Below are 55,067 nucleotides of genomic sequence, written 5' to 3' on the forward strand. Positions count from 1 at the left end.
CCCAACTGTTGCACTTCAAATGTGAATCCACACCCCGGCTTTCGCCGGGGTGACATCTGTGGGTGGGGCGAATGCCGAGACACACAAGCCCCGGGATGACACTTCTATTTCTGATTGAATAAGAAGACGGCAACACGCACTGAGTCTGCCGCTTCTGGATTGCTTCGCTCCGCTCGCAATGACGGGTTAGGGGATTGCGCTAGAGCGCTCCCTCAGAACAGGCCCAGCTGTTTCGTGTCGGGCTTCTTCGTGCGGGCGGGTTTTTCGGGGGCGGGGTCGATCACTTCGCGCTCGAGCAGCGAGGGGTCGTCGTTGGCGACGTTGTTGATCCGTGTGCTGATGGGTGTCGCGTCGAGCAGATCGCCGGGGGCCGGGCGCAGCAGGGCCTGGGCTTCCTTCAGCGGGGTGGCGGGGTCGAGCCAGGTATCCCAGTCCTTCTCGTCCAGGATCACCGGCATGCGATGATGGATCGGGGCCAGCGTCTCGTTGGCTTCGCAGGTGACGACGGCGCAGGAATCGATTTCGCTGCCTTCGGCACTGGCCCAGGTTTCCCAGAGCGCGGCCATGGCGAAGGGCTGGCGTTCGCCGTTTTCGGCGCGGCGGCGGATCACATAGGGCTGCTTCGGACCTTTTCCCTCCGCCTTCCATTCATAGAAGCCGTCGGCCGGCATCAGGGCGCGGCGGTGGCGGAAGGCGCCGCGGAAGGAGGGCTTGTCGGCGATGGTTTCAGCGCGGGCGTTGATCAGCAGCGATTGCGGCATTTCCTTCGTCCAGGACGGCACGAGGCCCCAGCGGACCAGCAGGAAATGCCGCTGCGCGCCGTCGCGGAAGACGATGGGGACCGGCTGGGTCGGCGCGATGTTGTGGCGCGGCGGGAAATTCGGCTTCTCGAAATAATCGAAAAGCTGCCGCATCGCCTCGGGATTGGTGGTGATCATGTAGCGTCCGCACATGTATCAAGGATAGCACAGACAGGACAAGCGCGGTTGTTACGTTGTATCATTTCCCTCAACCAGGGAGACGACATGGCGGCGCGCGCGGCGGTTCACGCCCATACATCGCATAATCACCGGGCCTGCATCGAGGATGCGCTGGCAACCGCGCGGGCGCTGTGCGCCGAGCGCGGGGTGCAGCTGACGCCGTTGCGCGAGAAGGTGCTGCAGATCGTCTGGAAGAGCCACAAGCCGGTCGGCGCCTATGAGGTGCTGGACGAGCTGGCGCAGACGCATAAATCGGCGCGGCCGCCCACCGTCTACCGGGCGCTCGACTTCCTGATGGCCGAGGGCCTGATCCACAAGATCGAATCGCTGAACGCCTATCTCGGCTGCATCGAGGCAGGCGCCCCGCATTCGGGCCAGTTCCTGATCTGCCGGCAATGCGGGGCGACCGAGGAAATCGTCGATGCGAAGCTCGAAGCGGCGCTGGCGGCGGCGGCCGCCCGGGCGCATTTCCGGCCCGAGCGCAAGGTGGTCGAGATTTCGGGCCTTTGCGCCCGCTGCGGAAAATAGCCTTGCGTTGAAGCTTTGCCGCCATCGTCTACACTCGCGGCCGATCCCGCCCGCGCAACCCCGGAGCACGCGCCATCATGATCCGCCGGACCCCATTCAGCGCCCTGCTGGCGCTCGCCCTTCTGACCGGCGCCGCGCCGGCGCTGGCGCAATCGGCCAAGTTCGAACCCGGCACGCGTTCCGGCCCCTTCGTCGCGACGGCGAAATCGCTGAGCGATCTGGTGGGCGACGGCTACCGCATTCGCGGCAATCTGGGCACGGCGCTGATCCTGCAGAAGGGCGCCTCGGTGTTCTCGTGCCAGATTCCGCCCGATCCCGAAAATCTCGACTTCAAGCCCTATTTCGTCTGCGCCGAACTCAACGAGTTGCCGCGCGCACCCGAAGGGCGGGCGCAACCGCCCCGATCGGGTCATTGACCGGCGCCGCGCCGGGCTTCCGTATTCGCATCGCCAAACAGGAACATCCAGAGGAGACACTTCATGGCCTACAAACCTTTCGACCTCTCGGGCAAGGTCGCGCTGATCACCGGCGGCAATGGCGGCATCGGCCTCGGCATGGCGGACGCCATCGCGCAGTCGGGCGCCGATGTGGCGATCTGGGGCACCAATGAGGAGAAGAACAAGCGCGCCGCCGCGCAGCTGGCCGCGCATGGCGTCAAGGTCCATGCGCGCAAGGTCGACGTGTCGGACGAAAGCCAAGTCGTCGACGGGATCGGCGCGACGGTGAAGGAACTCGGGCGCATCGACGCGGTGTTCGCCAATGCCGGCGTCGGCTTCGGCGCGCCATCCTTCATCGGCATGACGACCGAAACCTATCGCAAGACGCTGGCGGTCAATCTCGACGGCGTGTTCTTCACGCTGCGCGAGGCGGCGCGGCACATGGTCGATCGCGCCAAGTCGGGCGATGCCGGCGGTTCGCTGGTCGGCGTGGCCAGCCTGGCGGCGATCGAGGGCGCGGCGCGCAACGAGGCCTATGCGGCGACCAAGGGCGGCGTGATCTCGATGATCAAGAGCGTTGCGGTCGAACATGCGCGTTACGGGATGCGGGCCAACGCGATATTGCCGGGCTGGATCGCCACCGACATGACGGCGCAGGCGCAGGCCGCGCCGGCCTTCGCCGAAAAGGTCATTCCGCGCGTGCCGGCCCGGCGCTGGGGCGAGCCGGCCGATTTCGGCGGCGTCGCGGTCTACCTCACCTCGGATGCTTCGTCCTATCATTCGGGCGACACATTCGTGGTCGATGGCGGCTACGCGATCTTCTGAGGGCAGATGACCGACAAGCGGAACGGCACAGCGGGCGGCGCGACCGCCGATATCGACCGGCGCCTCATTCTGATGGCGCGCACGGTCGTCGTGCTGTTCCGCCAGTTCGAACGGATCGCGCGGGAGATGGACATCACCATTCCGCAATACCGCTTCCTGCTGTTTCTCAAGCGCGGGCCGAAGCGGGCGGGCGAGCTGGCGGTGGAAGCCGCGATCCGCAAGCCGACCGCGTCGGGCCTCATTGCCGACATGGAAAGGCGCGGGCTGATCGCACGGGCGCCCGACAAGGATGACGGGCGCAGCGTGCGGCTGACGCTGACCAGGAAGGGGCTCGCCAAGCATCGCGAATTCGAGGAGGCGCTGGCGCGCTACCTGCCCTCGCTGCTCGATGAAGGCGATGCCGAGGCCATGCTCGATGCGTTTTCGGAGCTTGCCTATATCATCGACGCCCAGCGCGACGGCGCGCCGCTGGAGGTGGAGGAGTGAGAGGGTTGTGGTTGTGGCACCCCCTCACCCTTCCCACCGACGCGGCTTCCGCCGCATCGGTGGGCCCCTTCCCTCTCCCCTGCGGGGAGAGGGAGGGAGCCGTCGTCAGACGGCGGAAGGGTGAGGGGGCGCCACAGCATGCAGAGGGGGAGATGAATCAATGAGCCTCGATCTCAATCCGGTTTCGGTGGCCGATTACCGCGCACTGGCGCGCAAGCGGCTGCCGACGCAGCTCTTCGACTATATCGATGGCGGCTCCTATGCCGAGGCGACGCTCGGCGACAATGTGGCGGCCTTCGAACGGCTGAAGCTCCGGCAGCGGGTGCTGCGCGACGTCTCGGCAATCGATACCGGCGTCGAGATCTTCGGGCAGCGCTGGACGTTGCCGGCGGCCCTCGGGCCGGTCGGTTTCGCCGGCATGTATGCGCGGCGCGGCGAGGCGCAGGCGGCAAAGGCGGCGGCCGGTTTCGGCGTGCCCTTCTCGCTCTCGACCGTCGGCATCTGTTCGATCGAGGAAGTGGCAAAGGCGAGCGCCCAGCCCTTCTGGTTCCAGCTCTATGTGATCAAGGATCGCGGCTATGCCCGCGCGCTGATGCAACGCGCGCATGAGGCGGGCTGTCCGGTGCTCGTGTTCACGGTCGATCTGGCGGTGCTGGGCTCGCGCTATCGCGACATCCGCAACGGGATGAACACGGCGATGCCGCTCGGCAAACGCCTCAAGGTGGCGCTGGATTTCGCGCGGCGGCCGGGCTGGATCCGCGACGTGGCGCTTGGCGGCAAGCCGCTCGATTTCGGAAATCTGCGCGAAGCGGTGCCCGACGCCAAGGGCTTCGGCGAATTCGGCATGTGGGTCGCGCGCAATCTCGATCCCGGCATGACCTGGAAAGACCTCGAATGGGTGCGCGCCAACTGGCCCGGCAAGATCGTCATCAAGGGGGTGATGGACCCGGAAGATGCGCGGCTGGCGATGGCCGAAGTGGCGCCGGAGGGGATCGTCGTTTCCAATCATGGCGGACGGCAACTCGACGGCGCGCCGGCGACGCTCGACGCGCTGCCGGCGATCCGCGAGGCGGTGGGCGACAAGACGACCGTGCTGCTCGATGGCGGCATCCGCAGCGGGCTCGACGTGGTCAAGGCGGTGGCGCAGGGGGCCGATGCCTGCCTCCTGGGACGCGCCTGGGCCTTTGCGCTGGCGGCGCGCGGCGAGGCGGGTGTCCGGGCGATGCTCGGCACGATGCGGCAGGAAATGCATGTCGCGATGGCGCTGACCGGACACACGAAAGTCTCGGAGATCGGACGCGAGACGATTGCGGATTAATCGCTGCGGAGGTCCGGCTGGCGGAAGGCCGGATCGACAACCGCTTCGACATCGGACGCCGTCACGCGCCGGCCCTTTCCATCGACATAAGCGACGGCTATTTTTCCACCGGCCGATTTCGAGCGCAGCGTCAGCGGCAGCTTTTTCTCACCGAGATATTTGTCGCCCCATTGCGTCATCGCCATGAAAGGCAGCGCCAGCGCCTGCCCCATTTCGGTCAGCGGATATTCGGCGCGGGCGCGCTGGCCCGCCTCCCGGTAGGTGCGGCGCTTCATGATGCCGCTTTCGACAAGACCGGCCAGCCTGTTGCTAAGCACGGTGCGTGGAATGTCGAGATCGGCCTGGAAATCGTCGAAGCGGCGGATGCCGTAAAGCGCCGAGCGCAGGATCATCAGGGTCCAGCGATCGCCGATCAGCTCGAAGCTGCGCGACAGGTTGCAGTCGGCGGCGGCGACCGGCGAACGGCGGACCGGGGGCATGTACTTCTTGTTCTTTTCCGTCATGACGCCAGCCTATCTGAGTTGCATATCCGTATCCAGCCTGTCAGGATGCCCGCATCAAAGTCCACAAACTGGATTCAGATAGAGGGGCGAAGGCGATGCGCGATCTCGAACAGGACGATCCGCTGGAGGATTTCGCGCGCCGCGCGGTCACGCTCAACGGCGTTGCGAAGCAGGTTTACGTGGCGGGCGCCGGCCCGGCCGTGATCGTGATGACCGAGATGCCCGGCATCAGCCCGCATGTGGCGCGGTTCGCGCGTTGGGTGCGCGAGGCGGGCTTCACGGTCTACATGCCGTCGCTGTTCGGCCGTGACGGCGCCGTGCCGATGGCCGATGAAGGCGCGGCGGTTTTCCAGCGTGTTTGCGTCAGCGCCGAATTTCGTGCTTTTGCCGCCAACGCATCGAGCCCGGTGACGCAATGGCTGATGGCGTTGGCGCGGCTGGCGCATGAGGAATGCGGCGGGCCCGGCGTCGGCGCGATCGGCATGTGCTTTACCGGCAATTTCGCGCTGACGATGATGCTCGAGCCCGCCGTGCTGGCGCCGGTGCTGTCGCAGCCCTCGCTGCCGCTCAACGAACCGGCGGGGCTCGAAATCGCGCCTGAGGAAATCGCGGCCGTCAGGGCGCGGCTCGACCGCGACGACCTGACCGTGCTCGCCTATCGCTTTGCCGGCGACAGTATCTGCCGGGCGGAACGGTTTGCGGCTTATGCGGAAAAGCTCGGCGACCGCTTCATCGGACGGACGCTGCCGAACGAGGCGGCGAATATGGATGTCGCGCCATTCTTCGCGAAACACGTCAACTATCCGCACAGCGTGGTGACGCAACACCTGATCGACGAGGCGGGACAGCCGACAATTGCCGCCCGCGACGAGATTTTGGCGTTCTTCGCGCGGCGGCTTGGAACGGCATGAGGCGCTAGAGGCCGAGTTCGGCGCGGGCCGCGGCTTTCAAGAGCGGAAGGCGAACCGCGATGACCTGCCAGACGATTTCGGCGTCCACGTCGCCGTAGTCGTGACGCAGGATGGAGCCGAACCTGCGCAAGTTCGGAAAATCGACTTCGGGATAGCGGCTGTCCAGCATGTCGCCGATCTTGCGTGCGGCCTCGCATATGCGTTCAAGACACCGTTCGACGGCGTCCTGCGCCAACGGACTTGCGCGAAAAGCCGCTTCGTCCATGCCCTGGACATGACCCTCGATCCGCGAGGCCTGATCGAGCATGTCGGCGATGCGCTTTTGAGGGTCGCTAGAAGACATAGATTTCGTCTTCCGCGAGATGGGACATGAGTTCCGGCTTCATGTCGGGACGGCGGCGGACGATGTCGGTTTTCATTCCGACGAGACGTTCGACCATGCCGCCGATGCCCGCAAGATCGACAATGTCGATGCGGCGCGCGGGATCGATGTCGACCACCACGTCGAGGTCGCTATCGGGACGATCCTCCATGCGGGCGACGGAGCCGAAGACGGCGAGATGGCGGACGCCACGCGCCTCAAGTTCGGGTCGCGCTTTCTGCAGTGTACGGAGTACATGGGCAAGGCGGCTCTTGTGCCGAGGGCGATCCGTCAGCACGGACTGGAGTGCCTGAAGGCTGGCGCGGAGAGGCGCGCCCCTGCCCTTCTCGAAATTCACGAGGGTCGCCCGCGAGACCCCGGCGCGGCGGGCAAGCTCGGCCTGGGTCAGGCGCAAGCGCGCGCGGGCGGCACGACAGTCGGCCGGGGTGAGGGTTTGGGCAGCGTCCATGCGTCAAGACTGTATAATATTATTCTTTTTGTCAAATATTATACATCTGGCCGTTTGTTTGTCACCCATGGGCCCCCTGAGTTCACAAACGAAGTGCAACACCAGCCTGCGCCGGAGTGACAGCTTTTCCCGGCATCGTCCGGCCTGTTGCGCGGGCGGGAGAAAGCCCTACTCCGCCCTGATGATGCGCAGGATTTCGCCGTTGGGCGCATCCGTCAGCAGGTAGAGCGCGCCGTCGGGACCTTGCCGCACGTCACGGATGCGCTTGCCGAGATCGGCGAGAAGCCTTTCCTCGCCCGTCACCCTGTCGCCGTCCAGCGTCAGGCGGTAGAGGCCGGGGCGGGCCAGGCCGCCGACGAAGAGATTGCCCGTCCAGCCGGGGATCGCGTCGGCCGTGTAGAAAGCCATGCCGGAGACGCCGATCGAGGGCGTCCAGTGATGGATCGGGTCTTCGATGCCGGGCGCCGATTTCTCGCCGGTGCCGACCGGCGTGAGATCGTAATTGACGCCGTGGGAGACCAGCGGCCAGCCATAGTTCCGGCCGGCATGCGCGATGTTCAGTTCGTCGCCGCCGCGCGGCCCGTGTTCGTTGGTCCAGAGCTGGCCGGTTTCGGGATGCAGCGCCGCGCCCTGCTGGTTGCGGTGGCCGTATGACCAGATTTCGGGCTGTGCGCCGTCCTGGCCGATGAACGGATTGTCCTCCGGTACCGAACCGTCGGGAAAGATGCGCACCACCTTGCCGAGATGGGAATCGAGCGCCTGCGCCTCTTCGCGCATGCCGACACGCGAACGCTCGCCCAGCGCGATGAAGAGATGCCCATCCTTGTCGAAGACCAGGCGCGAACCGAAATGCAGATGGCTGTCCTTTTTCGGCTGCTGGCGGAAGATCACCTCGACATCCTTCAGCTGGAACGCGCTGTCGCCTTCGAGGCGGCCACGGGCGACCGCGGTGCCGTTGAGGCGGCCCTCGCCGGCTTCGGCATAGCTCAGATAGACGAGGCGGTTTTCGGCGAAGGCCGGATCGAGGGCGACATCGAGCAGGCCGCCCTGCCCGCGCGCTTCGACTTCGGGCACGCCATAGATGGCGCCGGAGACTTCGCCGTCCGGCGTCACCACGCGCAGCAGGCCCTTGCGTTCGGTCACCAGCATGCGGCCATCGGGCAGGAAGGCGAGGCCCCAGGGATGGTGCAGGCCCGAGGCGACGGTCTCGACCCGGATGGAGGCCGCCCCGGTCGCATGGATCTGGCCGGCCTGGGCGGGGGCTGCGGCATAAAGGCTTGCGGCGAGAAGGAGGGCGGCGGCGCTGCGCATCGGTTCCGGGGTCCTTTCGGCGGATTTCGGGGCGGGTTGCCCATCAAGCTAGGGCCTCGGGCGGCGCGGACAAGCCCCGCGATGCGGGCAGGCTTCTTGACAGGGCGGGTCCCATGTTTTTTAGTTAGGTAACCGAACTAACTGACCGGGGCCACGCCCCTCCCCCGTCCCAGAGGAAATGCAATCATGACCATCCGCACGCCGCTTTGCGACCTTCTCGGCATCAAGTATCCGATCATGCTGGCCGGCATGGGCGGGGTTTCCTATGCCGAACTCGCCGCTGCCGTTTCCAATGCCGGCGGCTTCGGCACGCTGGGCATGGCCGGGCTGCAGCCGGAGCAGATCCGCGAGCAGATGAAGAAGGTGCGCGACCTCACCGACAAGCCGTTCGGCGTCGACCTGCTGGCCGCGGTGCCGGAATCGCTGGAGCGCACCGCCGATGTGATGATCGAGGAAGGCGCGACCGCCTTCATTTCGGGGCTCGGCGTCCCCAACAACATTCTCAAGAAGCTGCACGATGCCGGCATGAAGGTGATGAATGTCTGCGGCACGGTCAAACATGCGGTGTCGGGCGAACAGGCCGGGCTCGATGCGGTGATCGCGCAGGGCACCGAAGGCGGCGGACATACCGGCAAGGTCGCCGGCATGGCGCTGATCCCGCAGGTGGTCGATGCGGTCAAGAGCATTCCGGTGATCGCGGCCGGTTCGATCATCGACGGGCGCGGCCTGGCCGCGGCGCTCGCCTTCGGCGCGCAAGGCGTCTGGATGGGCACGCGCTTCATCGCCTCGAAGGAAGCGCATGCCGGCGACATGTACCGCCAGGTGATCGTCGATGCCAAGGACACCGACACGATCGTCACGCGCTGCTATTCGGGCAAGACGATGCGCGTCTTCAACAATCCTTACGTGCAGGACTGGGAGAGCCGTCCTGGCGACATCCAGCCCTTCCCGCAGCAGGCGATCCTTTCGACCAAGGCGAATGTGATGGGCGGTATCGGCGGCCAGATCGAGGGGCTGGAGCGCGACCGTTCCTGCTTTGCGATGGGTCAGGGCGCCGGCGGCATTCACGAGGTGCTGAGCGCGGCCGAGATTGTCGAGAAGACGATGGCGGAAGCCGAAGAAGTGCTGGCGCGCCTCAAGAAATTCGGCTGAGAAAAAGCGCCTTCTTCCGGGCCCGCTTCCTGCAGCGCAGCCTGCGACCCGCCCGAAAGGCGGGTCCAGGCGCCAATTCCGGCGCGGAACGGGACGTTGAATGTCCGGATTCGGGACAAAAGCGCGGGATGGATGGAAACGCGGCGCCGGCGCGGCGCTGCTGGCCATGCTGTTGACGCTGCCGCCGGCGCACGCCGCCGCGCAGACCGTGCCGGCCGAAATGTTCCGGCTGGCCGAGGTGCTGGGCGCCGTTCATCACCTGCGGACCGTTTGCGGCACCCGCGAGGGACAGCTGTGGCGCAACAAGATGATCGAGATGCTCGGCGCCACCCGCCCGACGGATATCGAACGGCAGGAGCTGATCGCGCGCTTCAACGATGCCTTTCACGGCATGCGCGGCCGCTACACGACCTGCTCGCGCACCGCCGCGGCACAATCGGACAAGCTGTTCGAGGAAGGCCAGCGCATCGCGCAGGAACTGGCCGTCAAGGGATATGGCCGCCCGGCGCGCTGAGACCGCGGTGCCTCGGCCCGATCACGCGGCCCTGTGACCCGTTGCGAGACAGCCGTTTCGGCCGCCGGCGCGGCCGTTAACCTCCGTTTCATGAATCGGGAGACTTTCGGCACAGGTATGTTACAAAGGTCAGGACATCAACCGCGTGAGGCGGGTTTGCCAGCGGTCCGAGACCGCGCGAGCCGCCGGATCGAGGATATAATGGCCGAAGATTTTCCTGGCGACGCAACCTTCCGCTCCCTCGACGAGGACGGGCATGAAAGCTCGTCGCTGTCCGAGTCCGAACAGCGCCGCGTCGCGCTGCAGCACATTCTGGATGCCTGGGACGAAGCGCTGGGCGAAGGCGTCGATGCCGACATCCTGGCGACGACGGCGATTTTCGCCGCACTGTCCGACATGGTCGAAGCCTATGGCGAGGAAGCCGTGGCCGACATGGCCGGCGGCCTGGTCGATCGGGTGCGGCAAGGCGAGTTCACGCTCAATCGCGTGATGAACTGAGTTCCGGCGAAAGCCGAAACAGAAAAGGCGGGCCATGAGGCCCGCCTTTCCGGTTTTCAGCGCCGCGTTCAGAGCATCACTTCGATCAGGCGCGGGCCCTTCTGCTTCATTGCCGATGCAAAGGCCTCGGCGAATTCTTCTGCCGTTTCGACGCGGACCGATTCGACGCCCATGCCCTGCCCCAGCTGTACCCAGTTCAGTTCCGGATTGTGCAGGTCGAGCATCGAGAGCGCCTTGGGCCCCGGATTTTCGGCACCGACGCGCATCAGTTCGATGTTGAGAATCGCATAGGAGCGGTTGGCGAAGATCACATTGGTCACGTCGAGCTTTTCGCGCGCCTGCGTCCAGAGCGCCTGCAGCGTGTACATCGCGCCGCCGTCGCCATGCAGGCAGACCGTCTTGCGATCGGGACAGGCGACCGCGGCGCCGGTCGCCAGCGGCAAGCCCTGGCCGATGGCACCGCCCGTCAGCGACAGATGATCGTGTGGCGCGGCCGTCGCGGTCGCGATTGCCGAACCGATGCCCGAGGTCGCCGCCTCGTCAGAGATGGTCGCATTGTCGGGCAGATAATGCGCGACGATCTGGCCGGCCGTGAACTGGTCGAGATTGCCTTTCGGGAGATCGGGCTTCTGCAGCGGCGCGACATTGGCCGGGTCCTTCGGCGCGCCGATCGCCGAAGCGACGGCTTCAAGCGCGGCGACGCCATCCTCATGCGGATGCGCCAGATAGAGAATGTCGGCACTGTCCGGCGTGCACCAGCTCGGCTTGCCCGGATAGGCAAAGAACGAGACCGGCGGCTTCGAACCGACCAGAATCAGCTGTTCGACATCGGCCAGCGTCTCGACCATCTGTTCGGCGAAATAGGGGATGCGCTCGATCACGACCCGGCCCGCGCCGCGCTGGAGACGCGGCGCGAAGGTGTCGCACATGATGCGTGCGCCGGAAGCGGCAGCGATGCGACCGGCAGCGATCAGGCCTTGTTCCTTCAAAGCCGCGCCGCGCACAAGGATCGCCGTCTTCCTGCCGTTCTTCAGCGCCTTCGCGGCGGCGTCGACAGCCGAGGAGGAGACAGCCGCCGGCGCGGTCAAGGGCAGCTTCGGTGCCGGATGCTCGGCTTCGAGCCATGCGGTGTCGGCCGGCAGGATCAGTGTCGCGATCTGGCCGGGCGGCTGCATTGCGGCATGGACCGCACGCGCGCCATCTGCGGCGACGGTCTTCGGGCTGGTCGATGAATGGACCCAGCCCGAGACGGGGCGCGCGAAGCCGACAATGTCGGAGGCCAGCGGCGCATCATATTGCGCGTGATAGGTTGCGTGGTCGCCGACGATGTTGACGATGGGCGTCGAGGCGCGGCGCGCATTGTGGAGATTGGCCAGACCATTGGCCAGGCCCGGCCCCAGATGGAGCAGCGTTGCCGCCGGCTTCTCTGCCATGCGGCCATAGCCGTCGGCCATGCCGGTGACGGCTCCCTCGAAGAGACCAAGGATCGCACGCATGCCCTCGACCTTGTCGAGCGCGGCCACGAAATGCATTTCCGAGGTGCCCGGATTGGAGAAACAGACCTCCACGCCCGAGTCCACCAGCGTCCGTACCAGACTTTCCGCGCCGTTCATTGACCGCTCTCCCTGAGTTCGTTTTCCTGCAATCTAGACCATCAGAGGAGATGCGTCACCGCCACGCGGATCAGCACCACGACACCGAAGATCACGATCAGCCCGCCCGAGACATGATTGACCATGCCCAGCAGGCGGTCGTTCATGCGGTGACGGAAAAGACTGACAAAACCCGAAACGCTGGCCCACCAGATCAGCGAGCCGACCGCAACCGCGACGACGACCGTCGCGGCATGGATGTAGTCGTCGCCGGCCGAGGCAAGACCTGCCACGCCGCCGAATATCGCGATGAATCCCAGCATGGTGGCCGGATTGGTGATGGTCAGCACGAATGTCGTGACGAAGACCCTGGCCATGGCCGCGGCCATGGCGGCCGAAACATTCGCGTTGCCGTCGCCGTCCGCCGGCGACGCATGCGGCTTCGAAAACCAGGTGCGCAGGCCGAGGCCGAGCAGGAAGCAGCCGCCGACGATCTGCAACAGAGTTTCGATACGGATGACGAAATCGATCGCCTGGGTGATGCCGAAAGCGGCAATGACGGCAAAGAGCGCATCGCCTGCGGCGGCCCCGCCCCCCGACAGAAAGCCGTTGACCGGGCCATAGCGCAAGGTGCGGCGAATAACGATCAGATTGACCGGACCGATGGGTGCGGCAACCGCCAGTCCGATCGCAACGCCATTCACCACCAGACCGAGATCGATCATTCCAGGTTCCGTTCTCGCGGTTCAGACAACGACAATGTCGTTGCCGGGCGGATCGGCATAGAGCTTTTCAACAAGGTCGGCACGGCGGCCAAGCGCCACCGATTGATTGATATAACCCTTGTCGGTCAGTTCGCCGGCATCGACGCTTGGCGGCTCGACCATCAGCAGCGCACGGACAACGCGCGTGCTCGATCCGGGATGACCCTTGTTGTGGGCGCGCATGCCCTCGGCCAGACGCGCCAGCACCGCCGGATGATGGACGATGTCCTCGGCCGCAAGGCTTTGATCGCCGGCGATGTTGCGGCAGGCGGGAATGTTGGGGAAGCCGAGCAGGCCGATATATTCGCGGTCGAGACCGGCAATCAGCGCATCGGACAACACGCCGTTCGAGGCGGCGACCGCATCAACGCGCAGTTTGCCGGCACTGACCCAGGTCCCGGTCGAGAGCTTGAAATCTTCCGCCACGCGGCCGTCGAAGACGAGGCCTTCGAGCGGGTTTTCCGGATTGACGAAACGCGCGCCGTCGCCGAGGCGGTAGAAGCCCTCCTCGTCATAGGCGTCGCGGGTTTTCTCCGGGTTCCTGTAATAGCCCGGCGTGATGCAGGCACCGCGGACACGCACTTCCATCTTCTGTCCAACCGGCGCCAGCTTCAGTTCGACGCCCGGCAGCGGCAGGCCCAGCAGGCCCATACGTTCGGTCGGCCAATGGACGTTGCAGATGGTGGGCGCGGTCTCGGTGGCGCCATAGCCCGAGGAAAAGGCGATGCGCTCGCCGGACGCGGCGATCGCCACGCGCTGGATACGTTCGTAGAGATCCTGGCTCAGTGCGGCGCCGCCATAGGCGAGCGTCCGCAGGCGCGAGAAGAAATTCTTCGCCAGCGCCTCGTCGCGCTCGAGTTCGTCGGCCAGCATGGTGTAGGCCGCCGGCACGTTGGAATAGGCGGTGGGCGCGATCTCCCGCAGATTCGCCACGGTTTCGGCGAAACCGCCCGGCACCGGACGGCCGCCATCGATATAGAGCGTGCCGCCCGCGACCAGCAGGTTGTTCAGGATCGCATTGCCGCCGAAGCAATGGTTCCAGGGCAGCCAGTTGAGCAGTACCGGCGGCTCGTCATCGTCCTGCTCGACGGTCACGCTGCGCGGCATCACCGAATTGACGCACATCATGCGCTGCGTCGTGATGACGGCCTTCGGCATGCCGGTGGAGCCGGAGGTGAAGAGATATTTGGCGACCATGTCGGGCGCGAGCCGCGCATAGCTCTCCTCGACGGCGGGCCCGGGCGTGGTGTCCGTCAGGTCGGCAAAGGCGGTGCCGCGCGAGGCATCGACCGTCACCAGTTCGACGCCATCGAGATTCAGTGCCGCCAGACCGCGCGCGAAGGAAGCGCTCTCCTGCATGAAGATCAGCTTCGGTTCGATCAGATCGACGACATAGCGCAGCTTCTCGAAATCGGAACTCATGGTGCTGTAGGAGGGCGAGACCGGCGCGACGGGCACGCCCGCGAGAATCGCCCCATAGGTCATCAGCGCATGTTCGATCGAATTGCCGGAAAGGATCATCACCGGCGCCTGCTGCCCGAGACCGCGATCGAGAAGCGCCTGCGCGATCGCATTGACCTTGCGATGGGCCTCGGCATAGGTCAGCAAATCCCAGTCGCCGAAACCTTCCGTCGCAGGCCGGCGCTTGCCGAGCCAGATGCGATCGGGCGCCTCGGCCGCCCATTTGCGGATCGGCTCGATCAGATTGGCAGGCGTCGGCCGCAAGGGATGCGGATTGCGCAAGACGATCGAACCATCGGGGCGGCGTTCGACCTCGACTTTCGGCTCGACATAACGGGCGTCGCGGAAGGGCGGCAGGTTGATGTCCACGTCTTCGGTTCCCGCGGCTCAGGCGTTGACGTCGACGATGACGCGGCCACGGACCTTGCCCGCGACAATGTCGTTTGCCAGATGCGGCACATCGTCGAGCTTCGCGCGGACGCTCATCGCTGCGAGCTTCTTCATGTCGAGATCGGCGGCGAGGCGCTTGTAGGCCTCAATGCGGACGGACTTCGGCGCCATCACGCTGTCGATGCCGCAGAGCGTGATGCCGCGCAGGATGAAGGGGGCAACGGAGGCCGGCAGGTCGAGGCCCTGCGCCAGACCGCAGGCGGCGACCGTCCCGCCATATTTCGTCATGGCAAGGACATTGGCCAGCGTGTGGCTGCCGACCGCGTCGACCGCGCCGGCCCAGCGCTCCTTGCCGAGCGGCTTGCCGGGCGCGGAAAGCTCGTTGCGATCGATGATCTCGGCCGCGCCGAGGCCTTTCAGATAGTCCGCCTCGGCCGCGCGGCCTGTGGAGGCAATGACGCGGTGGCCGAGTTTCGACAAGAGCGCGATCGCGACCGAGCCGACGCCGCCCGCCGCCCCCGTCACCAGCACATCGCCCTTGTCCGGCGTCACGCCGTTCTTCTCGAGCGCCAGCACGCAGAGCATGGCCGTGTATCCGGCCGTACCGATCGCCATGGCCTGTTCGTTCGAAATCGCGTCGGGCAGCTTGACCAGCCAGTCGCCCTTGACGCGCGCCTTCTGGGCGTAGCCGCCATTGTGGCCCTCGCCGACGCCGAAGCCGTTGAGGACGACGCGGTCGCCGGGCTTGAATTCCTTGTGATCCGATTTCTCGACCTTGCCGGAGAAGTCGATGCCGGGAATGAGCGGCCAGGAACGGATGATCGGCGCCCTGCCGGTCAGCGCCAGGCCGTCCTTGTAGTTGACCGTCGAATATTCGACCGCGACCGTCACATCGCCGTCCATCAGATCGGCCTCGGTGAGGGTCACGAATTCGGACTTCGGACCCTGATCGGTTTTCGATACGCGGAGGGCGCGGAACTTGTCGGTCATCTGGCGGAATCCTTCCCTGGGAAGATGCGATTTCTTGCGGGCTGATTTCTGTCGGTTTCCAGCCTCTTGCGGCGACAAACGAGCCCAAATCGGGGGCCGGGTCAAGCGCATGCCGGTCCGCTGGCACTCACCTGCCGCTGCGAGTGCCAAGCTCATGATTCCATTGAAAGAATCGGCTTGTAGCGAATTTGTCAATCTCGACGCGCGAAAATTTGCTCCCTAGGATTCCGTTGTATTGCTTCGTTATCCGGAGGTGTCGCGTGAGGCAGGTTTCCGATTTCAAGAAGTTGCTCGACGGCTATCGACTTGTGACAGCCGAAATTCTCTACCGGATGCCCGATCATCCGAAGCTGCTGCAGAGCTATATCTGGCAGGATTTCGACATGGCGCCGAAATACCCGGTGCTCGGCAAGTTCCTCGATTTCTGGAACCGCGAGCTCGACGGGCCGATCCATTCGGTCACGGTCGGGACAAGGCGGGTGATCCATCCGTCAGAATTCGTCCGCGCGGATTTCGTGGCGACGATCCACTGACCGCCGGGGCTCAGTGCCCCGGCAGATTTTCGACGAAGAGGATCGGCTCGCCCGGCGCCGAGCCCTGCAACTCATCCTCCCACATGACGCGGTGGCCACGTACCACGGTGCCAACGGGCCAGCCCTTGACCTTCATGCCGTTGTAGGGCGTCCAGCCGCATTTCGAAGCGATCCAGCTGTCTTCGATCACGCGCGTCGCACGCATGTCGACGATGGTGATGTCGGCGTCGTAGCCGACCGCAAGGCGGCCCTTGCGGGCCATGCCGAAAATGCGCTGCGGACCTGCGGAAGTGAGATCGACGAAGCGTTGCAGCGTCAGACGGCCTTCGTTGACATGGTTCAGCATCACCGGCACCAGCGTCTGCACGCCCGGCATGCCCGACGGCGATTTCGGATAGGTCTGTTCCTTTTCCTCGATCGTGTGCGGTGCGTGATCCGAACCCAGTACATCGACGATGCCGGCGGCGAGGCCGGCCCAGAGCCCGTCGCGATGTTCGTGACCGCGGATCGGCGGGTTCATCTGCGCCAGTGTGCCGAGCGACTCGTAGCATTCGGGCGCTGCCAGCGTCAGGTGCTGCGGCGTCACTTCCACCGTCGCAATGTCCTTGTGTGCGCCCAGGACCGGCATTTCGTCGGCGGTCGAGACATGCAGCACATGAATGCGCTTGCCGGCCTCGCGCGCCAGACGCAGCAGACGGGTGGTACAGAGTACGGCGGCTTCGGCATCGCGCCAGACATGATGCGTATCGACATGGCCCAGCAGGGCCAGATCGCGGCGCTCGCGCAGACGAAACTCGTCTTCCGAATGAACGGCAGCGCGGCGGCGGATCGCCTTCAGCACGCGCAGCACATCCTCGTCCTTCTCGACCAGCAGGGTGCCGGTGGAAGAACCCATGAAGATCTTGATGCCGCAGCAGCCGGGTTCGCGCTCGATGTCGGCGAGGATGTCGACATTCTCCGTCGTCGCGCCGCCGTAAAAGGCGAAGTCGCAATACATGCGGTGGCGGGCGCGGGCGACCTTGTCGGCCAGCGCATCGGGCGTCGTCGTCGGCGGTCTGGTGTTGGGCATTTCGAAGACGGCGGTGACGCCACCCAGCGCCGCGGCGCGGCCGCCGGATTCGAGGTCTTCCTTGTGTTCGTTGCCGGGCTCGCGCAGGTGAACCTGGCTGTCGATGACGCCGGGCAGCAGATGAAGCCCCGTCACATCGACCGTTTCGGCCGCAGCGATGCGCGACAGATCGCCAATGGCGGCGATGCGGCCGTCGCGGATGGCAATATCGGCGCGACCGGTTCCGTCATGGTTCACGACCGTGCCGCCGCGGAAAACGAGATCACATGTCTGGCTCACACCGGGCTCCGCTCGGACTGGGGAGCAATATTGTCGCCGCTCCCGGCCGTTCGCGCCAGCAGATCCGTGGCGGCCTTTTCGACCGTTTCGACGGTCAGTTCGAGCATGTAGTTGCGGCCGCTCGACAGATAATTCTCGCCTTCCTCGGCGACCAGCTGTTCCAGCGAACGGGGCACCCGCACCGTGACCGATTTCGGGCCCCAGGGCGCATAGATCGCATCGGCGGTCGGGCCGAACAGCCCGATGGTGGGCGCGCCGGCCGCGGCGGCCAGATGCATCAATCCCGAATCATTGCCGACATAGAGACGGACCCGCTCCAGACAGGCCGCGGTTTCGTCGATTGCGGCGCCGACGAGATCGATCCGGCGCTCGGGCGGCACGGCGTCGAAGAGCGGCTGGCAGATGTCGCGCTCGCCCGGACCGCCGGACACCAGCAGATGCGCGCCCGCCATCGGCGCACCCGGCGCGGTCAGACGGCGCGCCAGCTCGGCAAAACGCTCCATCGGCCACATCTTGTAGGGCCAGGCGGCCGTGGGGCCGATCGCCAGCACGGTCAGGCCGTCGGGGATCAGGACACGGGCGCGGGTGCGGTTGATCGCACCCGGCCAGACGCGCGGATCGGGCGGCGGATCGAAATCCGCGACGGTCGCATTGTGCGCGACACGATGCAGCCGGTGATCGGGCTTCAGGATGTGACGCTTTCCGGTCCAGAGCAGCCAGGCCGTTGCCGAGCCGCGCAGATCGACCACCACATCCCAGCGCCGCAGCATGACGGCGGCCAGCAGCTTGCGCCAATGGCCGGCGCGCGGCGCCTTTTTCATCTCGATGATTCGGGTAACACCCGGCGCGTGGCGGAAGACCGGCGTCGCCAGCGGGCCGCAGGCGACCCAGAATTCGGCGCCCGGATGGCGCTCGGCCAGGCCGGCCAGAATGCCGGTCGACAAAACCGCGTCGCCGAGGCGATTTGAGGTGATGAAGAGAATACGCATCGCGCTCCGCCGGGCCCCACGTCTCCGCGGGTTATAGGTGCCCGGGCCGTGAAAGCCAAGCCGGACGCTTGCCGGCGCCGGGCCGCAGGCCTACATCTGGTGGCACCATGAACCGGGGCCAGAAACCATGAACGGGGTCAAGACCTGTGCGCTCAGCGAGCGCGGGGTGCTGCGGGTGGGCGGGCCGGATGCCCGGAGCTTCCTGCAGGGGCTCGTCACCAACAATATCGACCTGGCACAGCAAGACCGCGCGGTCTATGCCGCGCTGCTGACGCCGCAGGGCAAATTCCTGTTCGATTTCTTCATATCGGCCGATCCTGCCGACAACGCGGCCCTGTTGCTCGATTGCGACGGCGCCCGGATGGCCGATCTCGTCAAACGCCTGACCATGTACAAGCTGCGGGCCAAGGTCGAAATCGAGGATATCAGCGCGACGCAGGGCGTGGCCGTCTCCTGGCACGCGGACGGCGCGGCAGTGGCGGCGACGGTCACGCAGCGCGCCGACCCGCGCCTTGCCGCGATGGGCGCCCGTGCGATCCTGCCGCGGAACCGGCTTTCGGCAATTGACGGCAAGGCGGCCGAATGGCACCGGCACCGGATCGGCCTCGGCGTCGGCGACGCGGCCGCGGATTTCGAACCCGACCGGAGCTTTCCCCTGGAGGTCAATCTCGATCTTCTCAATGGCATCGATTTCCACAAGGGTTGCTTTGTCGGACAGGAAGTGACGTCGCGCACCAAACGGCGCGGCAGCGTGCGCAAGCGGCTGGTGCCCTGCAATGTCGAAGGTGACCTGCCGCCGCCCGGCACGCCGATCAAGGCGATCATGCGCGAGGTGGGCATGGTCTTTTCAGGCGACAGGGAGACGGCGCGTGTGCTGGCGCTGCTGCGGCTCGACCTGATCAAGGATGCCACGCTCGAAGCGGGCCCTTCGGGCCTCGTGCCCGACATTCCCGGCTGGATGCGCGCCGAGGTGCCGGCAGAAGGACAGGACGATGACGGCTGAAGCGAAGCGCTGCCCCTGGCCGGGCGAAGACCCGTTCTATGTCGCCTATCACGACGAGGAATGGGGCGTGCCCGAATATGACGACCGGGCGCTGTTCGAGAAGCTGGTGCTGGACGGCTTTCAGGCCGGGCTTTCCTGGATCACGATCCTCAGAAAGCGCGAGAGCTTCCGCGCGGCCTTCGACGGCTTCGAACCGGAGCGTATCGTCCGCTACAGGCCCGCGAAGATCGAGAAACTTCTCCAGAATCCCGGCATCATCCGGCATCGCGGCAAGATCGAGGCGACGATCGGCAATGCGCGCGCCTGGCTCGACATCATGGAGGAGGATGGCGGCTTCTCGGGTTTCCTGTGGGACATCGCCGGCGGCGTACCGAAACAGAACAAATGGAAACGCATCGGCGACGTTCCGGCCGAAACGCCGATGAGCGTCGCGATGTCGAAGGCGCTCAAGGCACGCGGCTTCAAGTTCTGCGGGCCGACGATCGTCTATGCTTTCGCGCAGGCGGTCGGCATGGTCAACGATCATCTCGTCACCTGTCCGCGACATGCCGCATGCGCGACACTGGCACACGCGCCGAAAAGATAATTCAACACCGTTACGCGCATTCATCCCGACACGAACAATGTTCCGCCACATTGTCGGCACATGCGAGCCATGTTGCGCGCCTAGCCTCCGCTTCGATTGATTCAGCGGAGGGAAATCAACATGTTCAAGCGCCCCAAGGGTGTGTCCGACCCCGACCCGGAGGCGCAAGGCAGCGCCACCCGTTCCAGCAACAATTCAGCAAGCTCACACCGTTCCGCCATTGCCGATGACGACGGCAAGAGCGGAACGCGTGTCGTGACACCATCCTACCAAGCAAGGAAACCAGCCGTGCGCCAGCTCCAGACATCCGGACCGCAGTCCGCTTCGCCATCCACCGCCGCCGCCAATCTCCATGTCGGCCGCGGGCTCAAGCTTGAAGGCAAGATCCAGTCCTGCGATGCGCTGGTGATCGAGGGCGATGTGCAGGCGACGATCGAAAGCGGCACGCTGACCATCACCGAGACCGGCGAGGTGCGCGGCGACGCGACGGTGGACGAGGCCGAAATCAACGGCAAGTTCGACGGCACGCTGGTGGTCCGCAAATGCCTGACCATCAACGCGACCGGCCGCATTACCGGCACGGTTCGTTATGGCGAGTTGCGCGTCGAACAGGGTGGCCAGGTCAGCGGCGAAATCCAGGCCGAAGACGCCAAGCAGGCGGCGCGCCCGGCCCTGAAGCCGGCCGACAATGGCGAGAACAAGTCCGACGGCAAGATCGAGAGCAGCAGCCCGCGCTCGAGCTCGATGGCCTGACGCCGGTCAGGGCACCAGCCATTCGGCCGCCACGCCGTCCGCCCGCCAGCGGATGCGTGCGCGGCGATGGCCGCTGCGGCTCAGCACCACCAGATCGGCTTCGTCGAAGGCGAAACGGATCACCGCGAAATTGGCACGGCCCTCCTCGAGTCTTTCGGGCGCAGGGATGATGCCTTCGACCTCGGCCGGCAGGCCGGATGTCGGGGCCGGGCTCGGCGTGCCGGGCGCCGCGACGGCCAGATAGGCGCGCCGGGAGGGCAGTCCGGCGGCCGCCCATGCCGCTGCGGCCGCCGCCCCCGTCAGCGGCACGGCGCGGCCGGTCAGGCGCAGTTGCACATCGCGCCGCGGATCGTAAAAAAGCATCGCGGCGCGCAGCTCGCGCTCCAGCTCGGCCACCTTGGCCGACCGCGCATCGGTGAACAGCTCCAGAACGCGCTCCGTCTCGTCGAAATTGCGCAGAATCACCGTTCTGGCCGCCGGCGCACCATCCAGGGCGACGGTGGCCAGCACCGGTTTACGCAGCGGCGAGCCTGCATTTGCCGCGCCATCGGCCAGCAGGTCAACGGCCAGCACCATCATGTCGTCGAGCGTCAGGGCCTGCAGCGCCGCGCCCTCAAAGGGCAGAAGGGCCGCCTGCGCCGGGGCCTGGTCGTCAGCCATATCGGTCTCCAATCCGTTCAATCGGGCGCTCGGCAGTAGAAACGCCGGACAGCCTGCTCTAATTTAACCCGGCGGCAGGGGGAAGGCCGCATGCTTCTTCGGAACACGATTGTCCGAGATGCCCAGTGCAAGAAACATCCCGGAATGCGGGCCGGAAAACAGATCAAGAAGAATCGGGTGGACATTGACCAAAGTCGTCATCAGCGGGACCGGCGTTTTCACTCCGTCCCAATCCGTCAGCAACGCTGAGCTCGTCGAAACATTCAACACCTTCGTGCGCCGTCACAACGAGCGGAACGCCGATGCGATCGCGCGGGGGGAGATCGAGCCGCTGGCGGAATCGAGCGTCGAGTTCATCGTCAAGGCGTCGGGCATCGAGTCGCGCTATGTGATGGACAAGTCGGGCATTGTCGATCCGGAGATCATGGCGCCGCGGCTGCGGCAGCGTTCCAACGACGAGCCCTCGATCCTTGCCGAGATGGCCGTCGATGCGGCGAACAAGGCAATGAAGCGCGCCAACAAGACGGCGGCCGATATCGACGCGGTGATCGTCGCCTGCTCCAATCTCGAACGCCCCTACCCGGCCATTGCCGTCGAGGTCCAGGACCTGCTCGGGATCGAGGGCTTCGGCTTCGACATGAACGTCGCCTGTTCGTCGGCCACATTCGGCATCCAGGCTGCCTATGACATGCTGCGCTCGGGTTCGGTCGATTGCGTATTGATCGTCGATCCCGAGATCTGCTCGGGCCATCTCAATTTCCGCGACCGCGACAGTCATTTCATCTTCGGCGACGTCTGCACGGCGATCATTCTCGAACGCGAGGAAACCTGCACGGCCGCGGGCGCGTGGGAAATCATCGGCACGCGGCTGCTGACCAGGTTCTCCAACAACATCCGCAACAATTTCGGCTTCCTCAACCGCGCGACACCGGAAGGCGTCGGCGCGAAGGACAAGCTCTTCGTGCAGGAGGGCCGCAAGGTCTTCAAGGAAGTGGTGCCGATGGTGTCGGCCCTCATCCTGGAGCACATGGCCGATGCCGGGCTCGACCCGAAGGACCTGAAGCGCATGTGGCTGCATCAGGCCAACAAGAACATGAACGACATGATCGGCCGCAAGGTGCTGGGCCGCGACCCGGAACCGGGCGAGCAGCCCAACATCCTGCAGGAATATGCCAATACGAGTTCGGCAGGCTCGATCATCGCTTTCAACAAGTTCAGCGAGGATCTGAAGCCCGGCGATCTCGGTCTGATCTGCAGCTTCGGTGCCGGCTATTCCGCCGGCAACGTCCTGGTGCGCAAGCGCGCGTGAGGCTCAGGCCTTCAGCGGCTCGACGGTGACGATGCGGAAGGTCTGCATCTCGCCGTCCTGCTCGGTGACGGAGAGATATTCGCCCGATTTGAATTCGTGGCGGTCGAGCTTGAAGAAGGGTTCGTCCGCCTCCGGCGTCGAGAGGTCGTAGTCGATCGCCCAGCCGCGGCCGATATGACGCAACTGACCCTTCTGATCGGGCTCGCCCTGCCAGAAGCGGCGTACGACGCATTCCTTCGCATGCGCCTTCCAGGCATCCGGATCGAGCTTCATCGATGCATCGAGCGGCACGACAAGGTCGTAACCATGCGCCGGCGAGCCGTTGGGATATTCTTCGTTGCGGGCGAGAGTCATGTGGACGCGATAAAGGGTCATGGGGCTTCCGTTTTTCTTTCCTGCGTTCCGGCGATGCGCGTCAATGCGCCATCAGCACGGGGATGGTGGCGTGCGAGCGGATGTGTTGCGTCACACCGCCGATGATGAATTCAAGCAGACGGCTGTGACTATAGCCACCCATCACCAGAAGATCGGTCTTTGATTTTTCGGCGGTTTCGAGCAGAACCTCGCCGGCCGCGCGCCCCTGCGCATCGACCAGGTGCACATCCGCCACCACGCCATGCAGCGCCAGGTAGTCGGCCAGCGTCGAGCCGGGGCCCGGATCGAGCTCCTTGCTGCCGACGCAAAGAATCGTCACCTTGCGCGCCTTTTCGAGGAAGGGGATGGCTGCCGTCACCGCCCGTGCGGCCTCGGCGCTCTCGTCCCAGGCAATGGCCACGGCGCCGCCGACCGGTGCGTGGGTTGCCTTCGGCGCGATCAGCACAGGACGGCCCGCACTCATCATCGCCGCTTCCAGTGCGGTGCCGCCGGCAATGCCGGTGGCACTTTCGCCGAAGACAATCAGGTCGGACAACCGGCTGTGTGCGGCGACAACCTCGTCGCGGCGGCCGGTGACATCGAGGAAACGAACCGAGGGCAGCGGCGGCTCTGCACCCTTGCCGACCAGCGGAAAGCCCGCCTTCGCCGCCGCGTCTGTCAGCATCTGGCGAACACGGGCCGAGGCTTCGTCGGCACCCTCGCGCGCAGCCTGCAGCAGATCCTCGATCACCTGACCCGATACGCCGTCGCCGAGATAGGGCAGGGCTTCGGTCGGATCCGGCCGCGCGAACAGCGCGACGATCTGCGCGCTGAAGGCGCCCGCCATCGAAAGTGCCGTGCCGAGCACCTCATTGTCCGACGGCCGGCCGGCAAGCGGCACCAGAATTTTCTTCACGGACATGATCAGTCTCCCTGTTTCGCGGGTGAAGATGCGGGGCGCGGCTCACGCTCGGCACCGAGAAGAAGCATTGGACAACCGGCGGCTGCCGAAAGACGTGCCGCATCCTCATCGTCGCCCAGCCATGCCGCATTTACAATCAGCAGGCCGATGCCGGCAGCCTTTGCCGCGGCCGCAATGTCGGCCGGACTGCGTCCCCGTGCATCAAGGCGGCGGAACGGCACGCCGATGCGGGCGGCCAGCGTTTCGGCAAAGGCGGTGCAGCTCTCGCCGGGGCTCGTGCCCTCATCCACTGAAGCGATGCAGCGGCGGGCGATGCCTGCCGGCGCGGAAGCAGCCGCGAAGGCGCCCTTCAGGCCGACCCCGCGCGCGACCAGCAGGACATCGGCATGCGCATCCAGCGTCGCGGCGCGCACGGTGCGGCCGACCTCCCCCGATGGGGCCGAGGCCGAACGGATCACAAGCGTATCGTCTGCCCTTGCGCCGGCAGCGATCGAGGAGAGCGGCCGGCCACGCCTCACATCGAAACTCCAGTCGACATGGGCCTCCGCGGCAACACGGGCCAGCACGCGGCGCGCGCTCTCGGCCTGGGCGCGCATGGCGCGCAGCATCCGTTCGGGATCGAGTTCACGCACCTGACCCGAAAACGAAACCTCGCGCGCAAAAGGCAGGCTCGAAAGTGCCAGCAGATTTTCGTCCTCGACGAAAATGCCCTTGAGACGCGCATCCATGGAGGCCGCCAACCGTGCGGCCAGCGACAAGGCATCGCGGGTCAGGAACGACGTATCGAGCCCTATGACAACGCGCGTTTCGGCCGCACCTTCCATCTGTGCCAGCGCGCTTGCTTGATTTTGCTCGCGGGCGGCCATCATGCCCCCCTCTTGCCATTGTCGTCGGATCGCTGGGCGAAACGGCGTTGATTGTCGGCAAAGGCCGCCAATCGGTCTTCGGTGCGAGCATAGATGGTGCCCGGCGGAAAGTGCCCGTCCGGACCGCGCACACCGGCCGGCGCCCCCATCAGCAACTCGACTCCCTCTTCCACATGCTCGATGGGATAGATTGCGAACATGCCGCGCTCCACCGCATCCACGACGTCCTGCCGGACCATCAGGTGCTTCACATTGGCGGCCGGAATCAGCACGCCCTGATCGCCGGTCAGGCCGCGGCGCATGCAGATATCGAAGAAACCTTCGATCTTGTCGTTGACGCCGCCGATCGCCTGCACTTCACCCAGCTGGTTGACCGAACCGGTGACGGCAAGACCTTGCGCTATCGGCGCCTCGGCCAGCGCAGAGATCAGCGCATAGAGTTCGGCGGACGAAGCGCTGTCGCCGTCAACACCGCCATAGGATTGTTCGAAGACGATGCTGGCGCTCATCGACAGCGGAATTTCCGGCAGGAACTGACCCGAGAGGTATCCCGACAGGATCAGAACGCCCTTGGTGTGGATCGGACCGCCCAGCGCAACCTCGCGCTCGATATCCATGACGCGGGCGCTGCCAAGACCCATCCGGACACGTGCCGTGATCCGGCTTGGACGGCCGAACGATACGCTGCCCATCGACAAAACCGAGAGCCCGTTGACCTGCCCGATACGTTCGCCCTCCGTATCGATCATGATGATGTCGCGGGTGATCATTTCGAGACTGCGTTCGCGCAGGCGATCGGCACGGCCGATCTGCGCGTCGACGGCACTGTCGACATGGGATGCCGACATCGCAATCGCGCCCTCGCTGCGAGCGATGTGGTCGGCCTCGCGCAAAAGATCGACGATGGGCCGCAAAACCGTGGTCAGCTTCTCGGCATCTTCGGCCATTCGCGCCGAACGTTCAACGACGCGGCCGACGCCCGAACGGTCGAGCGGCAACAGGTTTTCCTCGCGGCAAAAGCCCGCCAGCAAACGTGCGTAGAGCAACTCATTGTCCGGTTCACGGTCGATTTCGTCCTCGAAATCGGCGGCGACCTTGAACAGCTCACCGAAATCCGGATCGAGATTGCTCAGCATGTAATAGAGATAACGATCGCCGAGCAGCACGATCTTTATGTCGAGCGGAATCGGATCGGGCTCCAGCGTCACGGTGCTGATCAGGCTCAGATACTCGCCCGCACTTTCGATGACCACCTTGCGGCGACGGATGGCTCGCTTCAATGCTTCCCACGCCAAGGGCTCACGCAGCAGCTTCAGTGCATCGATCAGCAGGTATCCGCCATTGGCACGATGGAGAGACCCCGACTTGATCAGCATGAAATCGGTGACCAGCGCCCCCATCTGGGGCATGTGTTCGACACGGCCGAGCAGATTGGCCATGGTGGGGTGATCTTCATAGAGGATCGGCGCGCCGCCGCCGATATAGCCGCCCGCATCGGCCAGATCCTGCGCCTTGAGCGTCGCAGAGCCGTGCTGGCGGGCGCTTTCGCTGTTTTCGACCACGATGTTGACATCGTAGCGGCGAAAGGGATCGCTCGACGGCAGGCCGCCGCCCTGCCCCTGCGTCAGCGCCTGGAGGGCCAGCATTGCCTGAGGTGCCTGAGTGGACTCACCGCCGGCAAACATGCCGATATTCTCGATCAGATCGGCTTTCACTGCGTCGAGCCATTTCTTGACCGGCGCCACGCCATCAAAAAAGGTGCGAAGCTCGCGCATGGCGCGTTCGACCTCGCGCTCGGCAACCTCGCGATTGAGCGCCTGGATGCGCTGGCGGTGTTCCTTCTGCCAGCCCGGAATCTGCTCGACGGTGTCGGCGAGCTCCTTCTGGAGGGACTGGATCACGCCCTCAATACGCTTGCGCTCGTCCTCAGGCAGCTTGTTGAACTCATCCGGCTTCAGCACATTGCCGTCATGCACCGGTGCCAGCGCAAAACCGGCCGGCGTCCGCAGGAGCGCAATCTCCTCCGCTTCCGCGTGGGTTCGCAGATCCTCGAAAGCCCGCTCCTGCTGTTCCTGATACTCTTCATCGATCGACTGGCGACGGTTCTGATATTCCTCGCTTTCGATGATCGCCGGCATGGTTGCCTTGAGATCGTCGACGAGGTGGGCCATGCCCTCCTTCAGCGTCCGCCCGGTGCCGGCGCCGAGTTCCAGCGCTACCGGTTTGTGCGCCGTGTCGAAATTGTTGACATAGACCCAGTCGGATGGCGCACGCTGACGCAGCGCCACACCAGACAGAAAGCGCAAGACGGCCTCGTGCTTGCCGGCGCCGTCGGGGCCGAGTACGAAGAGATTGTAGCCCTGCCGGCGGATGCTCGCGCCGAAGCGCAGCGCTTCCAGCACGCGCTCCTGGCCGACAAGGCCGCCGTGATCCTCCAGCTCGGCCGTGGTCGCAAAGTCAAACTGGGCGAGATCGCAGGCGCGATAGAGGAGGTCCGCCGGGACGGGATCGACTGCCATACTTCTGTCTTCTTCCCTGCCGCGTCTTTTGTCGCCGCGCGGCGCTCTTTCAGCATATCCGCAGTTGGATCATGGACAAAGCCCCACGCGGTACAAGCTTGCATCACCGAAGTCGGGTGCGGCAGATGCGCCCGTTCCCGGCCTAGCGGATGTCGACAAGCCGGGCGGCGCGCCCTAAGTTTCGCCTCCCCAATCCCAATGCGAGGCCGTCATGGCGATGCCGAGAACCCGTTCCGGAAAGGCCGGCCCCCGCAATACGCCGCGCGCATGGCAAAGGATGCTCAGCGGGCGCCGGCTCGACCTGCTCGATCCTTCGCCGCTCGATGTCGAGATCGAGGATATCGCGCACGGACTGGCGCGCGTTGCCCGCTGGAACGGGCAGACCGGCGGCGACCATGCATTTACGGTCGCCGAGCATTGCGTGCTGGTGGACGACATCTGCGCCCGCTTCCGGCCCGGCTGGCCGGCAAAGTGGCGCCTCGCGGCGTTGCTGCATGACGCGCCGGAATATGTAATCGGCGACATGATCAGTCCGTTCAAGGCCGCGCTCGGCATCGACTACAAGGCGTTCGAGCATCGCCTTGCGGCTGCGATTCACATGCGTTTCGGCCTGCCGAAAGAACTACCGCAAAATGTCGAGGAATTGATCAAGCGCGCCGACGGAGCATCGGCCTTTCTCGAGGCGACCCAGATTGCCGGCTTTTCGGACGAGGAGGCTGCGCAGATTTTCGGGCGGCCGCGCGGCTTGACCCCGATCCCGATCATCCCCCTGCCGACGCGCAAGGCGCAGGCCCGGTTCATGGCCCGGTTTCGCCAGCTGACAGATGGCGATTGAACGCCTAAACGCCTGCGCTGCCTCGATTTCGGGCCGACTTTGCACAAAATTGTGTTATTCAGGACGCATGATCGATTCAGGCCTTTTTCGTCAGCGGACACGCCAGCGATGATCTATGTCAGTCCCCTCAGCGCCGTCGCGGATGCGATCGAATCCGTGCGGCCCTCGCATCTTGTCAGCCTGCTCGATCCCGAAACCATGATCGGCACACCGCGCGGCATCGAACCTGCGCGACATCTGCGCCTCGGCGTCAACGACATCGCCGCGCCGCTTGACGATCTCGTTCCACCGGGCATCGCGCATGTTTCGGCCCTGATCGAATTCGTGCGCGGCTGGGACCAGCAGAATCCGCTTCTGGTTCATTGCTGGGCCGGGATCAGCCGGTCGTCGGCAGCGGCCTTCATTGCGCTCTGCACGCTCAATGAAGATCATCCTGAAGCCGATCTGGCCCGGCTGGTTCGCGCGCGCGGCGCACATGCGCATCCCAACCGGCTGATGGTTCAAGTCGCCGATGAATTGCTGGCGCGGCAGGGGCGGATGTCGGCGGCGGTCGAGGCGTTGGGGCCGGGACGTGCCGTCTGGGAAGGCGAGATATTCTCAGTGCCAATTCGTCCGTATACGGATTGATGGACCGGGACATGGCAAGAGTACCGGGAACAGGGTCCTCCCAATCTGGCGCCGAGGCCGAGATGCGCGCCGACAAGGCGGTGGTGATCGGCCTCAATGCGGCCATCGTCACCGTGTCGGACGATCATCCGAAAATTCTTGTTGTGCCGCACGAGGAAACCGATGGGGCCAGCGGCTGGGACGCCCTGCCCTTCGGGCCGTTCAGTCCGATGCGGCACCGTACGCTCGAGATCGGCCTGCGGTCCTGGGTGCAAGAGCAAACGCAGCTTGAACTCGGTTATGTCGAACAGCTCTACACGTTCGGCGACCGGGGACGTCACTCGCTCGACACCGATATGTCCGGAGAACATGTCGTCTCGGTCGGTTATCTCGCTCTGACGCGCGGATATGACGAAACACTAAAGGGCGCGGCGTGGCGCGACTGGTATCAGTATTTCCCCTGGGAGGACTGGCGCGAGGGCAAACCGCCGATCATCGATCAGGCGATCGTGCCGCTCCTGCGCGAATGGGCAGGACGGCAATCGGAGGCACCGCCGGAAGAGCTTGCCCGCGGCAAGCGCCGTGACCGCATGCGACTCTGTTTCGGCGTGGATGGCGTTGCCTGGGACGATGAAAAGACGCTTGAACGTTATGAGCTTCTCTACAGCGCCGGGTTGCTGCAGGAAGCCGCGCGCGACGGCCGTCCCAATGCGCGCGGCTTGACGGGCAAACATGCGCCCAATCTCGGGCGCCCGATGCAGTTCGACCACCGGCGCATTCTCGCCACCGCCATGGGCCGGCTGCGCGCCAAGACCAAATACCGGCCGGTGGCATTCGAACTGATGCCGCCAAGCTTCACGCTTTACGAATTGCAGAAGACGGTCGAGGCGCTGCTCGGCCTGCATGTCCACAAGCAGAATTTTCGTCGTCTGGTCGAGAATGCCGGCCTTGTGGAGCGCACCGGGCGCATGTCGACGCGAACCGGGGGACGGCCGGCCGAGCAGTTTCGCTTCCGCCGCGAGGTGCTCAATGAGCGCCCTGCGCCGGGCCTCAAGCTCGCCCCGTCGCGGAGCCGGGCGAACAGCTGAAGCGTGGCCCCGGACCACCGATCTCCTCTTTCCGATTGAAATCGCAGGCTTCGGCACCATTATAAATGGCTGTTGACGTATCTAATGCTCAGTCGTAGCATAACCTCGATTGAGGGCCCGGCATCCCTTCAGACGAGAAGATGGAAGCCGGTGTTTTTGGTACCCAATATATGCTCATTATGAGTATATATTGCAGCAGGATGGAGGCCGACATGGCCCTTGCAGGCGACATCAGGAAGTCGGGCGCGAGCCGGACAGCGGCACACGGTTTCAAGCCGCTTGAGATGCCCGAACTCGAGTACACGCCGGGCCTGGCCAAGGAAATGGCGCCGCTCTACGAGAAGGTGAAGAACGTCATTCCGTCGATCGAATGGCCCTTCTTCGCGCCCTATATCCACGCCATCAACAGGCTCAAGAAGGAACGGAATGCGGTTGTTCTGGCGCATAACTATCAGACCCCCGAAATCTTCCACTGCGTCTCCGACATCGCCGGCGACAGCCTGCAACTTGCCAAGGAAGCGGCCAAGGTCGATGCCGATGTGATCGTGCAGTGCGGCGTGCACTTCATGGCCGAGACCTCGAAGCTGCTCAATCCTGAAAAGACGGTTCTCATTCCCGATTCCAGAGCCGGTTGCTCGCTGGCCGATTCGATTACCGGTGCCGATGTCCGGCTTCTGCGCGAAACCTATCCGGGCGTACCGATCGTCACCTATGTCAACACCTCGGCCGAGGTGAAGGCCGAAAGCGACATCTGCTGCACCTCCTCCAACGCGCTGAAGATCGTCGAAAGCTTCGGCACCGACCGGGTGCTCTGCATCCCCGACGAGTTTCTGGCCATGAACATCGCGAAGCAGACCAAGGTCAAGGTGCTGACCTGGAAGGGTCATTGCGAGGTGCATGAACGCTTCACAGCGGAGGAGCTGCGTCAGTATCGCCGCGACGATCCCAACGTGGTCATCATTGCGCATCCCGAATGCCCGCCCGACGTGGTCGAGGAGGCCGATTTTTCCGGCTCGACCTCCGGCATGATCAACTGGGTCAAGGAACACCAGCCGAAGCGCGTCGTCATGGTGACGGAATGCTCGATGAGCGACAATGTCGCCGTCGAGAATCCAAATGTCGAATTCGTCCGGCCCTGCAATCTCTGCCCGCATATGAAGCGGATCACGCTCCCGAAGATTCTCGAGAGCCTTGTCTATATGCGTGAGGAAGTGACGGTCGATCCGTCGGTCGCGGCGCGGGCGCGCCTTGCGGTCGAGCGGATGATCAATCTCGGCAACTGATCCTTTCGGGAGCGCCCATATGGCTCACGGCAACATTGTCGATGCGGGTGACGTCCTGATCGTCGGGGCGGGGCTTGCGGGTCTGTTCACGGCATTGAAACTCGCACCCCGTCCGGTGACGGTGCTGGCAGGCGCACCGATCGGCGACGGCGCCTCGAGCGCTTGGGCGCAGGGTGGAATCGCGGCTGCCATCGAACCGGGCGATACACCGGAATCCCATGCCGCCGACACGATCACGGCCGGGGCCGGCACCGTCGATGAAGAGGCCGCCCTATCGATCGCGCGCGAAGCGGCCATCCGCATCGAGGATCTGCTCCGGCTCGGCGTCCCTTTCGACCGCGATCTCGAAGGGCATCTGGCGGTCGGCCGCGAGGCCGCACACAGTCACCGCCGCATCGTGCATGTGAAGGGTGACCAGGCCGGCAAGGCGATCATGCAGGCGCTGGTCGCCGCAGTGCGCGCAGCACCCTCGATCCGCGTGATGGAAGGCCTGTCGGCCTATGAGCTTGCCATCGAGGACGGTCGCGCCGTCGGCGTTTTTGCGCGCCCCGCGCATGCGGCGGTTGCACCGCAGCCGCTGCTGATCAAGGCACGCGCGCTGGTGCTGGCATCGGGCGGTGTCGGCCAGCTATTCGCGGTTACCACCAATCCGCTGCAGGCGCGTGGCGAAGGCGTCGCCATGGCGGCGCGCGCCGGCGCACTGATCGCCGATCCCGAATTCGTGCAGTTCCATCCGACCGCGATTGCCGGCCCGCAGGACCCCGCGCCGCTCGTCACCGAAGCCCTGCGCGGCGAAGGGGCAATCCTCGTCGATGGGACCGGCCGCCGTTTCATGCCGGCCATTCACGCCGATGCGGAACTCGGACCGCGCGACATCGTGGCGCGCGCCATCTTCCGTGAAATCGAGGCCGGCCGCGGCGCCTTCCTCGACACGCGCGCGGCACTGGGCGCGCGGTTTCCGGAAGCCTTCCCGACGGTCTACAAGAGCTGTCTTGCGCTTGGTATCGACCCGGTGCATCAGCCGATCCCGGTCGCGCCGGCCGCGCATTATCATATGGGTGGCATTCACGTCGACGCGCGCGGGCGCAGCAGCATCGAAGGCCTGTGGGCCTGTGGCGAGGTCGCTTCCACCGGCATGCATGGTGCCAACCGGCTGGCCAGCAACTCGCTGCTCGAGGCCATCGTCTTCGGGGCACGCATCGCGGCCGATATCGAGGATGCCGTGCCGGCGGGCCGGCCCGGCGATCATATTCAGCCGCCCGTTCTCGCTTCGGCGCATGCGCTGGAGGCGCCGATGGTGGCGCAGCTCCGCCGGATCATGACCGCGCATGTCGGCGTCGAGCGCAACGGCGCGGGACTGGCCGTCGCGCTTGGCGAGATTGCCCGCCTCGAACGTGCGGCCGGTCCTGCCAGTCTGTTCGGCAACATCGCGACAACCGCCAAGCTGATCGCCGCCGCCGCCTTTGCACGCGAAGAAAGCCGGGGCGGCCATTACCGCAGCGACTTCACGAGCGCCCGTGCGCCCTGGCGTCACCGCACCTTCATCACGCTCAAGGAAGCCTCGCGCATCGCCGATGCGGCGATCGCCGAGGCCCCTGCTGCCAGCGAGCTGGCCGCAAAGGCTGGCGCATGAACATTCATCTCGAACCCCTGCCCGCGCTGATGATCGAGCCTGCGGTGCGTGCGGCCCTCGTCGAGGATCTCGGCCGGGCCGGCGACATCACGACCATGGCGACGGTGCCGACCGCAGCGACGGCGCGGGTGCTGATCAATGCCCGGCAGCCCGGACGCGTGGCGGGGCTCGACTGCGCCCGCATGGCCTTTCGTCTTGTCGAACCCGCGCTCAAGGTGGCTGTGCTGAAAGGCGACGGATCGGATGTCGAGCCCGGCGAGACCATCGCCGCCATCGAAGGGCCGGCACGCGGCATCCTGACCGCCGAGCGTGTGGCGCTGAACTTCCTCGGCCACATGTCGGGCATCGCGACGGCGACGCGCGAGATCGCACGCGTCATCGAGGGGACCCGGGCGCATGTCTGCTGTACGCGCAAGACGACGCCCGGCCTGCGGATTTTCGAGAAATATGCGGTGCGGGCCGGCGGCGGCATGAACCATCGTTTCGGGCTCGACGATGCCGTGCTGATCAAGGATAACCACATCGCCATGTCGGGCGGCGTCGCCGCCGCCATCCGGCGCGCCAGGAACGCCAGCGGCCACATGGTCAAGATCGAAGTCGAGGTCGACACGCTCGACCAGCTTGACGACGCATTGGCAGAAGGCGTCGACGCAGTGCTGCTCGACAACATGACACCCGAAACCCTCGCCGAGGCGGTGCGCCGCATCGGCGGCCGCGCCATTGCGGAGGCGTCGGGCCGCGTCACGATCGAGACGGCGCCCGCCATCGCGGCGGCCGGTGTCGACCTGATCTCCTGCGGCTGGATCACGCATTCGGCTCCCTGCCTCGATATCGGCCTCGATTTCGACCGACTGACGGCCTCCTAGACCGCAGCGCCCTTTGCGGCTTCCCCGGACCCGGAAACCGGACTACGGTCCATAAAAATCCGAAATGCAAACCGGGAAACATCATGGGACAGGCGAACGGGCGGCAATGCATCTTCATCACCGGCGCGGCATCGGGCATGGGACTCGAAACGGCACGGCTTTTCCATGCGAAAGGCTGGTTCGTCGGCGGCTATGACGTCAACGGCGTCGGGCTCGTGGCACTCGAGAAGGAGCTCGGAGCGGAGAACTGCATCGTCCGCAAGCTCGATGTGACCGACAAGTCGGCCTATGACCATGCCGTCGCCACGTTCGGCGAGGCGACCGGCGGCCAGATGGACATCCTGTTCAACAATGCCGGCATCGGCAGGGGCGGTCTTTTCGAGCAGATGCCCTTCGAGGACATCATGGCCGTGGTCAACGTCAATTTCATCGGCGTGCTGAACGGCATTCACGCGGCGCTGCCGCTGCTGAAAGCGACCAGGAACGCGCTCTGCTTCACCACCTCGTCGTCCTCGGCCACCTACGGCATGCCGGGCATCGCCGTCTATTCGGCGACCAAGCATGCGGTGAAGGGGCTGACGGAGGCGCTCTCGATCGAATTCCGGCTGATCGGGGTACGCGCCGCCGACGTTCTGCCGGGATTGATCGACACGCCGATCCTGCCGCCGGGCACGGTCGAGAACGCGCCGAAGGAAGGCATGTTCCGCGCCATTCCGCCAGTCGAGGTCGCCAATGTCGTGTGGGAGGCCTATGGCTCTGACCAGCTGCACTGGTATGTGCCGCCGGAACTCGCCGAGCTCGACAAGATGGCCGGCAATGCACCTGAACTCGTGCGCGACCAGATCGCCGGTTCCGGCCCGCTGGCGCCGCTGCTCAAGGAAATGGAAGCCGCAGCGAAAGGCTGAACCTTACGAGCGCTTTTCGCGGTTTGGCTTGCTGTAGAAAATGTGACGGCCGATCTTTGCCACCTCGATCATGCTGGCCGCCCAATAGGGCTGCACATAATCGGCGTGGTAGAACATCGCCGGACCGACATCGGCATCGTCGAGACGGCCCATCGTCACATATTCCGCCGTGCGCATCGACTTGGCCCAGGCGCGGCGTTCGTTCGGCACCTTGCTGAGCGTCCGATCGCAGGTGAACGAGAACTGGCAGCCCGTGTTGCGGCTGGCGCCCTGATAGACGACGCCGCAGATGGTGTCGGGGTAGTTTTTCGAACCGACGCGGTTGAGGATCACCCGGGCCACCGCCTGCTGGCCGCGAGCCGACTCGCCGCGCGCCTCGAAATAGATGCCGATGGCCAGGCAGCGGCGCTCTTCCTCGAGCATGCGCGCCTTGACCTGCAACAGCGGCGTATCGACATCCATCGGCCGGCCATTGGCCGGCAGGATCAGGCTTGCCTGCTGGAATTCGGCATCGAGAAACGGCATCTCTTCACTGAAGGCACCGGCCAGATCGCGGCCATGGACCGGCGCGAAGGCCATCATCGGCGCATCATCGGCGCGGGCCTCGATCACGGGTGCGGGGGTGGTCATGGCGTTCAGCACGGTCGCCGATACGGCGCCCAGGCACACAACACCGAAAGCGGTGTAGGCAACCCCGGAAAAGACATGGCCCAGATCGAGCCAATCGAAGAGTCTACGCATCGTTCTCTAAACCGTCTGCTTTGTTGTTCATTCAGATCCCGGGACTGCGCCCCTCTTCGGAGGCTTCGGTCCGGTTCCGTTTCGGGAACCTTGCAAGATCCACGGACAGCACCGCTATACGTGCCAGAGCCCGATGCCGCTTCGACACCTGGGCAATTTCCTTACACACTCATCAGCCGACGGGAGTTAACACGGGCATTTCGGGGTCACAATGTCATAGTTGCCACATCGTTAGCGGAAACGCCTATGTCATTGTCAGAAAACGGGTTTTCAGGTGCGACAAATCGCACCGACGCATGCGTGCGCACATGTCCGATTCCATAATCGCGGTTAAGACAGGCATTCTAGCCGCGACTCAAAGCTTAACGAAACTGACGCAATTTCGTCACATTCGTTAATCTTCCGTACACGATTGAATCCCGAAACGGGACCGTCCGTTTACAGATCTTTCAGGCCGTGCTGCCTTCGGCGCCGGCCGTGGGGCCGGCGTGGAGAGCCGCCTGGGCGGCCGCGAGGCGGGCGATCGGCACCCGGTAGGGCGAGCAGGAGACATAGGTCAGGCCCACCTCCTCGCAAAAGCCGATCGAGGCCGGATCGCCGCCATGTTCGCCGCAGATGCCGAGCTTGATGTCGGGCCGCGCGGCGCGACCGCGCTCGGCCGCGATGCGCACCAGCTCCCCGACGCCCTCGCGGTCCAGCGAGACAAAGGGATCCTGCAGCAGAATCTTCTTGCCCAGATAGTCGTTCATGAACTGGGCGGCATCGTCGCGGCTGATACCGAAGGTGGTCTGTGTCAGATCATTGGTGCCGAAGGAAAAGAACTCGGCGGATTCGGCAATCTCGCGCGCCATCAGCGCCGCCCGCGGTAGTTCGATCATGGTGCCGACGTGATAGCGCAGGCTGACGCCCTGCTCCTTCTCGACCTCGGCCGCGACGGCAAGAATGCGCGCCTTCAGGAAGTCGAGCTCGGTCTTCATCGCGACCAGCGGAATCATGATTTCGGGGATCACCGGCGCGCCGGTTTCCTTTGCCGCCAGCAATGCGCCTTCGAAAATCGCGCGCGCCTGCATCTCGTAGATTTCCGGAAAGGAGATGCCGAGGCGGCAGCCGCGATGACCGAGCATCGGATTGGTTTCAGCCAGTTCGGCAAGACGCCGCACCAGCTTGTCGGCCGGCATGCCGGTGTCGGCCGATACCTGCGCGATCTCGGCCTCGCCTTTCGGCAGGAATTCATGCAGCGGCGGGTCGAGCAGGCGGATCGTGACCGGCAGGCCGTGCATGATCTCGAACAATTGCCGGAAATCGTCGCGCTGCATCGGCAGAATCCTGTCGAGCGGCGCGCGCCGACCCCTGGCATCGTCGGCCAGGATCATCTGGCGCACGGCGACGATGCGATCCTCGTCGAAGAACATGTGCTCGGTGCGGCACAGGCCGATCCCTTCGGCGCCGAACTTGCGCGCCGTTTCCGCGTCATGCGGCGTCTCTGCATTGGTGCGCACTTCCATGCGGCGATACTTGTCGGCCCAGCCCATCAGCGTGGCGAAATCGCCGGAGAGCTCGGGCTGCAATGTCGGGATTTCGCCCTTGAGGATCTGTCCGGTCGAACCATCGACCGTGATGATATCGCCCTTCTTCACGGTAACGCCCGCGGCGGTGAAGCTTTCCGACTTGTAGTCGATGCGGATCGTGCCGGCCCCCGACACGCAAGGCCGGCCCATGCCGCGCGCCACGACTGCGGCATGGCTCGTCATGCCGCCGCGCGTCGTCAGGATCGCGACGGCCGAATGCATGCCGTTGATGTCTTCCGGACTCGTCTCGACGCGCACCAGCACGACATTGCGGCCGATCTGACGCAGCGATGCCGCCTCCTCCGAATTGAACACGACTTCGCCCGAAGCCGCGCCGGGCGAAGCCGGCAGGCCGGTTGCCAGCACGTCGCGTGGCGCTTCCGGATCGAGTGTCGGATGCAGAAGCTGATCGAGCGAGGCGGGATCGACACGGGCAATCGCCGTCTTTTCCTCGATCAGTCCTTCGCCGACCATTTCGACAGCGATCTTCAACGCCGCCTTCGCCGTGCGCTTGCCGGCGCGGGTCTGCAGCATCCAGAGCTTGCCGTCCTGCACCGTGAACTCGACATCCTGCATGTCGGCATAATGCTTTTCGAGACGGTCGAAGACGGCGGCGAGTTCGGCAAAGGCCTTCGGCATCACCTCTTCCATCGAGGGCTTCTTGTCGTTGGCGGCGGCGCGCGCCTCTTTCGTCAGGCTTTGCGGCGTGCGGATGCCGGCCACCACATCCTCGCCCTGCGCATTGACCAGGAACTCGCCGTAATAGTCCTTGGCGCCTGTCGAGGGATTGCGCGTGAAGGCGACGCCGGTTGCCGAAGTCTCGCCCATATTGCCAAAGACCATGGCCTGGATGTTGACCGCGGTGCCCCAGCTTTCGGGAATGCCGTGCAGACGGCGATAGGTTTCGGCGCGGCGGTTGCGCCAGGAACCGAACACCGCCGAGATCGCTCCCCAGAGCTGTTCGTTGACGTCCTGCGGGAAGGGCCGCCCGAGCTCCTGCTCGACGCGCGCCTTGTAGAGCGTGACGATGCCCTTCCAGTCGTCGGCCGAAAGTTCCGTGTCGAGCGAAAATTCCTGCTCTTCCTTGAAATATTCGAGGATCTCCTCGAAATTGTGATGCTCGACGCCCAGCACCACGTCGGAATACATGGCGATGAAGCGGCGGTAGCTGTCATAGGCAAAGCGTTCGTCGCCGGAGCGCGCGGCCAGCCCCGCCGCCGTGTCGTCATTGAGGCCCAGATTCAGCACCGTGTCCATCATGCCCGGCATCGAGGCGCGGGCACCGGACCGCACCGAAACCAGCAGCGGGTTCTTCGCATCGCCGAAGGTCGCACCCATCACGCGGCCGATCTCGGCAACCGCCGCCTCGACCTGCGGCTTCAGGCTTTCCGGAAAGGCACGGTCGTTTTCATAGAAGGCGGTGCAGACTTCGGTGGTGATGGTGAAGCCCGGCGGAACCGGCAGGCCGATATTCGACATCTCGGCCAGATTGGCGCCCTTGCCGCCCAGCAGGTCGCGCAGGTTCGCGCCACCTTCCGCCTTGCCGTCGCCGAAGGAATAGACCCACTTCTTCTCTGTCATCGCACTTGCCTTTGTTGAGGCCATCGATGAGGGACTAGCCCTCGACCTTCGAGAAATCCGCGACCTCGTGCAGGGCCGCGCGAATCTGCGCCAGAAGCTTCAAACGGTTCGCGCGTGTGGCCGCGTCATCGGCGTTCACCGTGACCTTGTCGAAGAAGGAATCGACCGGTGCGCGCAATTTCGCCAGTGCCGACATGGCGGCGGCGAAATCCTCGCGCGCAATGGCATGCGTCGCCTCGGCACGGGCTTCCTCGATGCGGTCGAACAGCGCGCGCTCCTCGTCCTGCGTGAACAACGCCGGATCGGGCAGGCCGCCATAGGTCGCCTCGTCCTTCTTCTCCTCGATATTGAGGATGTTGTTGGCGCGCTTGTAGCCGGCCAGCAGGTTCGTGCCGTCCTCGGTACCGAGAAAATCCGACAGCGCCTCGACACGCTTGACGATCAGAACAAGATCGTCCTGGACCTGTCCCATCTCATTGAGCGCAAAGACCGCATCGACCAGATCGTGCCGCGCACCGCGATCACGCAGATAGACCTTCAGGCGATCGGCGAAAAAGACCAGCAGATCCGGCCCCTTCGCCTCGACCAGCGTCAGCAGATTGATGCGGATGCCGCTTTCGAGAACGATCCGGATGACCCCCAGCGCCGCGCGGCGCAGCGCAAAGGGATCCTTCGAGCCGGTCGGCTTTTCATCGATGGCCCAGAAGCCCCATAGCGTGTCGATCTTGTCGGCAAGCGCCACGACCCGGCCCAGCGGCGACGAAGGCACATTGTCGGCCGGTCCGAGCGGCGCATAATGTTCGGCAATGGCCTGCGCGATATCGTCGCCGAGGCCGTCATTGCGGGCGTAGTAGGCGCCCATCACACCCTGCAGTTCGGGAAACTCGCCGACCATGCCACTGGTCAGATCGGCCTTGGCGAGACGGCCGGCGCGTTCCGCCCTGTTCGGATCGACGCCCGGCACCAGCGTCGCCAGTTCGCGCGCGAGATCGGCAATCCGCTCGGCCTTCTGGCGCACGGTGCCAAGCCTTGCATGGAAGACAACCTCCTCCAGCTTCGGCAAGCGGCCTTCGAGCGTCTGGCGGCAATCCTGATCCCAGAGAAAACGGGCATCGGCGAAACGGGCGCGCAGCACGCGCTCATTGCCGTTGACGATGGCCCTGCCGCCGTCTTCCGCTTCGAGATTGGCGACGACGATGAAACGGTTGCTGAGATTTCCGGCCTTGTCGAGACAGGCAAAATATTTCTGGTTGGCACGCATGGTGCTGGTCAGCACTTCCTGCGGTACCGACATGAATTCATCGTCGATGCGGCCGATCAACGGCACCGGCCATTCGACCAGGCCGGCAACTTCATGGAGCAGCGCCTCGTCTTCCTTCAGCGTCAGGCCTTCGGCTTCGGCCAGCGCCTTTGCGCCCGCATGGATGAAATGCGCGCGCTTTTGCGGATCGAGCACGACCTTGGCGTCGAGCAGCTTCATTTCACAATCGGCGAAGTCCTTCACAGCGAAAGCATCGGGGGCCATGAAGCGGTGGCCGCGCGTCATGTTGCCGGATTTGATGCCGTCGATCTCGAAGGCGACCGTCTTGCCGCCGAGGATGCAGAGCACCGAATGCAAAGGCCGCACCCAGCGCAAGCTGCCGGCGCCCCAGCGCATCGATTTCGGCCAGGGGAAGGCGCGGATGACGGCGGGCACGATTTCGGCAATCAGCGCGGCGGTGTCGCGGCCCTTCTTCTCGGTAACGGCGACATAGAAGGCGCCCTTCTTGTCTTCCTGCACCGTTGCCTGATCGATGCTTGCGAGACCGGCCGCGCGCAAGAAGCCGTCGATCGCCTGTTGCGGCGCGCCGACTTTCGGGCCCTTGCGTTCCTCTTTCACATCCGGCGTCTTCTCGGGCAGGCCGTCGATCACCAGCGTCAGGCGCCGCGGCGTCGCGAAGGCGCGCGCGTTCTGTCCTTCGACACCTGCTTCCTTCAGCGCATCGGTCACGAGACGCACGAGGTCCTCCCCCGCGCGCTTCTGCATCCGCGCCGGAATTTCCTCGGAGAAGAGTTCGAGAAGAAGCTCGCTCATTCGGCGCCCCCGGCCGGCGTCTTCAGCCAGGCTTCGGCGCAGGCTTTCGCCAATGCACGGACACGGCCGATATAGGCCTGGCGCTCGGTGACCGAGATCACGCCGCGCGCATCGAGCAGGTTGAAATTATGGCTCGCCTTGATGACCTGGTCATAGGCCGGCAACGGCAGCGGCTTGTCGCGATCGAGCAGCGCGGCGCATTCCTTCTCCGCGTCCTCGAAATGGCGGAACAGCATTTCGGTGTTCGCCGCCTCGAAATTGTGCGCGGAATATTCGACCTCCGCCTGATGGAAGACGTCGCCATAGGTGACGCGGTCGGCACCCTCGGCTCCGTTGAAGTCGAGCTCATAGCCATTGTCGACGCCCTGAATATACATGGCGAGGCGTTCGAGACCGTAGGTCAGTTCGCCGGAAACGGGCGCGCAGTCGAAGCCGCCGACCTGCTGAAAATAAGTAAACTGCGACACTTCCATGCCGTCGCACCAGACTTCCCAGCCCAGTCCCCAGGCGCCGAGCGTCGGGCTTTCCCAGTCGTCCTCGACGAAGCGGATATCGTGGCTCTTCGCGTCGATGCCGAGTTCCCGGAGGCTCTCCAGATAAAGCTCCTGCAGATTGTCGGGGTTCGGCTTCAGGATCACCTGAAACTGGTAGTAATGCTGGAAACGGTTGGGGTTCTCGCCATAGCGCCCATCGGTCGGACGGCGCGAGGGCTGCACATAGGCCGCCTTCCAGGGCTTCGGTCCGAGCGCCCTCAGCGTGGTCGCCGGGTGAAACGTGCCTGCACCCATCGACATATCATAGGGCTGCAGGATCACGCAGCCCTGCCTGGCCCAGAAGGCCTGCAGCTTCAGGATCAGGGACTGGAAGGAATGGTCGGGCTTCGCCGTCATTTTGGCCTGTCGCGTGTCGCGCCTCGTGCCCCTTGCGGGCGGCGGGCGCCGCCGCTCAAAGGCGCGCGCAAGTTAGCCTTGGCCCCGGTGAGGGTCAAGCAAACGGACCGCCCGCGGCCTCAATGGACAACCGCCGGTCAAGTCACGGTAATCGCTAGAAAATCAGATGTCGCGGCGGCTGTGATCCGGGACATAGGTGCCGTCGCCCCGGTCGCGCAGCGTGCCAAGGTCGCGCGGTTCCACGCGCGTCCGCGACTGCGCGCGGGCAAAAGCCTGCCGCTGACGCTCGACCGAGCGCTGCAGCGCCCGATAGGCGGCATAGAAGGCCAGAATGAAAACGGCCGCGAAAACGATCTTGGTCATTGAATGGACCCTTTCGAATCCGCCGGGGAACGGCCCCGGCTGACAGCATTAAAGGCCAAAACGGCTCCAAAGGGAACGCCTCTCGGCCGCGGCAATCAGTCCGTCGGCCAGCCCCGCTCCCATTTCGGCGGCAAACCCGCCGCCGATGGCCGGAAAAGAGGCCCCGAGCCGGCTGGCAATGCCGCCGCCCGGCCGCCACCAGGGCACCCGCGCGACGACCAGGCGCAGTTTGACCTTGTCGCCATAGAGGTCGCGCATATGCGAGCGCAGATCGGCCAGGCCATCGACGAGGCCGCGCGACAGCGCGCCCGCGCCGGCCCAGAACTCGCCCGAAAAGATGGCCGGATCATCGGCTTTCAGGCGTTCGCCGCGCGCCTTCTTCACCAGTGCCTTGAAGTTCTCGTGAACTTCCTCCTGCAACGCCTTGAGGCGGGCCACCTCGTCGGGCTTTTCGGGCTGGAAAGGATCGAGCATCGCCTTGCTCTCGCCGGCCGTGTGCACACGGCGCTCGACGCCGAGCTTTTCGATCAGCCCGGTGAAGCCGAAGCCCGCCGAAACGACACCGATCGAACCGATGACGGAGCTTTCGTCGGCATAGATCTCGTCGGCCGCACAGGCGATCATGTAGCCACCCGACGCCGCCACATCCTCGGCGAAGGCATAGACCGGCAGACTCTTTTCTTCGGCCAGTTGCCGGATGCGCTTGTAGATCAGCGAGGATTGCACAGGCGAACCGCCGGGCGAGTTGATGACCAGCGCCACCGCCTTCGCATTCTTCATCGCGAACGCCGCCTCGAGCGCCGGCGCGACGGCCGCAAGGTTCAGGCCGCCACGGATCGGCTGACTCGGGCCGATGATGCCGGCCAGCCGCACCACGGCGACGACCGGCCGCGGCGCCCAGTCGGGCGCGACGCGTTTGCGGAGGGGAGCGGGAAGAAACGGCGCAACGAGGTTTTTCATGGTGTTCCAGATAGGGGCACTTTGCGGCAACAGCAAGGCTGTTTCAGCCTAGGCGGGCTGATCGAGGAGCAAGGCCTCACCACCGCGCAGAATCGCTTCGGCGCGCTCGGTGAAACGGCCATCGCGCCCATGCAGCACCAGGCCCGGACGGATCACGAGCGGCGCCTTCGAATCGCGCTGACCACGGACGATGATCCGCGACGCCGCCTTGCCGGCTGCGGGCCAGAGCGGGAAGATCTCGATACCACCGAGGTGCCCGGTCATGGTGGCCAGAAGTTCGGCCAGTGCATCGGCACGATGGATGAAGGTGACCGTGCCTTTGGGGCGCGCCATGGTGCAGCAGAAGCGTACCCAGTCATCGAGATCGGAGCCGAGGGTCAGATGGGCCTGTGCCTTTCCAGCATCGGGCGATGCGGGATTGCTCACGGGATCGTGATAGGGCGGGTTGGCGAAGACGTGATGCCAGCCATTGGGCTCAAGGCCCAGCGCCGCGAGGTCGCGCGGCGAGAGGCCGATATCGCCTTCGAGAATCGACACGCGCCCGGCCATGCCGTTGCGCTCGATATTTCTTCCGGCGAGTTCGACGAGTGTCGGCTGCAGCTCGAGCCCCGCAACCTCGATGCCGGGCACGCGCGCCGCAAGACAGAGGCTTGCAACGCCGACGCCGACGCCGGCTTCCAGCACGCGCTCGCCATCCCGCGCCGGCACCGAGGCTGCCAGCAGCACCGCGTCGAGCCCGGCGCGATAGCCCTTTCCGGGCTGCAGCAGTTTCAGCCGGTTGCCCAGAAAACCGTCGTCGGTGGTCGAAAGTTCGATCTCGTCTGCCGTGCTGCCGCTCATCCTTCCCGCCTTACTTCGTCGAGAATTCGCTGTGCCCTGTCGTAGTCCTCGTCGGCCACCATGATACGCTGGGGCAGGATGCCGAGCGAGCGTTGCATATGCGCATCCATGCCGAAGCTTTCGACGCCGGCCTCCGCCAGACGGTGTGTCAGATATGAAATAAGGACCTGGTCGCCGGTTCTGATCAGTTCTTTCATCTCGTCTCCGCTGCGATTTGCCTGCTTTGCGACAAATGGCCCCGGCACTTGCCGCTCCGCGGCCGTCAACCTATGCTCACCTCGGTGGCAGTATAACACATGCGGGGTCTGGAAATTCAGCCTGCGCACAGGTTTTTGAGGAGCGGATATTGGGCGTTGTTGTTCCCCTCGAGGAAGAGCGCGGGCGCGGCCAGAACGCCGTCAGGCAGCTTCAGGCGCTGGTGGCCCAGGACATGGAAGCCGTCGACGAATTCATCCGTGAGCGGATGGCCTCCGATGTACCCATGGTACCCGAGCTTGCCAGCCATCTGATCAATTCGGGCGGCAAGCGCCTGCGGCCCATGCTGACCATCGCCGCCTCCCGCATGTGCGGCTACACGGGCACCGATCACATCAAGCTGGCCGCGACCGTCGAGTTCATGCACACGGCAACGCTGCTGCATGACGACGTGGTCGACGAGAGCGACCTGCGGCGCGGCACCAAGACGGCGCGGATGCTCTGGGGCAATCAGGCCAGCGTTCTGGTCGGCGATTTCCTGCTCGGCCGCGCCTTCAAACTGATGGTCGAGACGAAATCGCTCCGGGCGCTCGAAATCCTTTCCAACGCAGCCTCGGTGATTGCCGAAGGCGAGGTCATGCAGCTTGCTGCCGCCAAGGACACCGGCACCACGGAAGACGCCTATCTGCGGGTCATCCAGGCCAAGACCGCCGCGTTATTCGCCGCGGCCACCGAAATCGGTGCGGTCATTGCCGGTCAGAACGGAAACGAAGCGGCGGCGCTCGAATCCTACGGCCGCAATCTCGGCATCGCCTTCCAGCTGGTCGACGATGCGCTCGACTATGGCGGCCGCGCAGCCGCGCTCGGCAAGAATGTCGGCGACGATTTCCGCGAGGGCAAGATCACCCTCCCCGTCGTTCTGGCCTATCGCCGCGGTTCGGCCGAGGAGCGCGGCTTCTGGCAGCGCACGCTGCAGAATGGCGAACGCAGCGACGGCGATCTCGAATCCGCGATCGAATTGATGCAGAAACACGATGCGCTGGCCGACACCATATTGCGGGCACGGCATTATGGCGCCATCGCCACCGATGCGCTGGCGATCTTCCCCGAGAGCGACTATCGCCAGTCGCTCACCGATCTGGTCGAGTTCTGCATCAATCGCAATCACTGACGCCGCAGGCAGCCGTCCACCAGCCGGTATGCGCCCGCGCGATCGCGGCGGCGGCCGCGGTGGCCGCCGTTTCCTCGGCATAGATGCCGAAACAGGTCGCGCCTGAACCCGACATGCGGGCCAGGCGGCAGCCGGCCGTCGATGCCAGTGCCTGCAATGCAGTCGCGATTTCCGGCTGCAGCCCGCAAGCCGGCTTTTCGAGATCGTTGGCTTCGGTGCCGAGCCATGCGACCAATTCGTCGAGCGCCGCAAAGGCCGGGACCGCCGGGGCGGCAGGCAGGCCTTCAAGGCTTGGTGCGGCGAGCGCGCGGAACACCTCGGCTGTCGACAGCGCCATGCCGGGATTGACCAGCACCAGATGGAAACGCGGCAGCGCCGCGAGACGGACGATTTTTTCGCCCGTGCCCCACATCATCGCCGGGCGTGCCTCGAGACAGACCGGCACATCGGCGCCGAGCGACGCCGCCATGCCGGCCAGCGCATCCCGGCCGGGATCGATGGCCCAGAGCCGCATCAGCGCGCGCATGGCCGCCGCCGCATCGGCCGAACCGCCGCCGATGCCCGAAGCGACAGGCAGATTCTTTTCCAGCACCAGCCTTGCGCCCGCTGTCACGCCCGTCTGCGCGCGCAGCAGACGCGCGGCCCGCAGCACCAGATTGTCGGCATCGCCGGCCAGCGCCGCCGCAAACGGGCCCTGCACGGCCAATGTCAGATCGTCCGCCGCTTCGGCAAGGAGGCGGTCGCCGCAAGACGCAAAAACGACAAGGCTCTGCAGTTCGTGATAGCCGTCACTGCGGCGCCCGGCGACGCGCAGGCTGAGATTGATCTTGGCGGGTGCGTCTTCGACAAACGGGCCGCGTGGTGCGCCGATCACGGTGTCAGGATCCCGCGGGGCCCGCCCCGGCTTCCTCGCGCTCGGCGCTTTCGGCCGCTTCGAGACCGAAATCGAGCTTGGTGCGCAGCAGCTTGATCCGCTTTTCCTCGGGCTTCATCGCCAGGGCGTGGTTCCACTGGAAGCGCGCCTCGATCCGGCGGCCGACCTTCCACAGGGCGTCGCCCAGATGCTCGTTGATGGTCGGATCGTCGGGCTGCAGTTCGACCGCGCGCTCGAGATACTTGACCGCCAGATCGTATTCGCCGAGCCGGTAGCGCGCCCAGCCGAGACTGTCGACGATGAAGCCGTCATTCGGCCGCCGTTCGACCGCCTTCTCGATCATCGCCAGCGCCTCTTCGAGACGGTGATGCTGTTCGACCCATGAATAGCCCAGATAGTTCAGCACCAGCGGATGATCGTCGGAGAGTTTCAGCGCAAGCGTCAGGTCCTTTTCGGCCTTGTCCCATTCGCCGAGGCGCTCGAAGCAGATGCCGCGCGCATAGTAAAGCGTCCAGTCGGCTTCCGACGGTGCGCCCGAAAGTGCGATGGCGCGCTTATATTCCGTCGCCGCCGCGGCATAGTTTTCCTTCGCGCGATGGATGTCGCCGATCGCCACCACCGGCTCGATGCTGTCGGGCTTCTCGCGCGCAAGGCGGCGCAGCACCGCGATGGCCTCCCCTTCGCGCTCCAGCCGGTTGAGCAGCATGGCGGTCTGGATGCGGGCATTCATGTAGAGCGGCGACTTGCGGTCGATCCGGCTGTAGGCGGCGATGGCGTCTTCCCAGCGCTTGCGGTTTTCGTAGGTGCCGGCCAGCAGCGAGCGGGCCATGTCGAAGTCCGGCCGCAGATAGAGCGCCAGATGAAGATAGACTTCCGCGAGATCGCTCGATGTATCCTGCATCAGCGCGCTGCCGAGACCGTAAAGCGCTTCGGCGGCGCCATCGGTTGCGCTGCGAACCTGGACCGGCAGCGCCTCGCCGCGCGCCAGAAGATCAAGGTAATCGCGCACGACGGGATGGTCGGGCGCAAAGGCCAGAAAGCCCTCCAGCGCCGCGCGTGCTTCGTCGCCGCGGCCCTGGCGCTGCAGGAAGCTCGCATAGGCCTCGACGACGCGCACGCTGCTGCCGCTGCTGGCATCCATCGCTTCGGCATAGGCTTCGCCGGCGCCGGCGGCATCGTCCAGCAGGTCCAGCATCAGCCCCTGATGATAGGAGCGGAACAGCGCGAAGGCGGTGCGGCCTTCGAAAGCGCCGATCTTTTCGAGCACCAGCGCCTTGTCGCGCTCGCCGGCCGCCGCCCAGGCCGATGTCAGCGTGCCGACAAGCGCGGTGAAGGGACCGGGCGCCGAGGCCGCGATCTGTTCGCGCGCGCCGGCGAAATCGCCGCTCTTCATGTCGGCCAGCGCCAGCGTCAGCCGCGCCATGCGCTGCCCGCTCTCGATCGCCGTCAAGCGCCCGGCCAGCCCGACCGCGCGGTCCATATCGCCGGCGGCCAGCGAAGCCATGAAGGCACGGTCGAGAATCAGCGGGTCGTCGGGCTCGCTGCGCAAGGCAACATCGTAGAACTCGGCCGCACGCTGCGGGTCGTTGACCGAGGCCGCATGACGGCCGGCCAGATAGGCGCCATAGGAGGTCTCGCCGCGTTTCGTCGCCGGCTCGCCGAAGGCACCGAGGCCGGCACAGCCGCCCAGCAGCGCCAGTGCCGCGGCCAGCGCGACACGCTTCAGCGCGTGGGCGCGGCGTCTTTCGCCGTTCGGTGCGATAGCTGTCGCGGCCATGGGGGCCTTGCCTCCGGAATTGCCATATGCGGACGCCGCAGCGGCGCCCGTCGCGATGCTACAGGAGCACGCATGCCGGATACAGGCATGTCGGGCGCTGCCGCTCACATATTCGGGTAATTCGGCCCGCCGGCGCCTTCCGGCACCGTCCAGTTGATGTTCTGCGCCGGATCCTTGATGTCGCAGGTCTTGCAGTGGACACAGTTCTGCGCGTTGATCTGGAAGCGCGGATTGGAGCCGTCGTCGTCGCGGATCACCTCGTAGACGCCGGCCGGGCAATAGCGCTGCGCCGGCTCGTCGTAATTCGGCAGGTTGTAGGCGATCGGGATGGCCGGGTCCTTCAGCTTCAGATGGACCGGCTGGTCCTCCTCGTGATTGGTCGCCGAGATGAAGACCGAGGAGAGCTTGTCGAAGGAGATCTTGCCGTCGGGCTTGGGGTAGGCGATCGGCTTGCACTGGCTCGCCTTCTTCAGCGCCTCGTGATCGGCCTTCTTGTGGCGCAGCGTGTAGGGCAGGCCGATGCCGAGATTGTTCATCCACATCTCGATGGCGCCGAAGCCGGTGCCGAGGAAGGTACCGAGGCGCGACAGCAGCGGCTTGACGTTGCGCACGCGCTTCAGGTCCTTGTAGACCGCGCTCTTCTCATAGGCCTGCGTATAGGCGGTCAGCTCGTCGGCCTGGCGGCCGTCCTTGACCGCCTCGAAGGCGGCTTCGGCGGCCATGATGCCGGTCAGCATCGCGTTGTGGCTGCCCTTGATGCGCGGCACGTTGACGAAACCGGCCGAGCAGCCGACCAGCGCGCCGCCGGGGAAGGTCAGCTTCGGCACCGACTGGAATCCACCCTCGGTGATGGCGCGCGCGCCATAGGCGATGCGCTTGCCGCCCTCGAAGGTGTCGACGATTGCCGGGTGATGCTTGAAGCGCTGGAACTCGTCGAAGGGCGAGAGATAGGGATTGCTGTAGTTGAGGTGGACGACGAAGCCGACCGAGACCAGATTGTCGCCGAAATGATAGAGGAAGGAGCCGCCGCCGGTCTTGTCGTCGAGCGGCCAGCCCAGCGTGTGCTGCACCAGCCCCTTGCGGTGCTTCGCCGGATCGACCTGCCACAATTCCTTGATGCCGATGCCGAATTTCTGCGGCTCGCAGCCCTCGTCGAGCTTGAACTTGCGGATCAGTTCCTTCGACAGCGAACCGCGCACGCCTTCGGCAAAGAAGGTGTATTTGCCGCGCAGCTCCATGCCGGCGGTGTAGCTGTCCTTGTGGCTGCCATCCCTGGCGACGCCCATGTCGCCGGTGACGACGCCGCGCACCGAACCGTCCTCGCCATAAAGCACTTCGGCGCCGGCAAAGCCCGGATAGATCTCGACGCCGAGGCCTTCGGCCTGTTCGGCCAGCCAGCGGCAGACATTGCCGAGGCTGACGATGTAGTTGCCGTGATTGTTCATCAGCGGCGGAAACAGGAAATTGGGGAAGCGCAGCGAACCGGCCGGGCCGAGATAGAGGAAGTGGTCGGCCGTCACTTCGGTGTCGATGGGCGCGCCCATCTCGCGCCAGTCCGGCAGCAGCGTGTCGAGACCGATCGGATCGATCACCGCGCCCGACAATATATGCGCGCCGACCTCGGAGCCCTTCTCGATCACGCAGACCGAAAGATCGAAATCCTCCGACGCCGCGAGCTGGCGCAGCCGGATCGCCGCCGACAGGCCGGCCGGGCCGCCGCCGACGATGACGACGTCATATTCCATATATTCGCGTTCGATCGCCTGCTCGCTCATTCAGCCTCTCCTCGTCCGGCCGCGCGCCCGTTTCCGGCGCGCCGGCCCGCGCAAAATCGGGGTCCGTTATGGTGCGGATGGCCCCGTTGGTCAATATATCGGGGTCTGCGCCGCGCAGCGCCCCGCCGGGCATGTTATTCTCGCCCGGACCGCCTGACGAAGGAGTGTAGGTGGCCTGCCGGGAGCGTCAAACCCGGGACCGGCCGCCCCTCAAGGAACCACGACGGAAGCCCGAAGAAAGTCATGAACCGATCCGGCCCATCTTCCCCGCTGACAGCTGACGAGGCGGCGGCGCTGCTTGCCTTTTTCGTCGAGGCCGGCGTGACGGAGGCGCTTTGCGAGGCGCCGGTCGACCGCTACATGCTGGACGAGACGGCCGCGCCGGTTGTGACCGCGCCCGCGCCTGACGCCGTGCCCGCCGGCGAGGCCCGCCGCGCGCCGCGCGCCGATCCGCGCGGTGCTGCGCCGACATTTCCGGCCGCGCCGTCCGCCCCGCCCCGCGTCGCGGCGCCGACCTCGCTGCCGCTCGACGATGCCGGGGCGGCCGAAAGCGCCCGCGCCATCGCCCAGGCCTGCACAACGCTCGACGCCTTGCGCGCCGCGCTTGAAGGTTTCGAGGGCTGCCCCTTGCGCTACACGGCCAAGAACCTGGTCTTTGCCGATGGCAATCCGGCAGCGCGGCTGATGCTGGTCGGCGAGGCGCCGGGCCGCGACGAGGATCTGCAGGGCCTGCCCTTTGTCGGCCGCGCCGGGCAATTGCTCGACCGGATGCTGGCCGCGATCGGCCTCGACCGCCAATCGGTCTATATCGTCAACACCCTGCCCTGGCGGCCGCCCGGCAACCGCACGCCGACGCCGGCCGAACATGCGGTCTGCATGCCCTTTGTCGAGCGCCATATCGAACTGGTCGCGCCCGACATGCTGCTGCTCCTGGGCGGCGTCTCGGCCAAGCAGCTGCTCGGCACCGAGACCGGCATCACCCGGATCCGCGGCAAGTGGTCGAGCTGCCGCATCGGCGGCCGCGACATCCCGGCCCTGCCGACGCTGCATCCGGCCTATCTGCTGCGCCAGCCGGCCCAGAAACGGCTGGCCTGGCGCGATCTGCAGGCGCTGAAGGCACGCCTCGACGCCCTGCCGCCGCGTTAACCCTGCGCGACATTTCTGCGGCGTTCCGGTTCCATTCCGGCACAGTTTGCTTGTCGGGCGGCGTTCGGCCGCTAAGATGCCCCGCATGAGCCATCGGGGGGTTTTCATCGCCATTGCGCCGGCGCGGCGCGGGAAGTTTGTGCGTTCGGTCCTGCTGACCGGGCTCACGGCGCTGCTGCTTGCCGCGATGACGGCCCTGCCGGTCCGTGCCGACAGCGGCACCACGCCCCAGGCGCGCATCTGGAGCCCCGAGATCCTTACCGGTGCCGACCGCGAGCTCTACCGCCAGATCTTCGCCGCCACCGAGCGCGGCCGCTTCCAGGAAGCCGACCGGCTGACGGCGCGGCTCAAGGACAAGCGCCTGATGGGCCATGTCCTCTACGTCAAATATATGGGCCCGCACTACACGACGCGCTATGCGGAATTGCGCGACTGGATGGCGGCATATCGCGATCATCCGGGCGCGGCCGATATCCACCGCCTTGCGCTGCGCAAGCGTCCGGCATCCGCCGCCCGGCCCGAACGGCCGGCCGCGCGGCAATGGCGCCAGGCCGCCCATGCGGTCTATGCGGTCGATGACGGCGAGAGCGATGTGCGCTCGCCGCGCTTTCGCGAAATCGATGCCACGGTGCGCCGCATGGTGCGCCAGGGCACGGCTGACAGCGCCCATGCCTGGCTGAAGCGCGGCAATGCGCGGGCCGCGCTGCGGCCGGCCGAATATGACAAGGTGCTGGAGCGCGTCGTCGCCTCATATTTCCTCGAAGGCGAGAACGACAAGGCCTATGTGCTGGCCAGCGAGATCCTCCGCAATCACGCCCGCCAGGTGCCGCGCGCCGACTGGTATGCCGGGCTTGCCGCCTGGCGCATGGAGAATTACGGCGCGGCGGCGCGGCATTTCGAGCGGCTGGCCCGTTCGCCGTCGGTCAACAACTGGACGCGGGCGGCCGGCGGCTTCTGGGCGGCGCGCGCCTTCCTGGCCGAAAGGCAGCCCGAAAACGTCGCGCCGATGCTGGAACTGGCGGCCGACACGGGCGCGACCTTCTACGGCCTGCTGGCCACCCGCCAGCTCGGCCGCACGCTGCGCATCGACTGGGTCGAACCGCGGCTCGACGCGGCGTCGTTCCGTGCGCTTGTCGCCAACGGACAGGTCGCGCGCGCGGTGGCGCTGTTCCAGATCGGCAAACGCGAGCTGGCCGGCGAGGAATTGCTGCGCGCCCATGCCCATGTCGATCCGGCGCTCGACCAGGCGTTGATCGCGCTGGCCAATGATTTCAGGCTGCCGGCCGTCGAACTCCAGGTCGCCAATGCGGCGCATCTGCCCGCGACCGGGCGCAAGGGCGGCCGGTTGTCGCTCAATGCCGGGCTCTTTCCGGTGCCCGACTACGCGCCGTCGAACGGCTACAAGGTCGACCGGGCGCTGCTGCTGGCCTTCATGCGGCAGGAAAGCAAGTTCCAGTCGGATGCGATGTCGCATGCCGGCGCGCGGGGGTTGATGCAGATCATGCCGGCGACCGCCAGCCACATCACGCAGGACCGGTCGCTGGCCGGCGGCAATCGCGACCGGCTGCTCGACCCGACCTTCAACGTGACGCTCGGGCAGGAATATCTGGCCGAGCTGATGGGCGCGGGCGAGCCCTATGGCAATCTCTTCATGCTGACGACTGCCTATAATGGCGGGCCCGGCAATCTCTCGCGCTGGCTCGCCAGCATCGACTTCAAGGGCGACCCGTTCCTCTTCATCGAGTCGATCCCGGCCGCCGAGACGCGCGGCTATATCGAACGTGTACTGACCAATTACTGGATCTACAGCGAACGCCTCGGCACCCCGGTCGATTCGCTGGATGCCTCGGCCGCCGGCACCTGGCCGGTCTATGAACAGGCAACGGCAAGCATCCGCTGACCCGCGCGACTCTTCGGGTTTTTTCCGCTATAGGAGGCGCTCACACGCTCCCGCGAAAGGCCTGCGCCATGCCCGGCATCGACGAGACCCGCGAATTCATCTCCCTCAATATCGCCCTGCTGACGGTGTCGGACAGCCGTACGCCCGAGACCGACACGTCGGGCGATGTGCTGGCCGAACGGATCGCAAAGGCCGGCCACAAGGTGGCGGCGCGACGCATCGTGCCGGACGACACGGTGCATATTCGCGGCCAGTTGATGTCCTGGATCGCCGATGAGGGGATCGACGCCGTCATCTCGACCGGCGGCACCGGCCTGACCGGCCGCGACGTGACGCCCGAGGCCTTCAAATCGGTCTATGACAAGGAGATCGAGGGCTTTTCGGCGCTGTTCCACCGCGTCAGCTACGACAAGATCGGCACCTCGACGATCCAGTCGCGCGCCACCGCCGGCGTCGCGGGCGGCACCTTCCTCTTCGCGCTGCCGGGCTCGCCCGGCGCCTGCAAGGACGGCTGGGACGAGATCCTCGTCCACCAGCTCGACCATCGCTACCGCCCCTGCAATTTCGTCGAGATCATGCCGCGGCTCGAGGAACACAAGAAGCGCAAGTGAGCGGCGGTTTTTGCCTGTTGTAAGCGTGGCGACCGCGTATCAGGATTTCCTTGCGGCGCGATTCGCCCGCGGCATCAGCGAGGGGACCCCCATGTTCAAGGAATTCCGCGATTTCGCCCTCAAGGGCAATGTGCTCGACATGGCCGTTGGCATCATCATCGGCGCCGCCTTCACCACCATCGTCAAGTCGCTGGTCGACGACATCATGATGCCGCCGATCGGCGCCTTGATGGGCGGCGTCGATTTCAGCGACTATTTCATCGCGCTGACGCTGGCCGAAAACGGCCCGGCGACGGTCGACGCGGCAAAGACGGCGGGCATTCCCGTCATCGCCTATGGCAAGTTCATCAACGCGCTGCTGCAGTTCTCGATCGTCGCCTTCGCGCTCTTTCTGGTCATCAAGCAGATGAATGCGCTCAAGGCCCGCATCGCCCGCGGCGAGGCGCCGGCACCCGCCGCCCCGCCGCGCCAGGAAGTGCTGCTGGAGGAAATCCGCGATGCGTTGAGGGCGAAGAACGGGTAGATGGATGACACAAGCAACAAACAAAATCCGTCATGACCCGGCTTGTCCGGGTCATCCACGTCTTTCTTTTCCTCTTTCACTTGCCGCCAAGACGTGGATGGCCCGCATAAAGCGGGCCATGACGGAATTGTGAAAACGGGGTGAGTGCAAACCCACCATCCCCTTTCACTCCTCCCGCCTCAGCACATAAAACACATAGGAATAATCTGCGCCGCAGCGCTCGAAGAGGGCGATTTCGGCCTCTTCCTGGTCGAGCACCGCCCTGGCCGCCGCGCCATAGGTCGCGCGCATTTCGGCGATCCGGACGCGCATCGGCGTGTAGTATTCCGTCCACCAGTCTTCTTGCGGCAGCGTGAAGGTGCCGATGATCTCGTAGCCGGTGCGTTCCGCCGCGGCGCTGTTTTCGGCCACCGTTCCCATTCCCGGATAGGCGTCGTTCCAGAAGGCCCTGGCCTCCGCCGCCGGCGCATCGGTCAGCCATGTGCATTCGGTGACCGCCACGAAGCCGCCCGGCTTCACGAGACGCCGCCAGAGCCGGAGCCCCGTCTCGAAGCCGACCAGATAGATCGCGCCTTCCGACCAGACGAGATCGAACTCCCCGTCATGGAAGGGCAGCGCCGCCATGTCGCCGCGCTTGATCGTCAGCCGGTCCTCGCCGATGCGCGCGCGCTCGGCGCGCGCCGCCAGCTTGTCGAGAAAAGGCTCGAAGAGATCGACCGCCGTCACATGGCCGCTTGTCAGCCGCAGCAGTTCGAATGTCGAGGCGCCCTGGCCGCAGCCGATATCGAGAAGGCGGGCATTTGCGGGCAGGCCCGGCAGCATCGCAAAGGCCCGCGCGGTCGAGGCCGCACTGCCCGGCCCGTTGCGCGGCAGGCCCAGCTGCAGATCGAGAAAGATCTTGAAGGGATCGAGGTCTTCGCTCATCGCGCGGCCTTCCACAGTCGGTAATCGGCGCCGGTATCGATATCGGCCAGCGTTTCGAGACGGGCGACGCCAAGCCCGGCCCGCGCCATGTTCGCCTCGGTATCGACCCGCGTCGTCGGGCTCGACCAGCGCACGCCCCCGAATATCTCGGCGATGCGCGGCCGCCGCTTCAACCCGATCAGCCAGTAGCCGCCATCCTCGGCCGGCCCGATGACGGCATCGTGATTGCCGAGCGCCGCAAAGGCGGAAGCGATATGCGCGCGCGTGATGCCCGGAATGTCGGCGCCGACAATCACCACCGGCCCCGGCGGCAGGTCGCGGAAAAGCCGGCCCATGCGGTGCCCGAGATCGCCCGGCCCTTGCGCGACGCGCGGCAGGTCGTCCGGCCACGGTCCCGGCTCATGCACGGCCCGGTCGGGCGAAAGCGCCAGCACCGTCTGCCAGCGCGGATCGTTCCCGACACGCCGGATCAGCCCGGCCGACGCCGTCCGGAAGAACCGCACCGCTTCCACGCCGCCGATATCGCGCGCCAGCCGCGTCTTGACGCGGCCGATCAGCGGCGCCTTGGCCATGATCACGAGTTGCGGTTCGAGGGACATCTGTGTG

General features: G+C 65.3%; 55 protein-coding genes. 26 read left to right on the forward strand and 29 right to left on the reverse strand.

Annotated elements, in window-relative coordinates:
* Window positions 1–212: 212 nt before the first annotated feature.
* Window positions 213–953 carry an SOS response-associated peptidase gene (locus AAC071_RS09335; protein WP_339831958.1) on the reverse strand — a complete coding sequence of 247 codons (741 nt, stop codon included), beginning with the start codon at window positions 951–953 and terminating at the stop codon, window positions 213–215.
* A 72-nt stretch (window positions 954–1,025) separates the two neighbouring features.
* Between AAC071_RS09335 and AAC071_RS09340 the strand changes: the two genes are divergently transcribed.
* The 5 genes from AAC071_RS09340 to AAC071_RS09360 all read left to right on the forward strand — a co-directional run bounded on the left by AAC071_RS09340 (window position 1,026) and on the right by AAC071_RS09360 (window position 4,574).
* A complete protein-coding gene (locus AAC071_RS09340; protein WP_339831961.1) occupies window positions 1,026–1,508 on the forward strand; it encodes a Fur family transcriptional regulator in 483 nt (160 codons plus the stop codon).
* A gap of 77 nt (window positions 1,509–1,585) precedes the next feature.
* Window positions 1,586–1,924, forward strand: coding sequence for a hypothetical protein (locus AAC071_RS09345; RefSeq protein ID WP_339831964.1), 339 nt, complete (start codon window positions 1,586–1,588; stop codon window positions 1,922–1,924).
* Window positions 1,925–1,987: 63 nt separating this feature from the next.
* Window positions 1,988–2,770, forward strand: a complete 783-nt coding sequence (locus tag AAC071_RS09350; protein WP_339831966.1) for an SDR family oxidoreductase — start codon at window positions 1,988–1,990, stop codon at window positions 2,768–2,770.
* A 6-nt stretch (window positions 2,771–2,776) separates the two neighbouring features.
* The gene (locus tag AAC071_RS09355; RefSeq protein ID WP_339831967.1) at window positions 2,777–3,256 is read left to right on the forward strand and encodes a MarR family transcriptional regulator; all 480 of its coding nucleotides are present in this window, start codon (window positions 2,777–2,779) and stop codon (window positions 3,254–3,256) included.
* A gap of 160 nt (window positions 3,257–3,416) precedes the next feature.
* Window positions 3,417–4,574: an L-lactate dehydrogenase gene (locus tag AAC071_RS09360; RefSeq protein ID WP_339831968.1), complete on the forward strand. Its 1,158-nt coding sequence runs from the start codon at window positions 3,417–3,419 to the stop codon at window positions 4,572–4,574.
* On the opposite strand, the gene AAC071_RS09365 is transcribed toward AAC071_RS09360, so the two are convergent.
* Window positions 4,571–5,077: a helix-turn-helix domain-containing protein gene (locus tag AAC071_RS09365; RefSeq protein WP_339831970.1), complete on the reverse strand. Its 507-nt coding sequence runs from the start codon at window positions 5,075–5,077 to the stop codon at window positions 4,571–4,573. The genes AAC071_RS09360 and AAC071_RS09365 overlap by 4 nt on opposite strands.
* Before the next feature lie 95 nt (window positions 5,078–5,172).
* Between AAC071_RS09365 and AAC071_RS09370 the strand changes: the two genes are divergently transcribed.
* The gene (locus AAC071_RS09370; protein ID WP_339831971.1) at window positions 5,173–5,988 is read left to right on the forward strand and encodes a dienelactone hydrolase family protein; all 816 of its coding nucleotides are present in this window, start codon (window positions 5,173–5,175) and stop codon (window positions 5,986–5,988) included.
* Between the two features lie 4 nt (window positions 5,989–5,992).
* On the opposite strand, the gene AAC071_RS09375 is transcribed toward AAC071_RS09370, so the two are convergent.
* The 3 genes from AAC071_RS09375 to AAC071_RS09385 all read right to left on the reverse strand — a co-directional run bounded on the left by AAC071_RS09375 (window position 5,993) and on the right by AAC071_RS09385 (window position 8,129).
* Window positions 5,993–6,331, reverse strand: a complete 339-nt coding sequence (locus AAC071_RS09375; protein ID WP_339831973.1) for a HepT-like ribonuclease domain-containing protein — start codon at window positions 6,329–6,331, stop codon at window positions 5,993–5,995.
* Window positions 6,321–6,818, reverse strand: coding sequence for a helix-turn-helix domain-containing protein (locus AAC071_RS09380; RefSeq protein ID WP_339831975.1), 498 nt, complete (start codon window positions 6,816–6,818; stop codon window positions 6,321–6,323). Before AAC071_RS09380 ends, AAC071_RS09375 begins: the two co-directional genes overlap by 11 nt.
* A 168-nt stretch (window positions 6,819–6,986) precedes the next feature.
* A complete protein-coding gene (locus AAC071_RS09385; protein WP_339831976.1) occupies window positions 6,987–8,129 on the reverse strand; it encodes a PQQ-dependent sugar dehydrogenase in 1,143 nt (380 codons plus the stop codon).
* A 186-nt stretch (window positions 8,130–8,315) separates the two neighbouring features.
* On the opposite strand from AAC071_RS09385, the gene AAC071_RS09390 reads away from it, so the two are divergent.
* The 3 genes from AAC071_RS09390 to AAC071_RS09400 all read left to right on the forward strand — a co-directional run bounded on the left by AAC071_RS09390 (window position 8,316) and on the right by AAC071_RS09400 (window position 10,293).
* Window positions 8,316–9,281 carry a nitronate monooxygenase family protein gene (locus AAC071_RS09390; protein WP_339831978.1) on the forward strand — a complete coding sequence of 322 codons (966 nt, stop codon included), beginning with the start codon at window positions 8,316–8,318 and terminating at the stop codon, window positions 9,279–9,281.
* A 100-nt stretch (window positions 9,282–9,381) separates the two neighbouring features.
* Window positions 9,382–9,795: a TIGR02301 family protein gene (locus tag AAC071_RS09395; protein WP_339831980.1), complete on the forward strand. Its 414-nt coding sequence runs from the start codon at window positions 9,382–9,384 to the stop codon at window positions 9,793–9,795.
* A gap of 201 nt (window positions 9,796–9,996) precedes the next feature.
* Window positions 9,997–10,293 carry a hypothetical protein gene (locus tag AAC071_RS09400; protein WP_339831982.1) on the forward strand — a complete coding sequence of 99 codons (297 nt, stop codon included), beginning with the start codon at window positions 9,997–9,999 and terminating at the stop codon, window positions 10,291–10,293.
* 68 nt (window positions 10,294–10,361) lie between these two features.
* Here the strand turns inward: AAC071_RS09400 and AAC071_RS09405 are convergent, their stop codons facing one another.
* The 4 genes from AAC071_RS09405 to AAC071_RS09420 are packed head-to-tail and all read right to left on the reverse strand — an operon-like array spanning window position 10,362 to window position 15,490.
* Entirely contained in the window at window positions 10,362–11,906 is a 1,545-nt protein-coding gene (locus AAC071_RS09405; RefSeq protein ID WP_339831985.1) for an acetolactate synthase large subunit, read from the reverse strand.
* Between the two features lie 41 nt (window positions 11,907–11,947).
* On the reverse strand, window positions 11,948–12,610 hold the full coding sequence (locus tag AAC071_RS09410; protein ID WP_339831987.1) for a LysE family transporter: 663 nt from the start codon (window positions 12,608–12,610) through the stop codon (window positions 11,948–11,950).
* A gap of 21 nt (window positions 12,611–12,631) precedes the next feature.
* Entirely contained in the window at window positions 12,632–14,479 is a 1,848-nt protein-coding gene (locus tag AAC071_RS09415) for an AMP-binding protein (RefSeq protein WP_339831988.1), read from the reverse strand.
* Between the two features lie 18 nt (window positions 14,480–14,497).
* Window positions 14,498–15,490, reverse strand: a complete 993-nt coding sequence (locus AAC071_RS09420; protein ID WP_339831989.1) for an MDR family oxidoreductase — start codon at window positions 15,488–15,490, stop codon at window positions 14,498–14,500.
* 260 nt (window positions 15,491–15,750) lie between these two features.
* On the opposite strand from AAC071_RS09420, the gene AAC071_RS09425 reads away from it, so the two are divergent.
* Entirely contained in the window at window positions 15,751–16,023 is a 273-nt protein-coding gene (locus tag AAC071_RS09425) for an usg protein (protein WP_339831990.1), read from the forward strand.
* A 10-nt stretch (window positions 16,024–16,033) separates the two neighbouring features.
* Here the strand turns inward: AAC071_RS09425 and AAC071_RS09430 are convergent, their stop codons facing one another.
* Both AAC071_RS09430 and AAC071_RS09435 read right to left on the reverse strand, forming a co-directional pair.
* Entirely contained in the window at window positions 16,034–17,371 is a 1,338-nt protein-coding gene (locus tag AAC071_RS09430; protein WP_339831992.1) for a dihydroorotase, read from the reverse strand.
* Complete coding sequence (locus AAC071_RS09435; RefSeq protein ID WP_339831994.1) at window positions 17,368–18,360, reverse strand: glycosyltransferase family 9 protein; 993 nt, start codon at window positions 18,358–18,360, stop codon at window positions 17,368–17,370. The genes AAC071_RS09430 and AAC071_RS09435 overlap by 4 nt, the downstream gene beginning before the upstream one ends.
* 127 nt (window positions 18,361–18,487) lie before the next feature.
* Here AAC071_RS09435 and AAC071_RS09440 point away from each other — a divergent pair, with 127 nt between their 5' ends.
* The 3 genes from AAC071_RS09440 to AAC071_RS09450 all read left to right on the forward strand — a co-directional run bounded on the left by AAC071_RS09440 (window position 18,488) and on the right by AAC071_RS09450 (window position 20,702).
* The gene (locus AAC071_RS09440) at window positions 18,488–19,363 is read left to right on the forward strand and encodes a folate-binding protein (protein WP_339831997.1); all 876 of its coding nucleotides are present in this window, start codon (window positions 18,488–18,490) and stop codon (window positions 19,361–19,363) included.
* Window positions 19,353–19,949 (forward strand): DNA-3-methyladenine glycosylase I, encoded by a 597-nt coding sequence (locus AAC071_RS09445; RefSeq protein ID WP_339831999.1) that lies wholly within the window; start codon window positions 19,353–19,355, stop codon window positions 19,947–19,949. Before AAC071_RS09440 ends, AAC071_RS09445 begins: the two co-directional genes overlap by 11 nt.
* 120 nt (window positions 19,950–20,069) lie before the next feature.
* On the forward strand, window positions 20,070–20,702 hold the full coding sequence (locus AAC071_RS09450; protein ID WP_339832001.1) for a polymer-forming cytoskeletal protein: 633 nt from the start codon (window positions 20,070–20,072) through the stop codon (window positions 20,700–20,702).
* A 6-nt stretch (window positions 20,703–20,708) separates the two neighbouring features.
* On the opposite strand, the gene AAC071_RS09455 is transcribed toward AAC071_RS09450, so the two are convergent.
* Window positions 20,709–21,362 (reverse strand): pyridoxamine 5'-phosphate oxidase family protein, encoded by a 654-nt coding sequence (locus tag AAC071_RS09455; protein WP_339832003.1) that lies wholly within the window; start codon window positions 21,360–21,362, stop codon window positions 20,709–20,711.
* 184 nt (window positions 21,363–21,546) lie between these two features.
* Between AAC071_RS09455 and AAC071_RS09460 the strand changes: the two genes are divergently transcribed.
* Window positions 21,547–22,671, forward strand: coding sequence for a beta-ketoacyl-ACP synthase III (locus AAC071_RS09460; protein WP_339832004.1), 1,125 nt, complete (start codon window positions 21,547–21,549; stop codon window positions 22,669–22,671).
* Between the two features lie 3 nt (window positions 22,672–22,674).
* Here AAC071_RS09460 and AAC071_RS09465 read toward each other — a convergent pair whose 3' ends face one another.
* Genes AAC071_RS09465 through AAC071_RS09480 form a run of 4 tightly spaced genes read right to left on the reverse strand, consistent with a single transcriptional unit; the run spans window position 22,675 to window position 27,332 of the window.
* Complete coding sequence (locus AAC071_RS09465) at window positions 22,675–23,046, reverse strand: hypothetical protein (protein WP_339832005.1); 372 nt, start codon at window positions 23,044–23,046, stop codon at window positions 22,675–22,677.
* Window positions 23,047–23,086: 40 nt separating this feature from the next.
* On the reverse strand, window positions 23,087–23,947 hold the full coding sequence (locus AAC071_RS09470; RefSeq protein ID WP_339832007.1) for a universal stress protein: 861 nt from the start codon (window positions 23,945–23,947) through the stop codon (window positions 23,087–23,089).
* A gap of 2 nt (window positions 23,948–23,949) precedes the next feature.
* Entirely contained in the window at window positions 23,950–24,816 is an 867-nt protein-coding gene (locus AAC071_RS09475; protein WP_339832009.1) for a hypothetical protein, read from the reverse strand.
* The gene (locus AAC071_RS09480) at window positions 24,813–27,332 is read right to left on the reverse strand and encodes an AAA family ATPase (protein WP_339832011.1); all 2,520 of its coding nucleotides are present in this window, start codon (window positions 27,330–27,332) and stop codon (window positions 24,813–24,815) included. Before AAC071_RS09480 ends, AAC071_RS09475 begins: the two co-directional genes overlap by 4 nt.
* Window positions 27,333–27,549: 217 nt before the next feature.
* On the opposite strand from AAC071_RS09480, the gene AAC071_RS09485 reads away from it, so the two are divergent.
* The 7 genes from AAC071_RS09485 (at window position 27,550) to AAC071_RS09515 (ending at window position 34,548) form a co-directional block, all read left to right on the forward strand.
* A complete protein-coding gene (locus AAC071_RS09485) occupies window positions 27,550–28,167 on the forward strand; it encodes an HD family hydrolase (RefSeq protein ID WP_339832161.1) in 618 nt (205 codons plus the stop codon).
* A gap of 108 nt (window positions 28,168–28,275) precedes the next feature.
* Window positions 28,276–28,794, forward strand: a complete 519-nt coding sequence (locus AAC071_RS09490) for a protein-tyrosine phosphatase family protein (RefSeq protein ID WP_339832013.1) — start codon at window positions 28,276–28,278, stop codon at window positions 28,792–28,794.
* Window positions 28,795–28,856: 62 nt separating this feature from the next.
* Complete coding sequence (locus AAC071_RS09495; protein ID WP_339832164.1) at window positions 28,857–29,861, forward strand: NAD regulator; 1,005 nt, start codon at window positions 28,857–28,859, stop codon at window positions 29,859–29,861.
* Between the two features lie 212 nt (window positions 29,862–30,073).
* Complete coding sequence (gene nadA, locus AAC071_RS09500; RefSeq protein WP_339832015.1) at window positions 30,074–31,144, forward strand: quinolinate synthase NadA; 1,071 nt, start codon at window positions 30,074–30,076, stop codon at window positions 31,142–31,144.
* Between the two features lie 19 nt (window positions 31,145–31,163).
* A complete protein-coding gene (locus AAC071_RS09505) occupies window positions 31,164–32,777 on the forward strand; it encodes an L-aspartate oxidase (RefSeq protein ID WP_339832016.1) in 1,614 nt (537 codons plus the stop codon).
* Window positions 32,774–33,643, forward strand: coding sequence for a carboxylating nicotinate-nucleotide diphosphorylase (gene nadC, locus AAC071_RS09510; protein WP_339832017.1), 870 nt, complete (start codon window positions 32,774–32,776; stop codon window positions 33,641–33,643). Before AAC071_RS09505 ends, nadC begins: the two co-directional genes overlap by 4 nt.
* 83 nt (window positions 33,644–33,726) lie before the next feature.
* Window positions 33,727–34,548, forward strand: coding sequence for an SDR family oxidoreductase (locus AAC071_RS09515; protein WP_339832018.1), 822 nt, complete (start codon window positions 33,727–33,729; stop codon window positions 34,546–34,548).
* Window positions 34,549–34,551: 3 nt separating this feature from the next.
* Here the strand turns inward: AAC071_RS09515 and AAC071_RS09520 are convergent, their stop codons facing one another.
* The 8 genes from AAC071_RS09520 to AAC071_RS09555 form a co-directional block, all read right to left on the reverse strand.
* Window positions 34,552–35,289 carry a cell wall hydrolase gene (locus AAC071_RS09520; RefSeq protein WP_339832019.1) on the reverse strand — a complete coding sequence of 246 codons (738 nt, stop codon included), beginning with the start codon at window positions 35,287–35,289 and terminating at the stop codon, window positions 34,552–34,554.
* 449 nt (window positions 35,290–35,738) lie between these two features.
* Window positions 35,739–38,438 (reverse strand): pyruvate, phosphate dikinase, encoded by a 2,700-nt coding sequence (ppdK, locus tag AAC071_RS09525; protein WP_339832021.1) that lies wholly within the window; start codon window positions 38,436–38,438, stop codon window positions 35,739–35,741.
* 34 nt (window positions 38,439–38,472) lie between these two features.
* Window positions 38,473–40,512, reverse strand: coding sequence for a glycine--tRNA ligase subunit beta (gene glyS / locus AAC071_RS09530; protein WP_339832024.1), 2,040 nt, complete (start codon window positions 40,510–40,512; stop codon window positions 38,473–38,475).
* A complete protein-coding gene (locus AAC071_RS09535; protein WP_339832026.1) occupies window positions 40,509–41,402 on the reverse strand; it encodes a glycine--tRNA ligase subunit alpha in 894 nt (297 codons plus the stop codon). The genes glyS and AAC071_RS09535 overlap by 4 nt, the downstream gene beginning before the upstream one ends.
* A 162-nt stretch (window positions 41,403–41,564) precedes the next feature.
* Window positions 41,565–41,765, reverse strand: coding sequence for a hypothetical protein (locus AAC071_RS09540; RefSeq protein ID WP_339832028.1), 201 nt, complete (start codon window positions 41,763–41,765; stop codon window positions 41,565–41,567).
* Between the two features lie 48 nt (window positions 41,766–41,813).
* Window positions 41,814–42,725 carry a S49 family peptidase gene (locus AAC071_RS09545; protein ID WP_339832030.1) on the reverse strand — a complete coding sequence of 304 codons (912 nt, stop codon included), beginning with the start codon at window positions 42,723–42,725 and terminating at the stop codon, window positions 41,814–41,816.
* Window positions 42,726–42,773: 48 nt separating this feature from the next.
* Window positions 42,774–43,565 carry a methyltransferase gene (locus tag AAC071_RS09550; RefSeq protein ID WP_339832032.1) on the reverse strand — a complete coding sequence of 264 codons (792 nt, stop codon included), beginning with the start codon at window positions 43,563–43,565 and terminating at the stop codon, window positions 42,774–42,776.
* Window positions 43,562–43,762 (reverse strand): DUF2007 domain-containing protein, encoded by a 201-nt coding sequence (locus AAC071_RS09555; protein ID WP_339832034.1) that lies wholly within the window; start codon window positions 43,760–43,762, stop codon window positions 43,562–43,564. The genes AAC071_RS09550 and AAC071_RS09555 overlap by 4 nt, the downstream gene beginning before the upstream one ends.
* A 149-nt stretch (window positions 43,763–43,911) precedes the next feature.
* Between AAC071_RS09555 and AAC071_RS09560 the strand changes: the two genes are divergently transcribed.
* Window positions 43,912–44,931 (forward strand): polyprenyl synthetase family protein, encoded by a 1,020-nt coding sequence (locus tag AAC071_RS09560; protein ID WP_339832035.1) that lies wholly within the window; start codon window positions 43,912–43,914, stop codon window positions 44,929–44,931.
* Here AAC071_RS09560 and AAC071_RS09565 read toward each other — a convergent pair.
* The 3 genes from AAC071_RS09565 to AAC071_RS09575 all read right to left on the reverse strand — a co-directional run bounded on the left by AAC071_RS09565 (window position 44,915) and on the right by AAC071_RS09575 (window position 49,357).
* Entirely contained in the window at window positions 44,915–45,805 is an 891-nt protein-coding gene (locus tag AAC071_RS09565) for a 4-(cytidine 5'-diphospho)-2-C-methyl-D-erythritol kinase (RefSeq protein ID WP_339832037.1), read from the reverse strand. The two genes, AAC071_RS09560 and AAC071_RS09565, sit on opposite strands and share 17 nt — an antisense overlap.
* A gap of 4 nt (window positions 45,806–45,809) precedes the next feature.
* Window positions 45,810–47,582, reverse strand: a complete 1,773-nt coding sequence (locus AAC071_RS09570) for a tetratricopeptide repeat protein (protein ID WP_339832039.1) — start codon at window positions 47,580–47,582, stop codon at window positions 45,810–45,812.
* Between the two features lie 104 nt (window positions 47,583–47,686).
* Window positions 47,687–49,357, reverse strand: coding sequence for an electron transfer flavoprotein-ubiquinone oxidoreductase (locus AAC071_RS09575; protein ID WP_339832041.1), 1,671 nt, complete (start codon window positions 49,355–49,357; stop codon window positions 47,687–47,689).
* 243 nt (window positions 49,358–49,600) lie between these two features.
* On the opposite strand from AAC071_RS09575, the gene AAC071_RS09580 reads away from it, so the two are divergent.
* The 4 genes from AAC071_RS09580 (at window position 49,601) to mscL (ending at window position 53,537) form a co-directional block, all read left to right on the forward strand.
* Window positions 49,601–50,503: a uracil-DNA glycosylase family protein gene (locus AAC071_RS09580; RefSeq protein WP_339832042.1), complete on the forward strand. Its 903-nt coding sequence runs from the start codon at window positions 49,601–49,603 to the stop codon at window positions 50,501–50,503.
* 85 nt (window positions 50,504–50,588) lie between these two features.
* The gene (locus tag AAC071_RS09585) at window positions 50,589–52,403 is read left to right on the forward strand and encodes a lytic transglycosylase domain-containing protein (protein WP_339832043.1); all 1,815 of its coding nucleotides are present in this window, start codon (window positions 50,589–50,591) and stop codon (window positions 52,401–52,403) included.
* 68 nt (window positions 52,404–52,471) lie between these two features.
* On the forward strand, window positions 52,472–53,014 hold the full coding sequence (moaB, locus tag AAC071_RS09590; protein WP_339832044.1) for a molybdenum cofactor biosynthesis protein B: 543 nt from the start codon (window positions 52,472–52,474) through the stop codon (window positions 53,012–53,014).
* A gap of 91 nt (window positions 53,015–53,105) precedes the next feature.
* Complete coding sequence (gene mscL, locus AAC071_RS09595) at window positions 53,106–53,537, forward strand: large conductance mechanosensitive channel protein MscL (protein ID WP_339832045.1); 432 nt, start codon at window positions 53,106–53,108, stop codon at window positions 53,535–53,537.
* Between the two features lie 165 nt (window positions 53,538–53,702).
* Here the strand turns inward: mscL and AAC071_RS09600 are convergent, their stop codons facing one another.
* A complete protein-coding gene (locus AAC071_RS09600) occupies window positions 53,703–54,461 on the reverse strand; it encodes a methyltransferase domain-containing protein (RefSeq protein ID WP_339832046.1) in 759 nt (252 codons plus the stop codon).
* Window positions 54,458–55,060, reverse strand: coding sequence for a TIGR04282 family arsenosugar biosynthesis glycosyltransferase (locus tag AAC071_RS09605; protein ID WP_339832048.1), 603 nt, complete (start codon window positions 55,058–55,060; stop codon window positions 54,458–54,460). Before AAC071_RS09605 ends, AAC071_RS09600 begins: the two co-directional genes overlap by 4 nt.
* Window positions 55,061–55,067 lie beyond the last annotated feature (7 nt).

The organism is uncultured Parvibaculum sp. (assembly GCF_963975745.1).
In the GTDB taxonomy this organism is placed as follows: Bacteria; Pseudomonadota; Alphaproteobacteria; order Parvibaculales; family Parvibaculaceae; genus Parvibaculum.

Bases quoted from the DNA above. Each gene is read 5' to 3' on its own strand.
- AAC071_RS09335 (WP_339831958.1), bottom strand. From the start codon at position 953: ATGTGCGGACGCTACATGATCACCACCAATCCCGAGGCGATGCGGCAG.
- AAC071_RS09340 (WP_339831961.1), top strand. From the start codon at position 1,026: ATGGCGGCGCGCGCGGCGGTTCACGCCCATACATCGCATAATCACCGG.
- AAC071_RS09345 (WP_339831964.1), top strand. From the start codon at position 1,586: ATGATCCGCCGGACCCCATTCAGCGCCCTGCTGGCGCTCGCCCTTCTG.
- AAC071_RS09350 (WP_339831966.1), top strand. From the start codon at position 1,988: ATGGCCTACAAACCTTTCGACCTCTCGGGCAAGGTCGCGCTGATCACC.
- AAC071_RS09355 (WP_339831967.1), top strand. From the start codon at position 2,777: ATGACCGACAAGCGGAACGGCACAGCGGGCGGCGCGACCGCCGATATC.
- AAC071_RS09360 (WP_339831968.1), top strand. From the start codon at position 3,417: ATGAGCCTCGATCTCAATCCGGTTTCGGTGGCCGATTACCGCGCACTG.
- AAC071_RS09365 (WP_339831970.1), bottom strand. From the start codon at position 5,077: ATGACGGAAAAGAACAAGAAGTACATGCCCCCGGTCCGCCGTTCGCCG.
- AAC071_RS09370 (WP_339831971.1), top strand. From the start codon at position 5,173: ATGCGCGATCTCGAACAGGACGATCCGCTGGAGGATTTCGCGCGCCGC.
- AAC071_RS09375 (WP_339831973.1), bottom strand. From the start codon at position 6,331: ATGTCTTCTAGCGACCCTCAAAAGCGCATCGCCGACATGCTCGATCAG.
- AAC071_RS09380 (WP_339831975.1), bottom strand. From the start codon at position 6,818: ATGGACGCTGCCCAAACCCTCACCCCGGCCGACTGTCGTGCCGCCCGC.
- AAC071_RS09385 (WP_339831976.1), bottom strand. From the start codon at position 8,129: ATGCGCAGCGCCGCCGCCCTCCTTCTCGCCGCAAGCCTTTATGCCGCA.
- AAC071_RS09390 (WP_339831978.1), top strand. From the start codon at position 8,316: ATGACCATCCGCACGCCGCTTTGCGACCTTCTCGGCATCAAGTATCCG.
- AAC071_RS09395 (WP_339831980.1), top strand. From the start codon at position 9,382: ATGTCCGGATTCGGGACAAAAGCGCGGGATGGATGGAAACGCGGCGCC.
- AAC071_RS09400 (WP_339831982.1), top strand. From the start codon at position 9,997: ATGGCCGAAGATTTTCCTGGCGACGCAACCTTCCGCTCCCTCGACGAG.
- AAC071_RS09405 (WP_339831985.1), bottom strand. From the start codon at position 11,906: ATGAACGGCGCGGAAAGTCTGGTACGGACGCTGGTGGACTCGGGCGTG.
- AAC071_RS09410 (WP_339831987.1), bottom strand. From the start codon at position 12,610: ATGATCGATCTCGGTCTGGTGGTGAATGGCGTTGCGATCGGACTGGCG.
- AAC071_RS09420 (WP_339831989.1), bottom strand. From the start codon at position 15,490: ATGACCGACAAGTTCCGCGCCCTCCGCGTATCGAAAACCGATCAGGGT.
- AAC071_RS09435 (WP_339831994.1), bottom strand. From the start codon at position 18,360: ATGCGTATTCTCTTCATCACCTCAAATCGCCTCGGCGACGCGGTTTTG.
- AAC071_RS09440 (WP_339831997.1), top strand. From the start codon at position 18,488: ATGAACGGGGTCAAGACCTGTGCGCTCAGCGAGCGCGGGGTGCTGCGG.
- AAC071_RS09445 (WP_339831999.1), top strand. From the start codon at position 19,353: ATGACGGCTGAAGCGAAGCGCTGCCCCTGGCCGGGCGAAGACCCGTTC.
- AAC071_RS09450 (WP_339832001.1), top strand. From the start codon at position 20,070: ATGTTCAAGCGCCCCAAGGGTGTGTCCGACCCCGACCCGGAGGCGCAA.
- AAC071_RS09455 (WP_339832003.1), bottom strand. From the start codon at position 21,362: ATGGCTGACGACCAGGCCCCGGCGCAGGCGGCCCTTCTGCCCTTTGAG.
- AAC071_RS09465 (WP_339832005.1), bottom strand. From the start codon at position 23,046: ATGACCCTTTATCGCGTCCACATGACTCTCGCCCGCAACGAAGAATAT.
- AAC071_RS09470 (WP_339832007.1), bottom strand. From the start codon at position 23,947: ATGTCCGTGAAGAAAATTCTGGTGCCGCTTGCCGGCCGGCCGTCGGAC.
- AAC071_RS09475 (WP_339832009.1), bottom strand. From the start codon at position 24,816: ATGATGGCCGCCCGCGAGCAAAATCAAGCAAGCGCGCTGGCACAGATG.
- AAC071_RS09480 (WP_339832011.1), bottom strand. From the start codon at position 27,332: ATGGCAGTCGATCCCGTCCCGGCGGACCTCCTCTATCGCGCCTGCGAT.
- AAC071_RS09485 (WP_339832161.1), top strand. From the start codon at position 27,550: ATGCCGAGAACCCGTTCCGGAAAGGCCGGCCCCCGCAATACGCCGCGC.
- AAC071_RS09490 (WP_339832013.1), top strand. From the start codon at position 28,276: ATGATCTATGTCAGTCCCCTCAGCGCCGTCGCGGATGCGATCGAATCC.
- AAC071_RS09495 (WP_339832164.1), top strand. From the start codon at position 28,857: ATGCGCGCCGACAAGGCGGTGGTGATCGGCCTCAATGCGGCCATCGTC.
- nadA (WP_339832015.1), top strand. From the start codon at position 30,074: ATGGCCCTTGCAGGCGACATCAGGAAGTCGGGCGCGAGCCGGACAGCG.
- AAC071_RS09505 (WP_339832016.1), top strand. From the start codon at position 31,164: ATGGCTCACGGCAACATTGTCGATGCGGGTGACGTCCTGATCGTCGGG.
- nadC (WP_339832017.1), top strand. From the start codon at position 32,774: ATGAACATTCATCTCGAACCCCTGCCCGCGCTGATGATCGAGCCTGCG.
- AAC071_RS09515 (WP_339832018.1), top strand. From the start codon at position 33,727: ATGGGACAGGCGAACGGGCGGCAATGCATCTTCATCACCGGCGCGGCA.
- AAC071_RS09520 (WP_339832019.1), bottom strand. From the start codon at position 35,289: ATGCGTAGACTCTTCGATTGGCTCGATCTGGGCCATGTCTTTTCCGGG.
- ppdK (WP_339832021.1), bottom strand. From the start codon at position 38,438: ATGACAGAGAAGAAGTGGGTCTATTCCTTCGGCGACGGCAAGGCGGAA.
- glyS (WP_339832024.1), bottom strand. From the start codon at position 40,512: ATGAGCGAGCTTCTTCTCGAACTCTTCTCCGAGGAAATTCCGGCGCGG.
- AAC071_RS09535 (WP_339832026.1), bottom strand. From the start codon at position 41,402: ATGACGGCGAAGCCCGACCATTCCTTCCAGTCCCTGATCCTGAAGCTG.
- AAC071_RS09540 (WP_339832028.1), bottom strand. From the start codon at position 41,765: ATGACCAAGATCGTTTTCGCGGCCGTTTTCATTCTGGCCTTCTATGCC.
- AAC071_RS09545 (WP_339832030.1), bottom strand. From the start codon at position 42,725: ATGAAAAACCTCGTTGCGCCGTTTCTTCCCGCTCCCCTCCGCAAACGC.
- AAC071_RS09550 (WP_339832032.1), bottom strand. From the start codon at position 43,565: ATGAGCGGCAGCACGGCAGACGAGATCGAACTTTCGACCACCGACGAC.
- AAC071_RS09555 (WP_339832034.1), bottom strand. From the start codon at position 43,762: ATGAAAGAACTGATCAGAACCGGCGACCAGGTCCTTATTTCATATCTG.
- AAC071_RS09570 (WP_339832039.1), bottom strand. From the start codon at position 47,582: ATGGCCGCGACAGCTATCGCACCGAACGGCGAAAGACGCCGCGCCCAC.
- AAC071_RS09575 (WP_339832041.1), bottom strand. From the start codon at position 49,357: ATGAGCGAGCAGGCGATCGAACGCGAATATATGGAATATGACGTCGTC.
- AAC071_RS09580 (WP_339832042.1), top strand. From the start codon at position 49,601: ATGAACCGATCCGGCCCATCTTCCCCGCTGACAGCTGACGAGGCGGCG.
- AAC071_RS09585 (WP_339832043.1), top strand. From the start codon at position 50,589: ATGAGCCATCGGGGGGTTTTCATCGCCATTGCGCCGGCGCGGCGCGGG.
- moaB (WP_339832044.1), top strand. From the start codon at position 52,472: ATGCCCGGCATCGACGAGACCCGCGAATTCATCTCCCTCAATATCGCC.
- mscL (WP_339832045.1), top strand. From the start codon at position 53,106: ATGTTCAAGGAATTCCGCGATTTCGCCCTCAAGGGCAATGTGCTCGAC.
- AAC071_RS09600 (WP_339832046.1), bottom strand. From the start codon at position 54,461: ATGAGCGAAGACCTCGATCCCTTCAAGATCTTTCTCGATCTGCAGCTG.
- AAC071_RS09605 (WP_339832048.1), bottom strand. From the start codon at position 55,060: ATGTCCCTCGAACCGCAACTCGTGATCATGGCCAAGGCGCCGCTGATC.